Origin of the sequence: Amycolatopsis regifaucium (assembly GCF_001613935.1) — a bacterium.
Taxonomy (GTDB): domain Bacteria; phylum Actinomycetota; class Actinomycetes; order Mycobacteriales; family Pseudonocardiaceae; genus Amycolatopsis; species Amycolatopsis regifaucium.
The window spans coordinates 1-55,047 of record NZ_LQCI01000010.1 but is presented as its reverse complement, the minus strand read 5'-3'; the positions used below and the strand labels follow the sequence as shown (position 1 = coordinate 55,047).

Sequence of the window (55,047 nt, the reverse complement as noted above, 5' to 3'; positions counted from 1 at the left end):
ATTCCGCCGGCACCCTGCACGACCGGCTCGACGATGATCGCGGCCAGTTCGCCCGCGTGCCGCTCGACCTCGGCCGCGAGCAGGTCGAGGTACGCCTGATCCGGTTCGTCGTCGAACGCGCCCGGCGGCTTGGGCAGGAACAGCTGGTCCGGCAGGATCCCCCGCCACAGCGAATGCATCCCGCCTTCGGGGTCGCAGACGCTCATCGGCGTGAACGTGTCGCCGTGGTAGCCGCCGCGCCAGGTCATCAGGCGCCGCTTTCCCTTACGCCCCACCGACTGCCAGTACTGCAGGCACATCTTCACGGCGACCTCGACCGACACCGAACCGGAGTCGCACAGGAAGACGTGCCGCAGCCCGTCCGGGGCGAGGTCCACCAGGGTCTTGGCCAGGGTGATGGCCGGCTCGTGGGTGAGCCCGCCGAACATGACGTGACTCATCCGGCCGGCCTGTTCGGCCAGCGCCGCGTCCAGCACCGGGTTCCGGTAGCCGTGGATCGCCGCCCACCAGGACGACATGCCGTCGACCAGCTCACGGCCGTCGTCGAGGGTGAGCCGCACCCCGCTCGCCTCGCGGACCAGCAACGGGCCGACCGTGCCCGGCATCGGTGAGTACGGATGCCAGACGTGTTCCGCGTCGAGGGCGAGCAGTTCTGCGGCGTCCATCCCGCGACCCTACGACACGCCCTGTTCAGCGCAGCAGCACAGGGAGGGTCTCCAGCCCGTGCACCAGGGCGCTTTCCCGCCACCGCAAGGTTTCCGGCTCGGCGGCCAGGCTCAGCCGCGGGAACCTCTCCAGCAGAGCACGCAGAGCGATCTCGGCCTCCAGCCGGGCCAGCGGGGCACCGACGCAGTAGTGGATGCCGTGGCCGAACGCGAGATGCCCGGTCGCCGACCGCGTGACGTCCAGCCGGTCCGGATCCGGGAAGCGTCCGGCGTCGCGGTTGGCGCCGAGCAGGGAGACGAACACGAACTCGCCCGCGGGGATCTCGACGTCGCCCACCTGGACGGGTTCGGCGGTGTACCGGATGGTCGCCAGGTGGATCGCGCCGTCATAGCGCAGGAATTCCTCGACCGCTCCGGGCAGCAGGGCGGGATCGGCGCGGAGCGCCGCCAGCTGCGCCGGCTCCCGCAGCAGGGCGAACACGCTGTTCGCGATCAGGTTGACCGTCGTCTCGAAACCCGCCACCAGCAGCAGGAACGCCATGGCCAGCAATTCCTCCCCGGAGAGCGAATCGCCTTCGTCACTGACGTGGATCAGGCCCGAAAGCAGGTCTTCCGCGGGCTTCGCGCGCTTTTCCTCGATGAGGTCGACGAGATACGCGTGCATCTTCGCCGCGGCGGCTTGGAGTTCCTCCGGCGTCGACCAGGCGAGCATCGTGTTCGACCACGTCGCGAACGCCGGCTGGTCGTCCGCGTGCACGCCGAGCAGCTCGCAGATCACCCGGATCGGCAGCGGAACGGCGAAAGCGGGCAGGAGGTCGACGCGCTTCGCATCGCCGATCCCGTCCAGCAGTTCCGCGGTGATCTGCTCGATCCGCGGCCTCAGCCGGGAGACGGTGCGCGCGGTGAAGGCCTGGTTGACCAGTTTGCGCAGCCGCGTGTGATCCGGCGGGTCCGTGTTGAGCATATGCCCGCCGAGGGCGCGGACCGCGCTGTCACCGGCGGATTCGAAGCCGTCGCGTTCGAAGAGCCGCTGGATGGCCGCGGGATCCTTGCCGACACGGGAATCCGCGAGGATCGCGCGGGACTCGGCATAACCGGTGACGATCCAGGCTTCCAGGCCCCGTGGCATCCGGACCTTGCGGGCCGGGCCTTCTTCCCGCAGCAGCGCGGAGATCCGGTGTGGGTCCTGGAGAAGATCCTCGGTCAGGTGTTTCGGTTTTTCGGACGACCGCATCGGTACGCTCCCCCCCAGCGCGCCGGTCAGCGTTCGGCCAGCGCGGCCACCACTCGCTCGGTCACTTCAGTCCAGTATGCCCGCTGTTCTTCGCGCTCGTCGGCGCCCGTGAGCCACTCCTGGTGGAAGCGGAGCGTGGTCTTCTGCTCGGTGCCACTCACCGTGATCTGCAGGGTGGAGTCGTGATCCCAGTCCTTCGGGCGCCAGGTCAGCCGGAGCTTGTCACCCTCGGAACGGCCGCGGATCTCGCCGGTCGTCCCGTTGGCCGTCTCGTAGGGCGCGCCCAGTTCACGACCGAGGTCGGCGCCGGGGCCGAGCCAGATCTCCACGCCCTCGCGTCCGACCAGGAAGTCCCACACCTGTGCGCCGCTGTACGGCACGGTTTGGGAAACGCCTACCTGCCAACCACTTCCGGCTGTTTTGGCCACTGCTCTCGTCACCGGCCCATCCTCGCACCGGGTGTACCGTGCGAGGTTCACCGGTCCGGGTGGAGGATCTCTTCCTGTGCGCTACCGTCCGATTTCTCCCGCTCTGCTGGTCTCCGAACTGACCGAACGCATCACGGCGATCACGGGCCGCCGCCGGATCGCGGTCGCCGTCGACGGCGCGGCCGGTGCGACCAACACCACAGCACTCGCGGACGCCCTGGTCGGTCCCCTGCGCGTCGCCGGTCACGCGGCGTTGCGGGTCTCGGCGAACGACTTCCTCCGCCCCGCCTCCCTGCGCTTCGAACGGGGCAAGGAAGACCCCGACGCGCGCTACACCGACTGGCTTGACCTCGGCGCCCTGCGCCGCGAGGTGCTCGATCCGCTCGCCGAGGGCGGCAGCGGACGGGTACTCCCCTCGCTGTGGGATCCGGTCCGCGATCGCGCCACCCGCGCCGAGCGCGTCGACCTTCCCGAAGGTGGCGTCGTCCTGCTGGACGGTGAGTTCCTGTTCGGCGCGGGCCTCGCGTTCGATCTGAGCGTGCACCTGTGGCTTTCACCCGCCGCGCTCAAGCGGCGGGTGCCCGACGAATGGGCGCTGCCCGCCTACGAGCGCTATGAAGCCGAGGTGGACCCGGTGGCGTCGGCCGACATGGTGATCCGCGTCGACGACCCGAACCACCCGGCGCGCTACGAACCCTGACGGCGCGCGCCGTCAGCGCACGGCCGCGACCGGGTCGCCGTCGAGCAGGCCGGAAAGCCTGCTCGCCATGGTGTCCCACCGCCAGTGCTCGGCCACCCATTCGCGGCCGGCGGCCCCCATCCGCCGCGCCCGCACCGGGTCGGCCAGCAACGCGGCCAGCGTCTCCCGCAACTGCTGTTCGTCACGGCCGTCGACGACGTGCCCGGTGACCTCGTCCAGCACTGTTTCCGGTGCCCCGCCGGAATTGCCGGCGACGACCGGCAGCCCGGTCGCCGAAGCCTCCAGGTAGACGATGCCGAGTCCTTCGACGTCGAGGCCCTTTCCGCGCGTCCGGGCAGGCATGGCGAAGACGTCACCGGCGTTGTAGTGCGCCGGCAACTCCTTCCACGGCACCGATCCGGTGATGACCACGTTGTCTTCGACCCCCAGCGCGCCGACCAGCCCGGTGAGCGTCTTGCGGTACGGGCCGCCGCCGACGAGCAGCAGCGCCACGTCCGGGATCCGCCTGCGGAGTTCGGGCAGGATCCTGATCAGCATGTCCTGTCCCTTGCGCGGCACCAGCCGCGAAACACACACGATCGTCGGCCGGTCGCCGAGACCGTGCCGGTCGCGGATCTCCTTGCCCGCGGCGGGATCCGGGCGGTACAGCGCGGTGTCGACGCCGCACGGCAGCATCTCCAGCCCCGCCATCGGACCGAAAGCGGCCGAAAACCGGGACCGCGTGTACTTGCTGACATAGGTGATCACGTCGACGGTGTCGCCGATCCGCCGCAACGCCTGCCGTGACCCCGGCAGCATCGACCAGCCGACCTCGTGGCCGTGCGTCGAGGCCAGCACGCGGCGGGCACCGGCCGATCGCAGCGGTTGTCCCAGCAACGCCAGCGGCGCGGCCGCGCCGAACCAGACGGCTTCGCAGTCACGGGCCCGCATGATCTCCTTGGCCCGCTTGAGCACGTCCGGTGTCGGCAGCATCAACGACGTCGGATGGCGTACCACCTCGAAGGGGGCGGCGGCGTCGAACTCGGTGTGCGAGCCGGTGCTCGACTCCCAGGACGGCGCGTACACGACGAGATCGTCCGCGGGCAGGCGGGCGGCCAGCGAGTTCAGGTAGTTCTGGATACCGCCCGGCCGGGGCGGGAAGTCGTTGGTCACCAGCAGCGTCCTCAGCACCCCTGCAGGCTACTTGGCCCCCGGCACGCGAAAGGGGCGGCACCGCCTGCGCGGTACCGCCCCTTCACCGTCCCTGTGACGGGCCGGGAATTTCTTCGTCAGGCCGTCGGGCGACGGGCTCCGACGTAGTTGTTCTGCAGCGGCGACACCTTGACGACGTCACCGGAGGTCGGCGCGTGCACCATCATGCCGTTGCCGACGTACATGCCCACGTGCGAGACGGGCGAGTAGTAGAACACCAGGTCGCCCGGCTGAAGCTGCGACTTCTCGACCGGAGCGCCGAAGGTGGACTGCTGACGGCTCGACCGCGGCAGGGAAAGACCGGCCTGCTTGTAGGCCCACTGCATCAGACCTGAGCAGTCGAACTGCGACGGACCTGTCGCACCCCACACGTACGGGCTGCCGAGCTTGCTCTTCGCGGCGGAGAGTGCCGCCGCGGCGGCGGGGCCAGGAGCGGGCAGGTTGGGGAACGCGCCGCCCTTGTCCTTCTGGGCGGCCTTGTCCGCGGCGCTCAGGTTGCCGCCGGCCCGCTCGATCTCCTTGAGCTGGTCGTTGAGCGTCTTCTGCCGCGCCTCGATGTCCGTCGTCAGCTTGGCGGCGGCGTCACGGGCGGCGGTGGCCGTCGCCTGCGCGTCCGCGGCCTTCTGCGCGGAGGCCGCGGCCTGGGCCACGGCGCCGCTCAGGTTGTTCAGAGCCGTGTTCTTGTTCGCGGCGAGGACCTCGAGCGCCGAGGAGCGGTCCAGGAAGTCCTGGGTCGACGCGCCCGACAGCAGCGACGACAGCTTGTTCAGCTGCACGCCGCTGGTGAACGACGCACCGGCGAACTTGTTGACCTCGGCCTGGAACGTCTTTTCGTCACCGGCGGCCTTGAGACCGGCTTCCTTGGCCGCCGCGGCGTCCGCGGTGGCCTTGTCGAGCTCGCCTTGCTTCGCGGCGAGATCGTCCTTCGCCTTGAGGAGGTCCTCGTTCGCCTTCTCCGCCTGCGCCGCGAGGTCGCGGTACTTGGCGAGCGCGTCCGAACCGGACGGGGGCTGTTGTTGGGCGGGGACTGGGGCAGCGGTGGCTGAAGGCTGAGCGACCGTTACCGCGGTGATCACCGCGGCCGCGGCCAAAGCTCCTGACACCACGCGCTTGACTGGATGCGACTGCACGGTCGCGCGTGTCTCCTTTGCTGTCGGCCACTGACTCAAAACCGGGGACGAAGAGGTCGGGGGCCCTCTTCCGCGAAGCCGCGTCGCCGGCCGTGAAGCCCGCGCGGTTCTCCGCGTTCCCGCCCGGCACCTGGCCGACTGCTATCGCAACAGGTTTGGTGCCCGGCTGATTCTGGTGCAACTCCCCGACAAAGCTGCTTCAGTGGCGATCCCGTGTCGCCGTCTGGCGACGACTTCCGGCCACGAGATCTCGGACAGGTTACGAAACCACAGGCACCACGTCCACCACGCCAATGACAAAAACTCTCCGTGATGCGCCGAAACACCTTCGGACCAGCATGAGCGGAAAATTGTGACGGGCGTTACATCCAGGAGGGCCATACGGCTACCTACCGTTCACCCGATCGGATCGACCACTCGTCGAATGTCCCGGTCGTGGCGTGTCTCAGGCGGTCATCCGGCGCTCCCGCTCGACCCTCCGGACCATCCGGAGACGCGGGATCATCCCCGCTTCCGCGAGCGCGTCGACCGCTTTTCGCTCGTCGGCGTCCCATTCGAGCGACGGCGGCGCGCCGAGAAGGACACTGACGACACAGTCATGACATGCGTCACCCCGGACCGCGCAGCGATCGCAATCGATGACGAGCGTCTCTCTATCCGCTATATCGGTCATGACGCACACGATAAGAGCGACCACTGACAGTTTCGGGCGTCGCGAGTGGTAATGAGGGTTGTGGCCAAGGCGCCTGAGGCAAACGTGGCGTGCTGGGTATCGCGCTCACCGGGTCCGTGAAGGCCTCCATGCCTACCCTGAAGGTAGGGAAGGGGCCCTTCGCTACGGCCGTCTACGGCGCGTACTTCTAAACTCGGCTGAGTCTCGACACCAGCACCGCCGACGGCACCGGGTGCGCGCCCTTGCGCCGCACCGAGTCCGCCACCGCCCGGTCCGTGCTCGCGACCACCATCGGCCGCCCCGGCGGCTCGGCCGCGACCAGCGACCGGATGACGTCGTCCGCGAGCACGCCGCGTTCGGAGAACAGCACCCGTACCCCGCGCGGCACCGCCGCGGGCACGGAAAGCACACCGGCGCCGTCGAACACCACGGTCACCTCGGCGCTGGTCCGCGCGGCCAGCGCGGAAAGCTGGTGGATCAGCCGGTCGCGCTGGTCGGAAAGCGCCAATTCCGGATAGCCGGTCTTCGTGACGTTGTAGCCGTCGACGATCAGGTGCACATTGGGCAGCGCGAGATGCCGGTCGAGCGCGGTGACGTCCTGGATCTTGCCGCCCGCGCCCAGCCCCGACGTGGCGCCGCGGACCATGTCCGCCGGACGCTGCCCCCTCGCGCTCACCGAAAGCTCCCGGCGCAGTCCGCCGACGGCGCCTTCGATCGTGTCCAGCAGCAGCCCGAGCCTGACCTCGTCGGCCTGACGCGCTTCGCGGGCGGACTGGCGGGCGATCTCGGCGTCCGTGACGGCCTTCTCCGCCCGCGCCTTCTCCGCCGCGACTCGCTGCCGCTCACGGTCCAGCTGGGCTTTCAGCGCCTTGATCTCCTCGGCGCGCTCGGCACCGCCGCTTTCCAGCTCGGCGCGGGCCTCGGCGACCGCGTCCTTGGCCTGGCGCAGCTGGACACCCTGCTCTCGCAAGCGCTTCAGCAGTTTCTCGACCTCGGCTTCGCGTTCACCCCGCGCGCTGGCCGCCATCTCCTTGGCCTCGCGCAACTCTTCGCGCAGCTGGGCCAGTTCGGTCTCGAGCCGCTGATTGCGGGCCAGTGCGGCATCACGTTCGGCGCGCAACGCCGTCTCGTCGGCGTTCTTCGCCACCAGCCGGACACGCCCGGCCGCGCCCGCCTCGCCGAGGAGCACGGCGGCGGCCGCGGCGGCGACGGAATCGGGTGCGTTCGGGTCGAGGGCGTCCTTGCGGTGGTCACGCAGCCATTCGGTGACCGCGACCCGGAACTGCGACGACTCCCCCAGCGCGGCGAGCAGCGCCGTCCCGCCGAGTTTCGCGCGTTTCGCGGGGGCGAACTTCGCGACCGGGCGCAGTTGCCTCGGCACGTCGGCGACCGGCAGTTTGCCGACGGCGGCCGCGGCGAGCTCGGCGATCCGCTCACGCACCGCCTCCGGCAAGGCCGTCCAGCCGTCGGCCGGGACCTCTTCGGACTCCTCGTGCCCGCCCGCCGACGCCACGACACCCGAGGGTCCGCCGATGGCGTCCTCGGGCAGTTCCGGCACTGCGGGCTGCGGCTGCATCGCTCCAGCGTAGGCCCCATGGGCTCGGGGCGCGCTGGATGGGACGGCGTGCGCGGATCCCGGGATTGTCGGTGCCCGCCCCTACTGTGCCCGATCATGGACACCGGACGGCGGCCCGGCGCGGCGCAACTCGCCTTCGACGAGCTGGGAACCCCTTTGCGGGACACCACTTTCGTCGTATTCGACCTCGAGACCACGGGCACGAAACCCGGTCCGGACGGGATCACCGAGATCGGCGCGGTCAAGGTCCGCGCGGGTGAGATCCTCGGCGAGTTCGCCACCTTCGTCAATCCGGGGATGCCGATCCCGCCGCAGATCGTGGAGCTCACCGGCATCACCGGCGCGATGGTCTACGACGCCCCCCGGATCGATCGGGTGCTGCCTGCCTTCCTTGAGTTCATCTCAGGGGCCGTGCTCGTGGCGCACAACGCCCCCTTCGACACCGGTTTCATGCGCGCGGCCTGCGAAGGCCACGGGTACCACTGGCCGAAGACGGCCGTCGTCTGCACGGTCCGGCTCGCCCGCCGGGTCATTTCCCGCGACGAGACGCCCAGCTACCGGCTTTCCGCGCTGGCCACGCTGTTCGGCGCGCGGACGACGCCCAACCACCGTGCCCTCGCGGACGCGCGGGCGACCGTGGACGTCCTGCACGCCCTGCTCGAACGCGTCGGCAACCTCGGCGTCCACACGCTGGAAGAACTGCTGGACTACCTGCCCGAGGTGACTCCGGCCCAGCGGCGCAAACGTTCGCTGGCCGAACACCTGCCTTCGCGGCCGGGCGTCTACCTGTTCCGCGGCCCCAGCGACGAGGTGCTTTACGTGGGAACGTCGTCGGACCTGCGCCGCCGGGTCCGGCAGTACTTCACCGGATCGGAGAGCCGGGGCCGGATCCGGGAGATGGTCGCGCTGGCCGAACGGGTCGACGCGGTCGAATGCGCCCACGCGCTGGAGGCCGCGGTCCGGGAGCTCCGGCTGATCGCCGCCCACCGCCCGATGTACAACCGCCGTTCCAAGAACCCACGCAACGCCTGGTGGGTCGCGCTGACCGAGGAAGCGTTCCCCCGCCTGTCGGTGGTTCGCATGCCACGAGACGGGATGCTGGGGCCCTTCCGCAGCCAGACGGACGCCCGATCGGCCGCGGACACCCTCGCCGGCGCCTCCGGACTGCGGACGTGCACCCAGCGCATCTCCGCGACCGCGCCGAACGGCAAACCGTGTGTTCTCGCCGAACTCGGGCGCTGCGGGGCGCCCTGCGCCGGGCTCCAGACGGTCGAGGAGTACCGGCCCGGGGTGCTGGCGGTGTCCGGGCTCATCGCCGGGACGGACGGGCGGCCGCTGCGCGCCGCCGCCGATCAGCTGGCCAGGCTCGCCGCGGCCGAGCACTACGAACAGGCCGCCCGGCACCGTGATCAGCTGGCCGGGCTGATCCGCGCGGTCGGCCGGGCGCATCGGCAGTCGGCGCTGGCCGGTATCCCGGAGCTGATCGCCGCGGGGCCGGACGGCAACGGCGGCTGGGAACTCGCGGTGATCCGGTACGGCAGGCTCGCGTCGGCGGGGGTCGCGCGGCGCGGGGTGCCGCCGATGCCGGTGGTCGAGATGCTGGTGGCCTCGGCGGAAACGGTGCTCCCCGGCCCCGGCCCGCTTTTCGGCGCGTTCCCGGAAGAGGTCCGCATCCTGTTGCGCTGGCTGGCCCGCCCGGGCGTCCGGCTCGTGCGCACCACACACCCCTGGGCGGAGCCGGCCGCCGTCGCGGGCGGCTGGGGAGAATGGCTCGACCTGGCGGCGAGCGCGACGGCGCTGGAGCAGGTGGCGGGCTAGGATCGCGGCACCGGAATCGTCAACGTAGGAGGACCTCCAGTGATCACCGCGATCGTGTTGATCCAAGTCGAAGCGGACGCCATCCCCGAGGCGGCCCAGGCGATCGCGGACATCGACGGGGTCCGTGAGGTCTACTCCTGCGCGGGCGACGTCGACCTGATCGCCTCGGTCCGGGTCTCGGCCCATGAGGACCTCGCGGACCTGATCCCGGCGAAGATCGGCAAGGTCCCCGGTGTGCTGAGCACGGTCACGCATATCGCATTCCGCTCGTACTCGAAGGCCGACAGCGAGTCCGCTTTCGACATCGGCGTCGAAGGCGCCTGACGACAAACGAGAACCCCGCCCCGCCGGTGACTTTTTGGAGCTGCAGGTCGTCGGCTGACGGTTCACCACGAGTGGCAGGTCCGTGAAGGCCTCCTTCCCTACCTTGAGCGTAGGGAAGGAGGCCTTCACGGCCTTTCCTGGCTGTGGGATCACGGGGTCGCGAGTGGCCGCCCCAGTGACCGACAGCCGAAACGCCATTAGAGGACTAAATGCGTACCCCTGACACGCGTGAAGGCCTCCTTCTCTCGGCTGAGCCAAGGGAAGGAGGCCTTTACACGCGCGTTCCTACCGGAGCTAGTGCCCGGAGGTGATCTCCTTGCGCTCCGCGGACGGCTCGCCGCCGATGTCGTCGACCTTGCCGTTGCCGTTGCCGTGCCCGTTGGCCCGGGCACGCTCCAGCGCGATCGTCTCCTCGACCGGGTCCGGCGACCAGACCGAACCCGCGACGGCGTGCCCGGCCGAACCGAGCTTGTTCATCTTCTTCGGCACCGACGCGCCCTGGTATTCGAGCGGCAGCGGGTGGCCGTGGTCGTCCACCGGGCCGAGCGGCTGGTGGATCTCGATGAACTCACCGTGCGGCAGGCGCTTGATGATGCCGGTTTCGACACCGTGCTCCAGCACCTCGCGGTCGGCCCGCTGGAGGCCGAGGCAGATCCGGTAGGTGATGTAGTACGCGATCGGCGGGGCCAGCAGCACACCGATCCGGCCGGCCCACGTCGTCGCGTTCAGCGAGATGTCGAAGGCGAACGCGATGATGTCGTTGAAGCCCGAAAGCATGATGACCGCGAAGAACGTCAGGGCCATCATGCCCAGCGAGGTCCGGACCGGGACGTCGCGCGGACGCTGCAGCAGGTTGTGGTGCGCGGTGTCCTTGGACAACTTTCGCTCGATCCAGGGATACGTCAGCAGCAACCCGATCAGGATCGGCATCCCGAGCCCACCGGCGAAGAAGACCGCCGGGACCGTGTAGTTCCCGAGGTAGAGCTCCCACGCGGGCCAGATCCGGAGCAAGCCGTCGGCCCAGGCCATGTACCAGTCCGGCTGCGAACCCGCCGAGACCTGCGCCGCGTTGTACGGGCCGATGTTCCAGATCGGGTTGATCTGGAAGAGCCCCGACATCAGCGCGATGACACCGGTGACCAGCGCGAAGAACGCACCGCCCTTGAGCGCGAAGACCGGCATGATGCGGACGCCGACGACGTTGGTCTCCTTGCGGCGCACCCCCGGGAACTGCGTGTGCTTCTGGTACCAGACCAGCGCGAGGTGCGCGGCCACCAGGCCGAGCATGATGCCCGGCAGCAGCAGGATGTGGATCGTGTACAGGCGCGGGATGATCTCGTTGCCGGGGAACTCGCCGCCGAACAGCGCCCAGTGGATCCAGGTGCCCATGACCGGCACCGAGAGCACGATGCCCGACAGGGTCGCGCGGATACCGGTACCGGAGAGCAGGTCGTCCGGGAGCGAGTAGCCGAAGAAGCCTTCGAACATGCCCAGGACCAGCAGCAGCGCGCCGATGACCCAGTTCGCCTCACGCGGGCGCCGGAACGCGCCGGTGAAGAAGATCCGGAACATGTGGACCATCATCGAGGCCACGAAGATCAGCGCGGCCCAGTGGTGCAGCTGGCGGACGAACAGACCGCCGCGGACGTCGAACGAGATGTCCAGCGTGGTCGCGAAGGCCCGCGACATCTCGACGCCCTGCAGACCGGTGTAGCTGCCGTTGTAGACGACCTCCTCCATGGAGGGGTCGAAGAACAGCGTGAGATAGACACCCGACAGCAACAGGATGATGAAGCTGTAGAGCGCGATCTCGCCGAGCAGGAACGACCAGTGCGTCGGGAACACCTTGTTGAGCTGGTGCCGCATGCCCTTGGCCAGGTGATACCGGTCGTCGGCCCACTTCGCACCAGCGCCCGCGGCCTTCTCGACCGGGTTCGTCCCCTTCGTCGGGGTGGTGAGTGAACTCATGACTTACGCTCCCAAAAGGCCGGTCCGACGGCCTCGTTGAAGTCTCCGCGCGCGATCAGGTAGCCCTCTTCGTCCACTGTAATCGGAAGCTGGGCCAACGGCCGCGTCGCCGGCCCGAAAATCGGCTTGGCGTAGTGGAGCGCGTCGAACTGCGACTGGTGACAGGGGCAGAGGATGCGGTTGGTCCGCTGCTCGTACAGGGAGGTCGGGCAGCCGACGTGGCTGCAGATCTTCGTGTACGCGTAGTAGTCCCCGAAGTTGTAATCCTCCTGGCCCTGACGCTTGACGACCTTGGCGGCGTCGGTCGGGCGGAGGCGGATCAGCATGACCGGGTTGTCGACCCGCTTGAAGGCGGCCGACAGCGCGTGCTCGTCCTCACGCTCGGACTCGCGGAACGGGAAGACCGTCTCCATGGCGCCCGCGTCGAGGTCCTCGACCTTGACCAGGGAGACCTCGTGCGGACGGCCGGTGTTGCGGCGCAAGTAGACCTTCTCTTCCGGGAAGTTCTTCTTCCAGCCCGAGTGCCACAGGGAGTCGCGGTTCTCGGTGTCCTTCCACGGGTCCTTGATGAAGGACGCGATCGGCAGCGCCGCGACGGCGAGACCGAGCACACCAGCACCGGCACCCGCGGACCGCTTGATCATCGAGCGGCGCGCGATGGTCATGCGGTTACCCGAGTCGGCCAGCTGGGCGAGGATGGTGGCCTTGTCGACCTCTTTCGACCCGCCGTCGCCGCGCTCCTGCACCGCGACCTCGGCCGGGACGAACTTCTTGGTGTAGAGGATCACGCCGATACCGAGGCTGAGCACGGCGAGCCCGAGGGAGACCCCGAGCAGCGGCGTGTACAGCGTGTACTTGGTGTAGCCGGTCGTACCCGGCTCCTTGTACTCGAACCAGTGCGGCCACGCGATGAGGACCACGAACGCGAGGCCGGAGAGCGCGGCCAGCACGAACCAAAGGGCGACAGCGCGCTCGGCGCGCTTCTCCGCCTTGGTCCCCTCGACCGGCCACGGCGTCGGGTACTCGATGATCTCGACCCCGTCGAGTGCGGTACCCAGCTTGACGAGCTGGTCGCGATCCATGTCCGCCAACTCCGCCTCTGTCGGCGGCTTCGGCCCTTCGGCGCTCATGCCTTCGATCCAATCCACAACGTCACGCCGATCAGCGCGGCGATCCCGACGATCCACGCGATCGCGCCCTCCGAGGCCGGGCCAAGTCCGCCGAGCGAGCTACCGCCGGGTGAGTTGTTCCCGTGACTCACGGACTTCACGAACGCGATGATGTCCTTCTTCTCCTCCGGCGACAGCTGCCGGTCGGAGAACTTGGGCATGTTCTGCGGCCCGGTGAGCATCGCGGTGTAGATCTGCTCTTCCGTGGCCGGGTCCAGGTTCGGGGCGAACTTGCCCGACGAGAGCGCGCCGCCGCGGCCGGTGAAGCTGTGGCAGGAGGCGCAGTTGAGGCGGAAGAGCTCGCTGCCGCGCGCGACGTCGTCGCCACGCAGCGCGTCACCCTTCTCGGCGGGACGCTGCACGCCGCCGCCGTTGGCCTGGATGTAGGCGCCCAGCGCGTTGATCTCGGCCTCGGACAGCTTCGGCGGCTTCCGCTGCGCCTGTGCTTCCTGGCGCACCGCGGGCATGCGGCCGCTCGAAGTCTGGAAGTACACGGCCGCGTCGCCGATGCCGATGAGGCTCGGACCGCGGTCGGGGACGCCCTCGAGCTTCGGCCCGTGACATTCGATACACGTGTTGTTGTAGAGCTTCTCGCCCTCGCGCAGGAGGGCGGATTCGCCCTGCGCCTGCGCGGTCTGCGGCTCCGGGGCGAAGACGGCGTACAGCCCGCCCACGCTCAGCAGCGCGATCCCGAGCGCCAGCGCACCGGCGAACCGCCGGTGCAGCTTGGACCGCGCGCGGAAGCGGCGGCGATCCGTCTTGTCCTTGCTGGAGGTCATCTTGCGGCAACCCTTGCTGTCAGTTCAGGCCGATAGGTCGTGGTGGCGGCTTCGTTCACGGAAGGATGTAGATCACCGCGAACAGGCCCACCCACACGATGTCGACGAAGTGCCAGTAGTAGGACACGACGATCGCCGAGGTGGCTTGAGCCGGGGTGAACTTGCTCAGCTTGGTGCGGATGAGCAGGTACACGAACGCGATGAGCCCGCCGATGACGTGCAGGCCGTGGAACCCGGTCGCGAGGAAGAACACCGTGCCGAACGGGCCGGACGGGATGGTCATCCCCTCGTCGATCAGGTGCAGGTACTCGTAACCCTGGCCGCCGACGAAGATCGCGCCCATGATCAACGTGATGATGTACCAGCGGCGCAGACCGAAGACGTCACCCTTTTCGGCGGCGAACACACCGAACTGGCAGGTGAACGACGAAGCCACGAGGATCACCGTGAACGGGATCGCCAGCGCGACGTTCAGATGGAAGGGCTCACCGTGCAGCGGCGGCGGCCACTGACCGGAGGCGTTCTGCGCCTTCACGGTGAAGAACATGGCGAACAGTCCGGCGAAGAACATCAGTTCGCTGGACAGCCACACGATGGTGCCGACACTGACCATGTTCGGCCGGTTCAGCGAGTGGACCCGCTGGCTGATGGTGGGAGCTGCCGTTGTCACGCGTCGCATTATGTCCTCTCACGCACGGGGCCCGCCGGGTGGGTCCACGGCAAGTCGCGTGCGTGTCGGGTCACATCTGAACGAAAGCGGGAACAGAGCTACTCATGGGTTTACTAGATCGACTGCGTGACCTGGTCAAGAAGCCGAAGCTCCCAGGTCTGACCGTCGACACGCCCGGCGTCGAGATCGTCGTGACGGCTTTCGATCCCGCCGAGGCGGATTCTTCGGTGCTGGCGAGATCACCCGCTTGGGTCGCCGAAGCACCGGCGATCCTGCGTCACCACTTGAAACTGCCGCCCGAAAAGGTGGCGGAGGCGAAGTCGATCCTCGCCCAGGACGGCTGGGAACTGCGGGAACAGGGACCGGACGGTGACTTCACGCTGGCGTACGCGTCGCGCGTCCAGACCCTCGACGCGCTGCACTGCGCGCAGGAACGGTCACGGATGGCGGGGCTCGCGCAGCGGCTCGGCGGCGATTCGCTGGGCTGGGACGCGCTCCAGCCGTCGGGTGCGTCCACGTGATGTCGGTCATGGCGGATAACATCGCCGGTGTCGAGATGACTAGACGAGGTGGAGGCGCGCTCATGGGCGAGCAGGCGATGCGGATCCTGGTGTTCAGCCACAAGGCGGAGGTGCGCGAGGCGATCATCAACGCCGTCGGCCGCAGGCCCGCCGCCGACCTCGGCCGGGTGGACTACACCGAGGCTTCCGGCATTTCCGAGGTGCTCGTCGAGATGGACGCGGGCAACGTGGACCTGGCCATCCTCGACGGCGAGGCGCAGCCGACCGGCGGCATCGGACTGACCCGCCAGCTCAAGAACGAGATCGAGGACTGCCCGCCCATCGTGGTGGCGGTGCGGCGCAAGGACGACCGGTGGCTCGCGACCTGGTCGCAGGCCGACGCGGTGCTGGTCCACCCGCTCGACCCGCTGACGGCCGCGGAGACGGTCGCCGACGTACTGCGCGCCCGGCGGGTGCCGGTCGTGCACAGCTGACCCGATGAGCGCGGCAGCCAAGACCTGGCCGTCCCTGCTCAACCAGCTCATCGCGCGGACGGACCTGTCCGAAGAGGACACCGCGTGGGCGATGGACCAGATCATGCGCGGGGCGGCGACGCCCTCCCAGATCGCCGGGTTCGCCGTCGCGCTGCGGGCGAAGGGTGAGACACCGGCGGAGATCTCCGGCATGGCCGACGCCATGCTGGCGCACGCCAAACGGGTGACGATCGACCGGCCTTCGGTGGACATCGTCGGCACCGGCGGGGACCGGTCCAACTCGGTCAACATCTCCACCATGGCCACGGTGGTGACGGCCGCGGCCGGCGCGCCGGTGGCGAAACACGGCAACCGGAGCGCGTCGTCGAAGTCCGGCGCCGCCGACGTGCTGGAAGAGCTGGGCGTCACCATCGACCTGCCGCCCGAGACCGTCCAGCGCAGCGTGAACGAACTGGGCATCGGCTTCTGTTTCGCGCCGAAGTTCCACCCCGCCCTGCGCCACGCCGGCCCGACCCGCGGCGAACTCGGCGTGCCGACGACGTTCAACCTGCTCGGCCCGCTGACCAATCCGGCGCAACCGCGCAGTTCGCTGATCGGCTGCGCGTACGAGGACAAGACCCGCGTGCTCGCCGAGGTGTTCGCGCGCCGCGGCATGACCGTGCTGCTCGTCCGCGGCGACGACGGGCTCGACGAGATCACCACCACGACCACCAGTTCGGTATGGGTGGTCTCCGGCGGCGAGATCACCGAACGCAGCTTCGACCCTTCGGCGCTGGGCATCGCGCGGGCGACCGCGGACGACCTCCGCGGCGGTGACGCGGCGCACAACGCCGAAGTCTTCCGTCAGGTGATGGCCGGGAAAACCGGGCCGGTGCGGGACGCGGTGCTGCTCAACTCGGCGGCCGCGCTGGCGGCTTTCACCGGCTTCTCGGGATCGCTGGAAGACGACCTGACGACCGGCCTCGCGCGGGCGGCCTCGGCCATCGATTCGGGCGCGGCGGCCGATCTGCTGAACCGGTGGATCGCTTTCGCCTGACGCTCTGCTCACACGCGCTCAGTGGAAGCCTCAAGTCACGAAAGTCCGTGAAGGCCTCCTTCCCTACCTTGAGAGTAGGGAAGGAGGCCTTCACGGACACGACACGCGCGCCGACCGGCTGCGCGGTGCTGCACCGGTGGATCCCTCCTGGCGTGCCATGAAAGGTCCTTTCCTTGCAAAATTTGCAAGGAAAGGACCTTTCATGGCACACGCGCTCTCTCTTGCTCCAGGACAACGTGGTCGGGCGAAGAACCTCTCGCTGACCACTCACGACGTGCAATGAAAGGCCCCTTCATCGCAAATTTTGCGATGAAGGGGCCTTTCATTGCACGGGCGCGACCCCCTACGAAGCAGTACTGAACCGCGCCCGGTAAGCCGTAGGCGTCAGCCCCGTAGCCCGCCGAAGCCGGGTACGCAGGTTCGCCGCGGTACCGAAACCCGACGCCCGCGCGACCCGGTCCAGCCGCTGCTCCCCGCGTTCGATCAGCCGACACGCCAGCGCGATCCGTTCCGTCGTGAGCCACGCCAGCGGCGTCGTCCCCAGTTCGGCCCGGAACCGGCGGTGCAGCGTCGCCTGACTGGTCGCCGCCCGGGCGGCGAGGTCGGCCACGGTGAGCGGCCGGTCCAGCCGTTCGCGGGCCCATTCGAGCACCGGCGCCAGCGAGGTGTCCGGCACCGACGGCACCGGGCGTTCGACGAACTGCCGCTGTCCACCGTCCCGGTGCCCCGCGAACACCAGGCGACGGCTCACCGCGTTGGCGATCTCGGCACCGTGGTCGCGGCTGATCAGGTGCAGGCCCAGGTCCAGCGCGGCCGCGCTGCCCGCAGCCGTCAGGACGTCGCCGTCGTCGACGAACAGGACGTCCGGCTCCAGCCGCACCTCGGGGAACCGGGCGCGGAACAGGTCGGCCCACCGCCAGTGGGTCGTCGCGCGCCGCCCGTGCAGGACACCGGCCTGCGCGAGGGTGAAGGCTCCGGTGCAGAAGCTCACCAGCCGGGCACCCCGCGCGGCCGCGTCCCGGACGGCCGTCAGCACCGATTCCCGGGCCGGGCTCTCCGGATCCGGCCGGTTGGGCACGATCACCGTGTCGGCGGACGTCACGGCTTCGAGCCCGGAAATTCCGGTGAGGGTGAACATCCCCAAGTGCATGCGCACGGACGGCTCGGCGGCGCACAGCGTGAGGTCGTACCAAGGCCGCTCCAGTTCCGGCCGCCGCAGGCCGAAAAGCTCGGTCGCGACCCCCATTTCGAAGGGGTTCGACCCCTCGTCGACCAGGAGGGCGACCTTGTGCGAGAAATCATGCGACATATGCGATTCCTAGCACTCACTCCCCTGCCGGTCCAGCGACCAGGATCGAAGGCATGAGCAAGCAGCCGATCGACCTGGCGACCGCACTGGCCGGCTTCGACGAGATCTGGAGCCCGCGGATCGTCGCCCACGTCAACGACTACGACGTCCGCCTCGCCAAGGTCGCGGGCGTGCACGTCTGGCACGTCCACGAGAACACCGACGAGTTCTTTCTCGTCCTCGACGGCACCTTGGACATCGCGTTGCGGGAAGAGGCGGGCGAACGCGTCGTCACGTTGCCGCGCGGCTCGGTGTTCGTCGTCCCGCGCGGTACCTATCACAGACCGTCCTCAGTGGACGGTGCGTCGCTGTTGCTGTTCGAGCCGACCGGAACGCTCACGGTCGGCGACGCGCACGAAGAGGTCCCCGAGTACGTCGACGTCACCGTCGGACACGACATTTCCGCTCAGCCAACGGAAAACGTCTTGCGATAAGCGCTGGGGCTGGTGCCGCGGAGCTTGCCGAACTGGTGCCGCAGCGCCGCGGCGGAGGCGTACCCGCAGGCGACCGCGATGTCCTCAATGGACAGACGGCCCTCTTCGAGCAACGCCTGCGCGCGATCGAGACGGCGTTCGGTGAGCCACCGGTGCGGAGTCGTGCCGGTGGCCGCCGAGAACCGGCGCAGGAACGTGCGCTCGCCCAAACCGCTGCGGCGGGCGAGTTCCGCGACGGTGAACGGCTGATCCAGTCGTCGCTCGATCCATTCGAGTGCTTCGGCGAGCACCGTGTCGCCGGGCGCGGCCGTCTCGGGCACCGGCGCCTGCACGAACTGCGCCTGCCCGCCGACGCGGTGCGGAGCCGCGACCATCCGCCTGGCCAGCGTGGTGGCCGCGGCGACACCTCGCAGTTCGCGCACCAGATGCAGGCAGAGGTCGACGGCGGCGACGGTCCCCGCGCTGGTGAGAATGCCTCCGTCGTCGACGTACAACGCCTTCGGGTCGACCTTCGCCGTCGGGAAACGCGACCGGAACTCCTGTTCGTAGACCCAGTGCACGGTGCAGTTGCGCCCGTCGAGAAGCCCCGCGTACCCGAGCGAGAAGACGCCCGCGCAGAAGCCCGCGACCCAAGCGCCCCGGCTCGCCGCGTCGCGCAGTACTTCCAGCACCGGCTCCGGCGGGCTCGCGCTGCGCGGCGCGCAGGTCGGGACGATCAGCAGATCGGCGGACGCCGCGAAGTCCAAGGTCTTCAGGCTGTTCAGCCCGAAGCCGGACCAGCTCAGGACGTTCTCGCCGCCGGGCGAGCAGACGGCGAAGTCCCAGCCTTGGATGCCGTCGGCGCTGCGATCGGTGCCGAAGACCTCGCACGCGACGCCGAGTTCGAACGGCGAGACGTGGTCGGCGAGCACCACCGCGACCTTTTTCACCTCCACCCCGGCAGTGTGTCATAAGTTTTGCGGTCGATGTCATCTCTGACACTGTTCGTGCGGGCGCCGGAGGCCGAAAGTGGTCGCCATGAACAAGAACAACCCCCTGCTGCAGTGGACGGCCGCGATGGCGCTGTCGGGCACGATCGGCGCCGTCGTCCTCGAAAGCGGCGCCGACGCGCCCGCGGTGGCCTTCGCCAGGAGTCTCGTCGGCGGCCTGCTCCTCCTGGTCTGGAGCGCCGCGCGCGGCTGGCTCCGGCCATGGACGCTGACCCGCCGCGACCTGCTGCTCGCCATCCTCGGCGGGCTGTTCCTGGTCGGGAACTGGGTACTGCTTTTCGCTTCCTACGCGCTTTCGTCGATCTCGGTGAGCACCGTCGTCTACCACACGCAGCCGCTGATGCTGGTCGGTCTCGCCGCCGCGTTCCTCGGCGAGAAGATGGCGAAGAGCCAGCTCGTCCGGGCGCTGATCGCGTTCGGCGGGGTGGCGCTCATCTCCCTGTCCGCGCACGGTGTCGACGGCAAGCCCGTGAAGCCGGCAGGAATCGCCCTCGCCCTGGGGGCGGCCGCGCTCTACGCCGGCGCCTCGTTCGTCGCGAAGCAGCTCAAGCACCTCCGCCCGCACGTCCTGGCGGCCGTCCAGCTGGTGACCGGGACGATCGTGCTCGCCCCCGCCCTGCTCGTCACGCCGCTGCCCACGGACACGACGGGGCTGCTGTGGCTGGTGCTGCTGGGCACCGTGCACACGGCGCTGATGTACGTCCTGATGTACGCGAGCATCGGCAAGCTGCCGACCACGACGGTGGCGCTGCTGTCGTACGTCTATCCCGTGGTCGCGGTGGTGGTGGACGTCCTCGCCTACGGCCACCGGCCTACATGGCCGGAGATCGTGGGGATGCTGGCGGTACTGGCGGCGGCGCTGGCCCCGAAGCGGGCGGCCAAGCGACCACCGAAGCCGGAGGTGAAAACGGCGCTGTCCGCCCGCGTTTAGTCCTCTGAATGCGAAAACGGCGCCCCGGTCCAGAAGACCGAGGCGCCGTTTCGACGGCAGAACGTCACTCGTGGTTCGGGCCCGTGTGGTACTCGAACACCAGCCCGCCGATGGCGACGATCACCAGGCCGAGCGCGATGATCAGCAGCCAGACGTGGAAGAACGCGAGCGCGACACCGGTCAGCGCGGCGGCCGCCGCGAGACCGATCGGCCAGTAGCTGCCGGGGCTGAAGAAGCCCAGCTCACCGGCACCGTCACTGATCTCGGCGTCTTCCCGGTCCTCCGGCCGCGGCTCGATGCGCCGCGCCACGAACTGCAGGTAGCTCCCGGCCAGGAAGGCCAGGCCACCGGTGAGGATCAGGGCCACCACACCGACCGGCTCGACGCCGTCCCGGGTCATCGTTCCGGTCATGTACGCGTAGATACCCGCCACGACGACGGAGAAGACCGCGACGAGGAAGAAAATCCGTCCTTCGACCTTCATGGACGTTGCCTCACTCCTGTTTCGGGCTCGAACAGCCGGGTCAGTTGGACGCGACCCGCGCGGTGCGGTCGGTGTTGAACGGGGTGGTGGTGACGGCGTAGGGCGCGCACAGCTCGCCGCAGTTCATCGCCGCCAGCGCCTCGGAAGCGGTGTTCGGCCTGCCGCTCTTCGGGTTCACCGTGCCGCGGAGCTGGATGTACTGCGCGTACTTGTCCGGCGACAGGGCCCTGACCTCGAAGTTCATTCCCGAGTGGTAGGTACCGCACAGCTCGGCGCAGCGGCCGACGAACGAACCTTCCCGGTCGATCGAGTTCTGGAAGGTGAAGTCCTGGTTGTTCTTCTCCGGGTCCGGCATGACGTCCCGCTTGAAGTGGAACTCCGGCACCCAGAACGAGTGAATGACGTCGGCCGACCGCAAGTTGTACTGGATCGTCTTGTTCGTCGGGAGGACGAGCAGCGGGATCTCGGTCGAGCTGCCGACCGTGGTGATCTCCGGGTCGTCGTGGTTCTTGGAGTCGCTCTTGTACTTGAACTCCCAGTTCCACTGGAACGCGACGATGTCGACCGTGACGTCCGGGTTCTCGGTCTCGGCGAGCACGCGGTTCTCGGTGGTCGCGGTGAAGAAGAACAGCACGCAGACCATGATCGTCGGGACGACGACGGTGAAGATCTCCAGCGGGATGTTGTACTGGAACTGGCGGGGCAGTTCCTCCTCCGCGCCGTCGGCGGTCTTCTTCTTGCGGTGGAAGATCGCGGTCCAGAAGATCAGCGCCCAGACGATGACACCGACGACCAGCGCGGCGACGACCGTCCACGTCCACAGGGTGCGCATGTCGTGCGCCTGCGGGGTCACCCCGACAGGCCAGCCGAAGCGAAGGATCTCGTCCCCGGAACAGCCTGTCGCGGTCAGCATCACCAGCGCGGCGAGCGCTGCGACGCGACCAGCCCGCTTAACCGGGATGCGCTCTGGATTTCCCACTGCGCCTTGCCCTTTCACCCAGAGCCTCCTCGACCGATCTTCGTGACATGGCGGAGCCTAGCCGAGTTGCGGCGCCGCGCTGACTAAGGGGTGACCCCAACACGCGTATCCCCCACCACATCCGGGTGTACACGTCCACCGGCATACTGGGCCCTTCTCCCCGCTCGGCCAACAAGAGGTGTGTGAACTAGACGTGTGCGGCCTGCTTGGACTGATCTGTTCGACCGAAGCCGACGCCGCGGGCGCCCGTGAAGCGGTCGACGCCGCCATGCGCTGCCAGCGCCACCGCGGTCCCGACGAGCACGACACCTGGGCCGACGCCGAGGTGGTCTACGGCTTCAACCGGCTGGCCTTCATCGACGTCGACCACGCCCACCAGCCGCTGATCTGGGGCCCGCCGGAGGCCCCCGAGCGTTACACGCTGAACTTCAACGGCGAGATCTACAACTACACAGAGCTGCGCGACGAACTGGCCGCCGAGCACGGTGCGAAGTTCGCCACAGAGGGCGACGGCGAGGCGATCGTCGCGGCGTACCACTACCTCGGCGACGACGCGGTGAAGAAGCTGCGCGGCATGTTCGCCTTCATGATCTGGGATTCCCAGGAGAAGGTGGTCTTCGGCGCGCGCGACCCGTTCGGCATCAAACCGCTGTTCTACTCCGCCGGTCCCGGCAAGATCGCCTTCTCGAGTGAGAAGAAGAGCCTGCTGGAGCTTTCGAGCGTCCTCGGCGTCGAGGAGAAGCTGGACCGCACGGCCCTGCAGCACTACCTGGTGCTGCAGTACGTGCCGGAGCCCGAGTCGCTGCACACCGGGATCCGCCGCGTCGAGTCCGGCACGTCGTTCCGGGTCGTCCCGGGCGGCGACGTCGAGTTCACCCGCTACTTCCACCCGCAGTTCGCCGCGAAGCCGGTCAACAGCGAGGCCGAGGCGGAGGCGCTGTACGAGCGCATCGCCGATGTGATGCGCGACTCGGTCGGCAAGCACATGATCTCCGACCCGGACGTCACGGTCGGCGCGTTCCTGTCCGGCGGCATCGACTCGACGGCTACCGCGACGCTGGCCAAGGAGCACAACCCGAACCTGATCGCGTTCACCACCGGGTTCGAGCGCGAGGGCTACTCCGAGGTCGACGTCGCCGCCGAAACGGCCGCGGCGATCGGCGTGCGGCACGTGGTCCGCACGGTGTCGGCGGACGAGATGATGGAGGCGCTGCCGCTCATCGTCTGGTACCTCGACGACCCGGTGGCCGACCCGGCGCTCGTGCCGCTGTGGTTCATCGCCCGCGAGGCGCGTAAACACGTCAAGGCCGTCCTGTCCGGCGAAGGCGCCGACGAGCTCTTCTGCGGCTACACGATCTACAACGAGCCGATCTCGCTGGCGCCGTTCGAGAAGATCCCCGGCGGGATGCGGAAGATCATCGGCAAGGTCTCCACGAAGATCCCCGAGGGCACGCGAGGCAAGGACCTGCTGCGGCGCGGGGCGCTGCCGCTGGAGGACCGCTACTACGGCAACGCCCGTAACTTCCGCGACGACCAGCTCCGCAACGTGCTGCGCACCTACGAGGAAGGCGTCGGCTTCAAGGACGTCACCGCTCCTTGGTACAAGATCTCCGAGGGCTGGGACCCGGTCGCGCGGATGCAGCACGTCGACCTCTACACCTGGCTGCGCGGCGACATCCTGGTCAAGGCCGACAAGGTGACCATGGCGAACTCGCTGGAACTGCGGGTGCCGTTCCTCGACGCCGAGGTGTTCAAGGTCGCCGCGAGCATCCCGCTCGACCAGAAGCTCGCGCACGGCACCACGAAGTACGCGCTGCGCCAGGCGCTGGCGAAGATCATCCCGGCGCATGTGCTGAACCGGCGCAAGCTCGGCTTCCCCGTGCCGATCCGGCTGTGGCTGCGCAACGAGATGTACGACTGGGCCAAGGGCATCATCTCGGACTCCCGGACCGACGAACTGCTCGACAAGAAGGCCGTGCTGGCCCTGCTCGACGAGCACAAGGCCGGGCAGCTCGACCGCAGCCGCCAGCTGTGGGCGCTGCTGGTGTTCATGCTGTGGCACGGCATCTTCGTCGAGAACCGCATCAAGCCCGAGGTGCCGGAGCCGGTCTACCCGGTGAAGCTCTAGTCACGACTCTTCTTGCCGGCCTTCACCGTTCACCCGGTGGAGGCCAGCATGGAGTCATGGACTTCGTCCTCGTGCACGGCACGACGCAGAGCCCCGCGAGCTGGGCTCGGGTGGCCACGTTGCTCACCGCGGCCGGGCACCGGGCGATCGCGGTCGACCTGCTGACCCCGGAAGATCTGCCCGTCGAGGGGTACGCGCAGCACGTGCGTGAGCAGTATGGCGGCGAGCGGCCGGTCGTGGTGGCCCATTCGGGTTCCGGGGTCCTGCTTCCCGCGATCGCCGAAGCGCTCGGCGCGCGGGCGCTGGTGTGGCTCGCCGCCTACATCCCCGATTTCCCGGGCGGGAAGTGCCTGCGCGACGAGGCCAGGACCATGCTCGAACCGGACTGGATCGGGGTGGATCCGACGGCCGATCCCGCGAAGGCGTCCGAGTTCCTCTTCCACGACTGCGATTCGGAGACCGAACACCTGGCGCTGGACAGTCTGCGGCTGTTCGATCCCGCTGTCCTCGCGGCCCATCCCGCCGGGCCCGCGCCGGAGATCCCGTCGACGGTGATCGTCCCCACACGGGATCGCACGCTGAAGCCGGTGTGGCAGCGGCGGGCCGCCAGGGAACGGCTCGGGGTCACCGCGATCGAGATCGACGCCGGGCACTGCCCCCACGTGTCCCGTCCCGCGGAGATCGCCGGGATCCTGACCGGACGCGCGTGAAGCCTACTCGTCACCTGCGGTCTTGCTCGCGTGTAAGTACATGATGGCCCCCTTCCTTGCGCCTAGCGCAAGGAAGGGGGCCATCATGTACTGGGAAAGGTGGGAAGGACTCCTGTAGGGCCTTTGAGTTCCGCCGCCCCTCATACCTTGATCAAGCTTGTTCCGACCGGCAGCCCACACCAGCGGGTCACCAAATACCAGTCCCCAAGAGTCCTTCACGGCCAGGCGGCTAAGGGAAGGGGGCCTTCACGCGCTTTGGCTTCAGGTCAAGCGGGCAGGACCGCGGCGATCTCCTCGGCGGATTCCGGGCCGAAGGCCTCCTTGAGGCGGCCCAGCGCGTCGTCGCGCTGGAAGGTCCACTCCTGGGTGCCGACGGTCTCGAGCACCAGAACGGCGATCAGTGAGCCCAGCTGCGCCGCACGCTCCAGGCTGAGGCCGCCCTCGATACCGGCGATGAACCCGGCGCGGAAGCCGTCGCCGACGCCGGTCGGGTCCACCTTGCCGCGCTCCGGGACGGCGCCGATCTGCAGCGCGAGGCCGTCCTTGCCGATGATCTCGACGCCCTTTTCCCCGAGCGTCGTGATCCGCATGCCGACGCGGTCGAGGACGTCCGCCTCGGTCCAACCGGTCTTCTGGAGCAGGAGCTCCCATTCGTAGTCGTTGCTGAACAGGTACTTCGCGCCCTCGACGAAGGCGCGCACCTGCTCGCCGTCCATCCTGGCCAGCTGCTGCGACGGGTCGACGGCGAAGGTGTAGCCGCGCTGGCGGCACTCTTCGGCGTGCCGGACCATGCCTTCGGGGTCGTCCGGGCTGATCAGCACGAGCGACAGCTCGCCGGCGTGCGCGGCGACCGGCGCGAGTTCGATGTTGCGGGACTCGGCCATCGCACCGGCGTAGAAGGTGGCGATCTGGCAGAGGTCCTCGTCGGTGGTGCAGACGAAGCGGGCGGTGTGCGCGACCTCGGACACCAGCACACCGGCGGTGTCGACGCCATGCCGCTCGAGCCACGAGCGATAGTCGGCGAAGTCGGCGCCCACGGCGCCGACCAGGATCGGACGCTGCCCCAGCACGCCGAGGCCGAACGCGATGTTCGCGCCGATGCCGCCCCGCCGGACGACGAGGTCGTCGGCCAGGAAGCTCAGGGAGACACGGTGCAACTGCTCGGCGATGAGCTGCTCGGCGAACCTGCCGGGGAAGTGCATGAGATGGTCGGTTGCGATACTGCCGGATACTGCGATCCTGGCGCTGTCTGCCACCGGTTCTCCTTGTTCTGTCGGCCTCGGGAGACGAGGACGGCTAAGTTACCCGCAGGTCATGCCCCATACGGGTTGCTTCAGGCACGGCCTTGAACACTACCGGTTGGTAGTGGTGTCCTACTCGCACGCGAGTCATTAACTTGTCGTTCGTGACCACTTCCACGTATCACCTCGAGCCGGAATCGATCGGCGAACTCATCGCCGACTGTGCCGGTATCCCCTCGTCCCTCCAGGCCGAGAACCTGCCACTGCCCCGGCAGAGCGCTCCGCCCTGGACCGTCGACGAGCGGTGTCTCGCCCAGGTCGCCGATCTGGACGCCTACGTCTGATCCGCCGCGGCCGTGAAGAGCCGCAGGTATGAAGAAGGGCCGCGACCTGGGTGAGGTTCGCGGCCCTTCTTCATGCTCGACGCGTCAGTGGAAGCTGTCGCCGCAGGCGCAGCTACCCGTCGCGTTCGGGTTGTCGATGGTGAAGCCCTGCTTTTCGATCGAGTCGACGAAGTCGATCACGGCGCTCGACACGTACGGCGCGCTCATCCGGTCGACGGCGACGCGGAGCCCGTCGAAGTCACGGAACAGGTCGCCGTCGAGCGTGCGCTCGTCGAAGAACAGCTGGTAGCGCAAGCCCGCGCACCCACCGGGCTGGACGGCGATGCGCAGGTGCATGTCGTCACGGCCCTCCTGCTCGAGCAGGGCCTTCGCCTTGGCGGCGGCGGCATCGGTCAACGTGACGCCGTGGGTCTCCTCGGCGGTTTCGGCCTGAGCTGCTGCTGCCTGCTCAGCGGTCGTCATGGTTCTCCCTCTGGTCGAACTCGCTGCGGGTACTCGTCTTGCATGTGGTTCAACACGTCGGAGTCCCGATCTGTTCCCCTCCATGGTGACATATCGCTCGGCCTGGTGCGTGGCACCGTGACGCCCGCGACTACCCTGGTGAGGTGAGGTTCCTGCGCCGTAGCACCACAGACTCCGCCACGACCGACGCCGAGACGCCCGACACCCAGGTCGTCGAGGTCCAGGCGAAGGCCTACACGCCCGGAAAGGGCAAGGCCACTCCCAAACGACGCGAGGCCGAGGCCAAGCGCCGCGGCCCGGTGGCGCCCCCGCCCACCAGCATGCGTGAGGCGATGAAGCGCAACAAGGAACTCCGCAAGGCGGCGAAGGCCGACCCGCAGTACAAGGCCAAGCAGCGCAACGCCGCGAAGGAACGCCGCGAGCGGATGATGGCGGGCGACGACAAGTACCTGCTCCCGCGCGACCGCGGCCCGGTCAAGGCCTACATCCGTGACCTCGTCGACTCCCGGCGCAACCTGCTCGGCCTCTTCATGCCGCTCGCGATCCTGGTGTTCGTCGCCCTGATCCTCCCGTACCCGGATGTGCAGCGCTACGCGACGCTGCTGTGCACCGTGATGCTGCTCGGCATGATCGTCGAGGGCGTGCTCAGCGGACGCCGGATCGCGAAGATGGTCCGGCTGAAGTTCCCCGACGAGACGGTCAAGGGTGCTTCGGTCGGCTGGTACGCCTTCATCCGCGCGAGCCAGATCCGCAAGCTGCGCGTCCCGAAGCCGCGGGTCAAGCCCGGCGACAAGGTCTGAGCAGGCGATTCCCAGGTCGTTAGCGTGACTAACGGCTTGGGGTAGAGTCGCGCCCATGGAGTTCCGACGCCTCGGCCGCAGCGGCCTCAATGTCAGCGAGATCTCGTACGGCAACTGGCTCACCCACGGGTCCCAGGTCGAAGAGGACCAGGCCCAGGCCTGTATCAAGGCGGCGCTCGACGCCGGCATCACCACCTTCGACACCGCCGATGTTTACGCCAACACGGCCGCCGAATCGGTGCTCGGCCGCGGCCTGAAGGGCCTGCGCCGGGAAAGCCTGGAGATCTTCACCAAGGTCTACTGGCCGACCGGCCCCAAGGGCCCCAACGACCAGGGGCTGGGCCGCAAGCACATCATGGAGTCGGCGAACGCTTCGCTGAAGCGGCTCGGCACCGACTACGTCGACCTCTACCAGGCGCACCGGTTCGACCGGACCGTTCCGCTCGAAGAGACCTTCCTCGCCTTCGCCGACCTCGTCCGCCAGGGCAAGGTGCTCTACGTCGGTGTCTCGGAGTGGACCGCCGAGCAGATCACGCAGGGGGCCGCGATCGCGCGTGAGCTGAAGGTGCCGTTCGTCTCGAACCAGCCGCAGTACAACGCGCTGTGGCGGGTCATCGAGGCGCAGGTCGTCCCGGCGTCCGAGCGCGAAGGCCTCAGCCAGATCGTCTGGTCGCCGATCGCGCAGGGCGTGCTCACCGGCAAGTACAAGCCCGGCCAGCCGCTGCCGGAGGGCTCCCGCGCGACGGACGAGAAGGGCGGCGCCAACATGGTCGCCCGCTTCCTCAACGACGACGTCCTCGAGCGGGTGCAGCGGCTGCGGCCGATCGCGGACAAGGCGGGGCTCACGCTGGCCCAGCTGTCCGTGGCGTGGGTACTGCAGAACCCGAACGTCGCTTCGGCGATCATCGGCGCTTCGCGGCCGGAGCAGGTGCACGAGAACGTGAAGGCGGCCGGCGTGAAGCTGGACGCGGATCTGCTCGCCGCCATCGACGAGGCCCTCGACGGAGTCGTCGAGACCGACCCGACGCTGACCCGTAGCCCCTGATCCCCCGGCGTTCGGTCGGCTAAGTGCGGATACTTTTCCGCACTTAGCCGACCGAACGCGTCGTCAGTCGCCGTGGACGCGCGCCTGATACGCCCTTTGACCGTCGAGGTCGAGAGCGTCACCGGGGGCCCGGAGCGGCTCGATTCCCAAGCCCCGCAACAACCTGCTCGCCCCGGCGACGCGGTCGCCCGCCCGGCCCTCGACCCGCTCCGGCCGGTGACCCCGCTGGATCAGCAGTCCCTCGACGTCGTCGATCAGCCGGTACGGGTCGTAGACCTGCGGGTCAGGCATGGCCACCGCCGGGAACCCAGGTCTTCCCGGTGATCCTCTCGTAGACCTCGGTGTAGCGCTTGCGGGTCGCCTCGACGATCTCGTCCGGGATGGCGGGACCCGGTGGCGTCTTGTCCCAGCCGGTGCTCGCGGACCAGTCGCGGACGAACTGCTTGTCGAACGCGTGCTGCGTCCGGCCCGGCTCGTATTCGTCGGCGGGCCAGAAACGCGACGAGTCCGAGGTGAGGACCTCGTCCCCGAGCGTCAGCACACCGTCGGCGTCGAACCCGAACTCGATCTTGGTGTCGGCGATGATGATGCCGTTCTTCGCCGCGTGCTCCGCGCCCTTGGTGTAGACCTCGAGCGTCAGATCGCGAAGGCGGTCCGCGGTCTCCTTGCCGATGTCGTTCACGACCTCGGCGAAGGTCATGAACTCGTCGTGACCGGTGTCGGAGATCTTCGTGGTCGGCGTGAAGATCGGCTCGGGCAGCTTGTCCGCCTCGACGAGCCCGGCGGGCAGTTCGACGCCGGAAACCTTGCCGTCGCGTTGGTATTCGCGCATGCCGAGCCCGGTGAGGTAGCCACGCGCGATGCATTCGACCTGGATCATCTTCAGCGGCTTGCACCGCATGGCGCGGCCGGCGAATTCGGCGGGGACGTCGGTCGTGGAGAGGACGTGGTTCGGCACCAAGTCGGCCAGCTTTTCGAACCACCAGGCGGAAAGCTGGTTCAGCAGCGCGCCCTTGTCCGGGATCGGGGTCGGCAGCGAGACGTCGTAGACCGAAACGCGATCCGACGCGACAAGCAGAATGTCGCCGTCGATTTCGTAAAGGTCCCGGACCTTACCCGCGTGAATGTGCTTCATGCCCCGTCCTCGATGTCGTATTCGTAGAAAACCCAATGGTTCGGCAAGGCCGCCGATTCGCCGTACTCGAGTACGTCGCCTTCCGCGGAGAGAAACCTGTTGCGGCTCAACAAGATCGCCGAACCTTCGGCCACGCCGAGCTCCGCCGCTTCCTCGGCACCCGCCAGCCCCGCGGCGTGCTGGGAATGAGTCGACGTCAGTACCCGGCCGGTCCGGTCGGCCACATATTTGACCGTGCCTTCGACGATCCGCACCGGCTCGAACAACAAAGGCGCTTTCGCCGCTACAGCGCCGTCGAACCACGAAACCGACGTCGACACCGGACGACCTTCGCTCGCGTACGTCGTCCTCCGCCGCCGGATCGCGGGTGCGCCCGCTTCGATGCCGAGCGCGTCCGCCACCCTCTCCGGCGACGGAAGCAGCCCGGCTTCACGGATTTTCGCGTAGTGGCCTGGTGGATAGACCTTGCCGGTTCTCGCGATCGAGATCGTCCTGTCTTGCGCGGAACGGTGCAACGCTCTGGTCTGCACCACTGTCCCGACGCCGCGGACCGCGCGGACCAGACCTTCGGCGCGCAGCGTCGAGAGGACCTTCATCGCCGTCGCCATGGCGACGTTCCAGTTTCGGGCGATCTCACGCGCGGACGGGACCGCGTCGCCTTCCTTGAGCCTGCCCGAAACGATGTCGTCGCGAATGCTTCCCGCGATTTGGAGGTACGGCGGTTCAGGTCGGTCGACGGCGGGCAAGGTGACTCCTCACAAGGTCGCGCGGTGCGCACAAGCGTTCTAGCACACCAATGGGCGAGCACCAAGGATCCTGCTCACACCCCATTATTACGTACTAGTACACAATCTGGACGGTGCTCTAGTACACCTGTTACGCTCCGCAGAGTTCCCGAAACCCGTTAGGGGGCTCGATGAACCACCTGAGCATCGACGAACTGCTCGAAGAGCTTCGAAGACGCCGGTGGGTCGTCTACATCTTCGGCCCCCGGGAGGAACCGGAGGTCTGTGCCGCGGTCTTCCAGTGGGACACCTGTGCCGACGTCCTCATCCTGCGCGGTGAGGAACGGGCGAGCGCCTTCCGCGTCACCACCTTCCCGGACACGGACGTCTTCCAGCCCGCGCTCGTTTCGTGGCAATACCACTCGACCGCCGATTGGACGCTGCGCGCGGTGCTCACCATCCCGCCACCCGGTGATCCCGGCGCGCCGATCCAGTTGCTGCAACCACATCCGGACTGCGTGATCCCGAAGGACGCGCGCCAGCCGGTCACCATCCTGCCGGCGAACGGAGCCACCGCCGATCAGGGTGATCCCTGACCTCGGCCGATCACCTGCTCGGCGACAACGAGGTCGTGCGGGTAGGTGATCTTGAGGTTCTCCGCGCTGCCGGGAACCCACCGCACCGGTAGCGCGGAGAACCTTTCCATGCACGAAGACGTGTCCGTGCCGACGAAACCCTCACGCTCGGCCGTTTCGTAGGCGTCAAGCAACGGCGCGGCACGGAAACCCTGCGGCGTCTGCACCCGGATCGCGCCGGGCAGCGCACCGGAAACGCTGTCGCCGTCGACGCGCACGATGTCGTCGGCCGCGACCCCCGGCACCGCTCCCCCGTACCGCCGGGTGTCGGCGAGGACGTCCGCGATCAGCTCCGAGGTGACGAGCGGACGGGCCGCGTCGTGCAGCAGTACCGCGTCGATCTCGCCGCTCTCGATCCGGGAAGCCAAGTGGCGCAAGGCATTCAGCTCCGAACCCTGGCGCGTGGCGCCGCCGTGGACGAGTTCGACCTCGCCCGGATGCGCGGCCAGCACCTCCCGCGCGAATTCCGTGTCCTGCGGCCGGATGACCAGCACGAGCACGTCGATCCCGGGCACGCGGGCGAAGGCGTCGAGAGACCACGCGACGACCCGCCTGCCCGCCACGGGCAGGTAAACCTTGTTGAGCTTGGCGCCGACCCGGGTGCCCGCTCCGCTCGCGAGCACCACTCCGGCGGCCTTCGTTTGAGCCACAGGCAACTCTGGCACAGGCGGGTCGGTAGGTTGGGCGGGGCCACCGAAGCGATCCGAAGGGGCAGGGCGTTGGACGACGATATCCTCGAATTCGCCGAAGTCGAGCAGCCTGATGAACACGCGCGCTCGGCGGCGATCGCCCTGCACTCGAAACTGATCAAGCCGGCGGGGTCGCTGGGCAGGCTGGAAGAGCTGGGCGTGTGGGTCGCGGCCTGCCAGGGCCAGTCGCCGCCGCGCCCCTTCACCCGGCCCCGGGTCGTGGTGTTCGCCGGGGACCACGGCATCGCCGCGAAGGGTGTCTCGGCCTATCCGAGCGAAGTCACCGCGCAACTCGTCGGCAGCATGCTGACCGGCGGCGCGGCCATCAACGTGCTGGCCGCCTCGGCGGGAGCGAGCGTCCGCGTCATCGACATGGCCGTCGACAGCGACGCCCCCGCCACGCGGTCGATCGGTGAGTTCAAGGTGCGGCGCGGATCCGGTTCGATCGACGTCGAGGACGCGCTGACCGACGCCGAGGCGCGCGCCGCCGTCCGCGCGGGCCGGGCGATCGCCGACGCCGAGGTCGACGGCGGGGCCGACCTGCTCATCGCGGGCGACCTCGGGATCGGGAACAGCACCCCGGCCTCGGTTCTGGTCGCGGCGCTGACCGGCAGCGAACCGGTGGCCGTCGTGGGCCGCGGTTCGGGGATCGACGACAACGCCTGGATGCGCAAGGCCGCCGCGGTCCGTGACGCGCTGCGACGGGCCAGGACGGTGCTGGCCGACCCGGTCGCGCTGCTGCGCACCACCGCCGGCGCCGATATCGCCGCCATGGCGGGATTCCTCGCGCAGGCCTCGCTCCGGAAGACGCCGGTGATCCTCGACGGCCTGGTCGCCGCCGCGGCCGCGCTGGTCGCGGAGGAGCTCGTTCCCGGCGCGCGGCAATGGTGGACCGCCGGCCAGCGCGGCGGCGAACCCGCGCACGCGCTCGCGCTGGAGCACCTCGACCTGGACCCGATCCTGGATCTGGACGTCCGCCTCGGCGAGGGAACGGGCGCGGTCGCGGCGCTGCCGCTGGTGTTCATGGCGACACGGGTGCTCGCGGAGATGGCCACGCACGAGCAGGCGGGGGTGAGCGGGCCGCTGATCGAGGCACCGGCTACCTGACGCTCCGCCGCCACCTTCCGCGTTTAGTCCTCTGAATGCGGGGTCGCCTCATCCCTCAAGTGAGATGAAGGGGCCTTTCATCGCAAATTTTGCGATGAAAGGCCCCTTCATCTCACGGCCGTGGACGCGAACTCAGCCCAACGGGTACATCCAGCCTTCCGGAGCGGGCCGGGTGCCCTCCTGAATCCCGGTGAGCGCGCCGCGCAGCTTCATCGTCAGCTCACCGGGCTGCCCGCCCGCCACGGAGAACTCGCCGCCCGCGTGCTTCACATGCCCGACCGGCGTGATGACCGCCGCGGTCCCGCAGGCGAACACCTCGGTCAGCTCGCCCGAAGCGGCGGCCTTCTCCCACTCGTCGGTGGAGATCCGGCGCTCCTCGACCTGGTGACCGAACGACTTCGCCAGCTCCAACAGCGACTTGCGGGTCACCCCCGGCAGCAGCGACCCGGTCAGTTCGGGGGTCACGACACGGGCCTCGTCGCCGGAGCCGAAGACGAAGAACAGGTTCATCCCGCCCATCTCCTCGACCCAGCGCCGCTCGACCGCGTCGAGCCAGACGACCTGGTCGCAGCCCTTTTCCACGGCCTGCGCCTGCGCTACGAAGGACGCCGCGTAGTTGCCGGCGCATTTGGCCTCGCCGGTGCCGCCGGGGACCGCGCGCACGTACTCGGTCGAGAGCCACACGCTCACCGGCTTCACGCCGCCGGAGAAGTACGAGCCCGCGGGCGAGCCGATCAGCGCGTAGAGGTACTCGTTCGCGGGCCGGTTGACGCCGAGCCCGGCTTCGGTGGAGATCATGAACGGCCGCAGGTACAGCGACTCGCCCGGCTTCGTCGGGACCCAGCGGGAGTCGACCGCGATGAGCTCGCGGATCGAGTCGAGGAAGACCTCCACCGGCAGCTGCGGCATGGCGAGGCGCTCGGCCGAGTTACGGAAGCGGATCGCGTTCGCGTCGGGCCGGAACGCGGCGATCGTCCCGTCCGGCTGGCGGTACGCTTTGAGGCCTTCGAAGATCGCCTGGCCGTAATGCAGCACGGAGGTCGCCGGGTCCAGCGTCAAGGGCGCGTACGGACCGACGGTCGCGTCGTGCCAGCCCTGCTCGGCGCTCCACTTCACGGTCACCATGTGGTCGGTGAAGTGCAGGCCGAAGCCGGGGGCGGCCAATACGTCCGCGACGCGTTCCGGGCTCGCGGGGCTCGGGTGCGGGAGGTGGGTGAACTGCGTCGAGGTCGTCATGCCTATGACGATAACGCTTGGTCGGACCCTCGTTAGTCGGACGTCCGCATATCTTTACCTCCCGCGATCTGTCCGTCGCGACGAACACGCGGGCTCCCTCGCCCCTAGGATGGCGGCGTGACGTTAAACCCCATGCAGCCCGCTCACCCGGCCAAGCCTGCCGCCTCCGGCAAGGGGGCCGACATCAAGACGTTCGCGACGGCGGTCTTGCTGACCTTCGGCACCGGCGTCCTCATGATGGACGGCTGGGCCCTGCTGGACAGCGGCTTCGGCGCGTTCCTCGGCCTGGTCTGCGCCGGTTTCGGCATCTTCTGGTGGCGCAGCATCCACGGCAAGGTGTTCCCGCGCGAGTTGTCCACCAAGTCGGTGGTCATCCTCACGGTGCTCAACGTCGTGCTGATGCTGCTGCTCCTGCTGCAGGTGAGCTAGAGCAACCCGTCCGGAAGGCCGGGCGCCGGCCAGTCCGGCTCCGGCCGGAAGTCGGTCCACGTGCCGTCGAAGGGGAACCGGCCGGCGTCCGCGAGCGCCCCGATCCGTTCGCCCTCGGCCCGCAGCCGCTCGAGCTGCCCGGCGGTGATCCGGCCGGCGAGGACGGCCTCCTCGGCCTCGTCCTCGTCCTTCCACTTCCAGCGTCCGCCGGGTTCGACGGCGACGTCGAGGATGCCGTCGATCCGGTCCGGTCCGGACGGCGTGCGCCCCAGCGGGACTTCGAGGTTGACGTACCAGTTCAGGAAGTGCCCGTCCGCGTCGAAGAACCACCAGACCGACGACCATTCGTCGTCGGCGATCCGGCGCAGCGTCGAGGTGTCGCGCCAGAAGTCGGCGACGCGCACCCTCGGCACCCGGAACCGCTCCTCGAGCGGCGCGTCCCGGAAGAGCCGCCCGTCGGCGAGCCTGCTGCCGATGATCGGGGTGTCCGCGGGCAGCCAGCCGAGCAGCACGGTGCCGTCGTCGGCGACGACGCGCAGCGGATGATGCTGGCCGATCGAACCGTCCGGTCGCAGGAACCGTTCGACGACCGTGTCACCCGGGGTCCAGTGGGGATCACGCACGCTTTGCACGGTACCCACGGGCGCGGACCCGCAGAACCAGTTCGGCGAGCGTTCCCACTCCCGCGAGCCCGAGGGCCACGACCGGCCCAGCGAAGGCCGAGACGGCGGCCACGATCAGTCCACAAGCGAGTGTCGCCTTAGGACGTTCCGGGGAAAGCCGTTCCCGGCCGTCGGTGAAGGCGTCCACCGCCACGGGCACGGTCGCCACGGCGGCCACCACGGTCAGCACCGGCAGCAGCGAGACTCCGTCGGCCGCGGCGAGGAGTTCGCGGAACGACGTCGCCGAGAGCCCCAGCCGGACCGGTCCCAGCTGGTAGAGCGCGACGACGACGATCGCCACGGCCACGGCGCCCACCGCGGCCGCCCGGCCCGCGCCGGGACGGCGGGGCAGCAGGAACGGCAACAGCACCAGCACGGCGAGGCCGAGTCCGGGCACCGACGGCGGGTGCGGCGCGATGAACCGGGCCAAGGGCGGGATCCCGACGCAGATCGCGATCAGGGCGGCGGCCGCGGCCAGCAGCAGGCCGGTGACCCACCGCGCGGCGTGGTCACCGAGGCGGACCCCGGCGAGATCGGCCACGGCGACCACGACGGCGAACACCGCCGCGGCGGCTCCCGGCGCCGTCGGAAAGAGGTAGTGCCCGAACGTCGTGGCGAAGACCAGCACCAGGCCCAGCCGCGAAACAGCGCCCGCGACCCGCTCCGGCCGGGTGTCCCCCAGCGGCGGCAGCAGCGCCTCCGCCGCGACGGCGAGCAGGGCCGCGACGACGGCGGCGACAAGTACCCAGTAGCCCGCTCCGGACGTGCCCACCGCGAGCGCGATGAGCAGACCGCCGGCCAGTCGCACCCCGTCTCCCTTCCTCCCGCACCGAGTGACCCCGTCGGCCCCGCTGTTACCCCAGGTCCGACTGTCATTAGCATGGCTCACGATCCGACCGGGCGGCCGCCCGGTACCCACCGCGAACGCGCGAGGAGCCAGAAGTGACCGTGCCGAAGCTTGCCCTGACCGAGAACGCCGAAGCGGCGCTTGCCAAGACGCGAGCCGACGTCGTCGTCATCGGCACCCTCCAGGGCGAGGACGGCCTGGCGCTCGCCGCCGGCTCCTCCGTCGCCGATGCCGCGTTCGACGGCAAGCTCGCCGAGGTCCTCGGCTCACTGGGCGCGTCGGGCAAGGCCGACGAGGTCGTCAAGGTTCCGACGCTGGGCAAGCTGTCCGCCGGTGTCGTGCTGGCCGTCGGTCTCGGCAAGGCGGGCGCGGACGGCGTCACCGCCGAGCAGGTCCGCCGGGGCGCCGGTGCCGCGGCACGGGCGCTGAGCGGCACCGACCGCGCGTTCGTCACGCTGTCGGCGATCGACCTGCAGGCCGCGGTCGAGGGCACCGCGCTCGGCGCGTACTCCTTCACCGAGTACCGCTCCGAGAAGGGCGACGGCCCGGTCGCGAAGGTCGACTTCGTGAGCCCCGAAGAGGGCACCGCCAGGGACCACAAGGCGACGCTGAAGGCCGCCACCTTCATCGCGGAGTCGGTGATCATCGCTCGCGACCTGATCAACACCCCGCCCAACGACCTGTTCCCGGCCTCCTTCGCCGACCGCGCGAAGACGCTGGCCGAGGCGAACAACCTCGAATTCGAGGTGCTCGACGAGAAGGCGCTCAAGCGCAAGGGCTTCGGTGGCATCCTCGGCGTCGGCGGCGGTTCCTCGCGCCAGCCGCGCCTGCTGCGTCTCGCCTACAAGCCCGCGAAGGCGGCGAAGAAGGTCGCGCTCGTCGGCAAGGGCATCACCTTCGACTCGGGCGGCATCTCGATCAAGCCCGCCGCGAACATGGACCACATGACCTCGGACATGTCGGGCGCGGCCGCCGTGCTCGCCTCCGTGGTGCTGGCCGCGAAGCTGAAGTACCCGCTCGAGGTCGTCGCGCACATCCCGCTGGCGGAGAACCTGCCCTCGGCCACCTCGTACCGGCCGGGCGACGTGCTCAGCATGTACGGCGGCAAGACCGTCGAGGTGCTCAACACCGACGCCGAAGGCCGTCTCGTGCTGGCCGACGCGATCGTGCGCGCGGGCGAGGAGAACCCCGACTACCTGATCGAGACCTCGACGCTGACCGGCGCGCAGGTCGTGGCGCTCGGCAACCGCACCGCGGGCGTCATGGGCTCGGACGAGTTCCGCGACCGGGTCGCGTCGATCGCGCAGGCGACCGGTGAGGGCGGCTGGGCCATGCCGCTGCCGGAGGAGCTGCGCGCCGACCTCGACTCGCGCCTCGCGGACCTGGCCAACGTCACCGGGCACCGCTGGGGCGGCATGCTCGCCGCGGGCATCTTCCTGCGCGAGTTCGTCGCCGACGGCCTGCCCTGGGCGCACATCGACATCGCCGGCCCGTCGTTCAACACCGCCGGGCCGTGGGGCTACACCGGCAAGGGCGGCACCGGCGTCCCGGTCCGCACCATCGCCGCGGTCCTCGCGGACATCGCCGCCCACGGCTGATCTCCACCCCGAACGCGCGTGAAGGCCCCCTTCCCTCGGCTGAACCGAGGGAAGGGGGCCTTCACGCGCATGGCAAGGTCGGCTCCGTGGACAGGAACGCGTATCTCGAAAGCGCGATCAGGGACGTGCTCAGCGGTGACGAAGCGACGCTCGACGACCGGATCGGGCACGCGGCGTTGCTGTTCGCCACGTCCGGGGCGATGGCGGAGGCCGACCGGCTGCTCACGCATTGGCACGCGCTCACCGAACGGCCCGTCACCGCGCTCGTTCCCGGCGCCGTGCGGGCACGCGCGTGGGCGATGCTCTTCGAAGCGCGAGGGTCGCGACCGGAGTGGGCAGCCGCACTGACGCCGCTCGACGTCGACGCGGAAGAACGCGCCCACGACACGTACCTGGCACGCCGGGTGTCCGATTTGGACGGTCTCTTCAGCGGCTCCCCGATCGGCGAGGCGGTGTCGCACCTCGGGCCGTCCCGGCCGGACCGCTTGCGCGAGGCCGTCGCACGAGGTGACCTCGACGCCTGGGCGGAGATCGCCTCACGTCAGGCGCGCCCGGACGTCGCCATGCTCGCCGCGTCACGACGGCTCGCACCGCGTCTCGTCGCGGGCGCCGATCCGCTCGGGCTCGGCGACTGGGCCGGGTTGTGCGCCGGGTCCCTGGTCGCGGCGCTGTATCAGCGCTACCCACCGGAGACCGGCGGCTGGCGCGAGCTGATCGCGGGGATCCTCCGGCTGCGTGGCGGCGGCACCGCACCCCCGGCGGCGTCGGCCCGGAATGTCGACGCGGCCGAAGCGCGCCTCGGGCTCAGGCTGCCCGCCGACTACCGGGAGTTCCTGCTGACCTGCGACGGCCTGCCCGCCGACGTCGTCTTCCCGCGGTTGCTCGGGACGCCGGAACTGCGCGCCGAAGGCAAGGTCGTCGTGATCGCCGACCCGGCCGTCGTGCTGCTCACCGCCGCCGGTGAGCGATGGCGCACGGTCGAGATCGACCCGGCGCTGGGCACGACGACGCATCCGACGTTCCGGGCGCTGATGGAGCGGCACCTGCTTTTGCTGGCCCAGTCGGCTTGAGACAGGTGTCGGTACCGCTGGTCGTGAGTGGCGATTCGGGTTCTAACCCGAATTGCCACTCACGACCACGGTGACCAGGCACGACACCGGAATCCGTCAGACCTCGCCGCGTTTCTTCCGCTCGGTGTACTCGCGCATCCGCTTCGGGTAGCCGACCCGCGCCACCTCGTACACGGGGATCGACCGTTTGCGGCCGAACTGCTGCGCCGCGTCGAGGCTGTCGATCCGGCGCCGCGTCCACTCGCCGTCGTGCGCGATGAGGACGACCGTGGTCTGGGTGACGTTGGTCTTGGGCTCCACATACGCCTCGACACCGGTCCGGGAAGCGGACCACTCTTCGAGGTGCTTGAAGTCGTTCGAAGAGGCTTTCCGCAGCGTACCGGGCTTTTGCCCACCTTTGGAGCGCCGGCGCAGCGAGTCGAACAGACCCACTCCGACCACCTCACTTCCCACTCGCGTCCAGCGTCCATTATCCCGACTCGGACGTGTGGTCACCGTGGTGACCCCGGCCGGCCGTGTCCCGTGGGTCACAGGACGCGGCCTAGGTCGCAGGGCCGCCGCGCGTAGTGACAAGATGGCAAGTGTCCGCGCGCGCGTATACCGCGTGAAGCGGCGCCAGAGCACCACCCCTACCGCTTGCCGAGGAGTTATTGAAGTGACCGACACCTCCGCCGACCTTGTGATCCTGGGTGGCGGATCGGGCGGCTACGCCGCCGCGTTCCGCGCGGCCGAGCTGGGCCTTTCCGTCACCCTGATCGAAAAGGACAAGCTTGGCGGGACGTGCCTCCACCGAGGCTGCATCCCGACCAAGGCCCTCCTGCACGCGGCGGAGGTCGCCGACGAGACCCGCGACGCCGAGACCTTCGGTGTCAAGGCCGTGCTGGAAGGCATCGACATCGCCGGGGTCAACAAGTACAAGGACGGCATCGTCGCCCGCCTGTACAAGGGCCTGCAGGGCCTGGCCAAAGCGCACAAGGTGAACCTCGTCGAGGGCACCGGAACGTTCGTCGGCGGCACGACCGTCGAGGTCGACGGCACCCGCTACACCGGCAAGAACGTCATCCTCGCCACCGGTTCGTACTCGAAGACGCTGCCGGGCCTGGAGCTGGGCGGCCGCATCATCGCGAGCGAGCAGGCGCTTTCGCTGGACTACATCCCGAAGAAGGTCATCGTCCTCGGCGGTGGTGTCATCGGTGTCGAATTCGCGTCCGTGTGGGCGTCCTTCGGCGTCGACGTCACCATCGTGGAGGCGCTGCCCCGCCTGGTCCCGAACGAGGACGAGTTCGCGTCCAAGCAGCTCGAGCGCGCTTTCCGCCGCCGCAAGATCGCCTTCAAGACCGGCGTGCGGTTCACCGGCGCCAAGCAGGACGACAACGGCGTCAGTGTGTCGCTGGAGTCCGGCGAGACGCTCGAAGGCGACCTGCTGCTGGTCGCCGTCGGCCGCGGCCCGAACTCGGCCGGGCACGGGTACGAGGAGGCCGGGGTCAAGATGGACCGCGGTTTCGTCCTCACCGACGACCGCCTGCGCACCAACCTGCCGAACGTCTACGCCGTCGGCGACATCGTCCCGGGCCTGCAGCTCGCGCACCGCGGGTTCCAGCAGGGCATCTTCGTCGCCGAGGAGATCGCGGGCCAGGAGCCGCGCGTGATCGACGAGAGCGGGATCCCGCGCGTCACCTACTCGCACCCCGAGGTCGCTTCGGTCGGTCTCACCGAGTCGCAGGCGAAGGAGAAGTACGGCTCGGACGTCACCACCTTCACCTACGACCTCGGTGGCAACGGCAAGAGCCAGATCCTCAAGACCTCCGGCGGGGTCAAGCTGATCAAGGCTCCGGAGGGGCCGGTCGTCGGCGTGCACATGGTGGGCGACCGCGTCGGCGAGCTGATCGGCGAAGCGCAGCTGATCTACAGCTGGGAGGCGTTCCCCGAGGACGTGGCCCCGCTGATCCACGCGCACCCCACCCAGACCGAGGCCCTCGGTGAAGCGTTCCTCGCCCTGGCGGGCAAGCCGCTGCACGTACACAGCTGACGTCTCACCGTCGAAGAACCAGACCAAGCAAGACATATCAAGGGAGTCAGCGAACGATGGCCTACTCCGTCACGTTGCCGGAGCTCGGTGAGAGCGTCACCGAGGGCACCGTCACCCGGTGGTTGAAGCAGGAGGGCGACACCGTCGAGGTCGACGAGCCGTTGCTCGAGATCTCCACGGACAAGGTCGACACCGAGGTCCCGTCCCCGGTCGCCGGCAAGGTCGTGAAGATCAGCGCTCAGGAGGACGAGACCGTCGAGGTCGGCGGCGAGCTCGCCGTCATCGACGACGGGACCGGCGGGGTGCCGGAGTCGTCCGGTTCCTCGGAGGACACCTCCGAAGCGAAGCCGGAACCCGAGCCCGAGCCGGAGCCGGAGCCCGCGCAGGAGCAGGCCTCCGCGCCGTCCCGGCCGGACACCGCGCCGGCTTCCGGCGGCGAAGGCACCGAGGTGAAGCTGCCCGAACTGGGCGAGAGCGTCACCGAGGGCACCGTCACCCGGTGGCTCAAGCAGGTCGGCGAGAGCGTCGAGGTCGACGAGCCGCTGCTCGAGATCTCCACGGACAAGGTCGACACCGAGGTCCCGTCCCCGGTCGCCGGCACCGTGCTGGAGATCCGCGCCGGTGAGGACGAGACCGTCGAGGTCGGCGGCGTGCTCGCGGTGATCGGCGCGGCCGGTTCCGCCCCGGCGCCGAAGGCCGAGGAGCCCAAGCCGGAACCGAAGCCGGAGCCCAAGCCCGAGCCGAAGCCGGAACCCAAACCGGAACCGAAGCCAGAGCCCAAGGCCGAAGCCGCTCCCGCGCCGAAGCCCGCCCCGGCTCCGCAGGCCGCCCCGGCCCCCAAGGCCGAGGCGCCGAAGCCCGCCGCGGCGAGCAACGGCTCGGATGGCGGACCGTACGTGACGCCGCTGGTCCGCAAGCTCGCTTCGGAGCACGGCATCGACCTGTCGTCGCTGAGCGGCAGCGGAGTCGGTGGCCGGATCCGCAAGCAGGACGTGCTCGCGGCCGCGGAGGCCAAGCAGAAGGAAGCCCCGGCTCCCGCCGCTCAGCCCGCAACCTCCCCGGCGGCCGCGGCACCGTCGGCTCCGCGCAAGGCCGCGGTTTCACCGGAACTCGCGGCGCTGCGCGGCACCGTGCAGAAGGCCAGCCGGATCCGGCAGATCACCGCCACGAAGACCCGCGAGTCGCTGCAGGTTTCCGCGCAGCTCACGCAGGTCCACGAGGTGGACGTCACGAAGATCGCCAAGCTCCGTCAGCGGGCGAAGGCGGCCTTCAAGGAGCGTGAGGGCGTCAACCTGACGTTCCTGCCGTTCTTCGCGAAGGCCACCGTCGAGGCGCTCAAGCAGCACCCGAACGTCAACGCGTCCTACAACGAGGACACGAAGGAGATCACCTACCACGGTGCGGTGCACCTGGGAATCGCGGTGGACACCGAAAAGGGTCTGCTGTCGGTGGTCATCCACGACGCGGGTGAGCTCAGCCTCGCCGGTCTCGCGCACCGCATCGCCGACCTGGCGGGCCGCGCGCGTTCGGGCCAGATCAAGCCGGACGAGCTTTCGGGCGGCACCTTCACGATCACGAACATCGGCTCCAACGGCGCCCTGTTCGACACGCCGATCATCGTGCAGCCGCAGTCCGGCATGCTCGGCACCGGCGCGGTCGTGAAGCGTCCGGTCGTGATCGCGGACGCCGACGGCAACGACACGATCGCCGTCCGGTCGATGGCGTTCCTGCCGCTGACCTACGACCACCGCCTGGTGGACGGGGCCGACGCGGGCCGCTTCGTCACGACGATCAAGCAGCGTCTGGAAGAGGGCAACTTCGAGGACGAGCTCGGTCTCTGATCCTCCGGTGGTCCCTGAAGGCCCTCGTCCCGCTTCGGCGGGGCGGGGGCCTTCTCCTTTCCAGCGTTTAGTCCTCTGAATGCGGTCCTTGCGCGCGCAAAGACCGCATTCAGAGGACTAAACGCGGGGGTTTGACAGCCGTCTCGTACTCTAGTATTCCGGAATTACGGAAAACAAGAGGAGGGGTCGCTCATGCTGACCAGACGCCATCTGCTGGCCGGAGCCGCGGCGGGATCGGCGGCGTTGCTGCTGCCGGGAACCGCGAGCGCCGCCGGGCCGGACACGACGACGGACCAAGGCTGGCTCGACTGGATCGCCACCCACCGAGACGCGGTCTCGGTCCTGATCGACGACGGCGCGGGCCGCCGGGCCACCCGCAACGCCGACGTCCGGCGGGTGCTGGCTTCGTCGATCAAGGTCGTGCACCTCAGCGCCTACGCGATCGCGGTCGCCGAGGGCAGGCTCGATCCGCGAGAACGGATCAGGGTCGGCGACTGGGACGCCCACCACCCGTTCGTCGCCGACGGCCGCGCGCATTTCCAGGCGCTCAACTGGCTGGGCGTCCCCTGCGACGAGTACGGGATCGCGAAGAATCCCGAACAGCGTGTCCCGCTGGCAAGGCTCCCCGAAGCGATGATCTTCTTCAGCGACAACGCCGCCACGGATTACCTCCGCACCCGGCTCGGCGACCCCGCGCTCCAGTCCGCGGCGGCGCGCGGCGGCTGGACGCGGCCGGACACCCGGTCGCTCGGCGGCGAGGTCCTGATGCTGATGATGCCCGAATACGCGCCCCCGCCCGGCAGCCCGGTCGTGGTCCGGCGGGCGATGGGCGACGCGGTCGCGCGCCGGTTCGTCCGCGATCCCGCCTTCCGCGCCGAGGCGTTCAAGCGCTGGCCGAGCATGCCTCCGACCACCGACGAGCAGTGGCCGTGGGTCAAGGGACACGGCCGGGGTTCGGCATCGGAGCTGTTCTCGCTCCACCGGAGTCTCGCGACGGGCAAGTATCGGCCGGGCGGAGCGCTGGCCCGCGAGATCCTCGCGCAGCCGCTCTCCGACCGAGTGCCGCCCGGAGCGAGCGAAGTGCTCTTCAAAGCCGGAAGCCTGCCGCGGACCCTCACCGTCGGACTGTCCGTGCGCTGGCCGGGCGGCCGTGCCGGCACCGCGGCCGTACTCCTCACCGACGTCGGCGATCAGGACCAGGCGAACGCCTTGCCACTCATCGACTTCCTGATCTCGGCGCTGTCCGTCCCGGAGCGGTTCGCCGCCCTGCGGCGAGCACTTGGCTGACCGACAGTGTAGATAAACCGGTATGGACGTTGAGCTCGCCGACCGGATAGCCGCACTCGAGGAACGGGTCGCCGCGCTCGAAGGACAGCAGGAGGCCACGCCTTCGGCCTTGCCCGGCGGTGTGGTGGCCTACCACGGCGAACTGACCGAACCCCTCGAGATGACCTGGACCATCCAGGTGCCGCCGGGCGTGGTGCTGGCGAAAGAGGACGGGCCGCGGGTGGAAGTGCTCGCGGCCCTGTCCAGCACCGCGCGGGTGGCGATCGTGCGGACCCTGGCCGAGCAGGGCGCGCAGACCGCGCCCGCCCTGCAGGAGGCCGCCGAACTCGGCTCGCCCGGCCAGCTCTACCACCACCTCAAGGCGTTGACCGGAGCCGGGATCGTCGAGCAGGACAAACGCGGCAGCTACCGCCTTCGCCCGGTCGCGACGATCCCCGTGCTGGTGCTGCTCACCGCCGCGTCCGACGTCGCCGGTCAACTGAAGACCTGACCGTGCGCACCGGACGGGGATACGCCACGATCGACCCATGCGAGTTCTGATCGCGGGCGCGAGCGGACTGATCGGCACCTCCCTGACGACGCGGCTGCGTGGTTCCGGGCACGAAGTCGTCCGCCTCGTACGCCGGGAAGAGCGGGCCGAGGACGAACGCCGCTGGGATCCCCCGGCGGGGGAAATCGCCGACGGCGCCCTCGACGGAATCGACGCCGTGGTGAACCTCGCGGGCGCGCCGCTGCTGCCGGGACGCTGGAGCGCGGCCCGCAAACAGGTACTGCTCGACAGCCGGGTCGAATCGACCGAGGTGCTCGCGGAAGCGGTCGCCGAACACGGGATCCCCGTGCTGGTCAACGCCTCCGCCGTCGGCTACTACGGCGACCCCGGACCGTCCATTGTGGACGAATCGAGTCCCGCGGGGCGCGGTTTCCTCGCCGGGCTCTGCACCGCGTGGGAAGGCGCGACCGAGACCGCGGCCACCGCGGGCGCCCGCGTCGTGCGCATCCGCACCGGCCTGGTGCTCGCCCGCAAGGGTGGACTCCTCGACGTCCTGCGGCCGCTGTTCCGCCTGGGACTCGGCGGGAAACTCGGCGACGGCAAGCAGTACATGCCGTGGATCTCGCTCGACGACGAGGTCGGGGCGATCGTTTTCGCGCTGGAGCACGAAGCGCTCTCCGGTCCGGTGAATCTCAGCGGACCGCAGCCCGCCACGAACGCGGCGTTCACGAAGGCGCTGGGCCGCGCCGTGCACCGCCCGGCGTTCTGGCAGGTTCCCGGGTTCGCGATGAAGATCGCGCTCGGGCAGGCGGCCGAGGAGATGGCACTGTTCGGACAGCGCGCCATGCCCCGGGCGCTGGAGGAGGCGGGCTACCAGTTCCGTCACCCGACCCTCGAGGACGCGCTGGCCGCCGCGACATGACCTTGCAGCGCGGCCTGTACACCCTTGCCGGCGCCCTTCTGCTGATCGGCTTCATCGTGCTCGGGCTGGTCGTCGACGACCGCCCGCCGCCAGTGGACGTCGCACTCGCCGACGCGTTCCACGGGCAGTACGCGCGGCCGGCGGGGCAGGTGGCTGGCCTGGTGACGAACGTCCTCGGCCCGGTCCTGCCCTTCGCGCTGGGCGCGGTGCTGGCGGTACTCGCCTGGCAGCGGCGGGAGCTGACGGGGTTGTGCGTCAAACTCGCCGTCGTCCTGGTGCTGTGCCGGATGACCAGCCTGATCGCCAAACCGGTGTTCTACCGGGAGCGGCCCCGGGAATTCCCCGATCTGAGTTACCCGAGCGGGCATGTCGTCGCCGTCGCCTGCACCGGCTTCGTCGCGGTCCTGCTGTGCGCGTGGACCCGCCCGCGGCTGGCGCGCACGGCGATCGTGATCGCCGTCGCGGCGACGGTCTTGGGCGCGCTCTGCCGGGTCGTGCTGGGGGTGCACTGGCTGACCGACACCGCCGGATCGGTGCTCGCCGTCGGCGGCGTCGGCCTGATCGCGGCGGCCGGGCTGGGCCTGCTGCCGCGGCCCCGGGACCCGGCGTAGTGTCGCTGACGTGAGCTCTTCGACCACGTCATGCCGTGCCGCCACCGAGCCCGTCGACGTCCGTGAGATCGGGACGATCGAGTACACCGAAGCCTGGGAACTCCAGCGCCGACACGTGACCGCCCGGGCCGACGGCGAAGGCCCCGACACCATGCTGCTGCTGGAGCACCCGTCGGTGTACACCGCGGGCAAGCGCACCGAAGCCGAGGACCGGCCGACCGACGGCACCCCGGTGATCGACGTCGACCGCGGCGGCAAGATCACCTGGCACGGTCCCGGCCAGCTGGTCGGCTACCCGATCGTCAAACTCGCCGACCCGATCGACGTCGTGCACTACGTGCGGCGGCTCGAAGAGGCCCTGATCACCGTCTGCGACCAGCTCGGCGTGCACACCGGCCGGGTCGAGGGCCGCAGCGGCGTCTGGATCCCGGCCGACGACCGCGGCGTCGAGCGGAAGATCGCCGCGATCGGGATCCGCGTGCAGCGCGGCGTGACCATGCACGGCTTCGAGCTGAACTGCAACCCCGACCTGGGCGCCTTCGACAAGATCGTCCCCTGCGGCATCCGGGACGCCGGCGTGACCTCGCTCTCCTACGAACTCGACCGTGAGGTCACCGTGGCATCTGTGCTGCCGATGGCGCGCGATGCCGTGCTGGCCGCGCTGGAAGGCGACCTGCCGGTCAGCGACGAGCGCTGGCTGCCGCGTCCCGAAGCGCCGGCCGCTCCAGGCGTCACTTTCGCGCTGCAGAACTGACATCTGCGAAGATCACCAGTACGACCGCCGGAAAGGCCGGCGGGCGTACTGGGAGGAAGTCATGCGCAAGTTTTCGCGCATTCTGGCGGCGGCCGGTATCGCGGTCGCCGCGTCGGTGAGTCTGCCCTCGGCGGCATCGGCCACGCCGCCACCCGGCTGTACCGGCGGGCACGACGGGGCGAAGTACGCCTGGGCGAGCTGCACCGCGTACGGCACCCGCATGTACCGGGTGACCGCGTACAACTGCAGCCCGGTCTGCGGCAATGCCCTCGGTGAATGGGCCGCCAACGGGGCGGAGTCCCACCTCACCATTTCCTGGCCGGCGAAGATCCTGGACATCGGCGTCGAGATCCAGTAATCCCCAAGTACAGGAAGGCCCCCTTGCTCGCGCCTGGCGCGAGCAAGGGGGCCTTCCTGTACTTCAGTCCAGCTGAGGAGCGACCTCGGAGGCGATCAACTCGATCTGGTCCACGTCCGACAGATCCAGCAGCTGCAGGTACAGCCGGGTGATCCCGGTCTTCTCCCGCCACTGCCCGATCTTCTCGGCGACCTCCGCCGGAGTGCCCGCGAGACCGTTCTCGCGCAGCTCCGCGACCTCGCGGCCGATCACACCGGCGCGCTTCGCGACCTCGGCGTCGTTCCGGCCCACGGCGACGACGAGCGCGGCCGAGCGGATGATCTCCTTGGGGTCGCGGCCGATCTCGCGGGCGGCGTCCTCGACGCGGCCGAACTGCTCGGCGGCGAAGTCCGGCCCCACGAACGGAAGGTTGAACTCGTCGGCGTACCGCGCGGCGAGCGCCGGGGTGCGCTTCTTGCCGCCACCGCCGATGATCACCGGCGGCCGTGGCCGCTGGGCAGGCTTCGGCAGGCCGGGCGAGTCGACCAGCTTGTAGTGCTCGCCGTCGAAGGAGAACGTCTCGCCTTCCGGCGTCTCCCACAGCCCGGTGACGATCGCGAGCTGCTCGGCGTAGCGGTCGAAGCGCTCCTTGATCGGCGGCAGATCGAGGCCGTAAGCGGTGTGCTCGTCGTCGTACCAGCCCGAACCGAGGCCGAGTTCGACGCGGCCGCCGGACATCTGGTCCACCTGCGCGACCGAGATCGCCAGCACCGAGGGGTGCCGGAAGGTCGCGGCGGTGACCAGGGTGCCCAGTCGCACGCGGCTGGTCTCCCTGGCGAGACCCGCGAGGGTGATCCACGCGTCGGTCGGCCCTGGCAGGCCCGACGCGGAACCCATCTTGAGGTAGTGGTCGCTGCGGAAGAAGGCGTCATAACCCGCGTCTTCGGTGGCCTTCGCCACTCGGAGCAGGTCGTCGTAACTGGCCCCCTGCTGGGGCTCGGTAAAGATCCTGAGGTCCACGACGTCACCCTAGCGACGGTGCCGTCAGCTCGCTTTCCCGTGCTCAGCGGGCGGGACGCGGCGGAACCCGACGAGCAGCCGCACCAGGACCTCCTCGACCTGGGCGCTGACCCTCTTCGGCTCCGGCGAACTCGCGATCTCGATGGCCGCGCTCGACAGCGCGCCGAACAGGAGCCGCGCCGTGACGTCCACCGGGACGTCATCGACCTCGCCGACCTCGATGAGCGACTGGATCCCGGTGCGGACCAGGCCGAAACTGCACCTCTCCTCGGCCTCACGCCAGCGTTCCCAGCCCATCACCACCGGCGCCTCGTGGATCGCGATGCGCTGATACGCCGGGTCGAGGCAGCTTTGCAGGAACCCACGCAGCCCGGCGAGCGCTCGTTCCCACGGCGATTCCGGACCGTGCATGATCTTCTCGAGCCGGTCGAAGACCTGGCTCTCGACCGTGTCGAATGCGGCCTCGAACAACGCCTGTTTCCCGCTGAAATGGTGGTAGAGCGCGCCCTTCGTCACCCGGGCCCGTTTGGCGATCTCGTCGAGAGACGTGCCCGCGTATCCGCGTTTGGTGAACAGCTCCACGGCACTCTCGACGAGTGCCGACCGGGTGGACTCGGAATAGTCCAGCCGCCTTGACCTCATTGTCGCCACCTTCACAACTTTACGCCGCCGGTACCGCTCCATACCCATGGTATGTTGGCTGCTGTCAGGTCCGTACCGGGAGTATGCCGCAAACCTGCGGTATGAACCGGGTCACGGAGGGGAGCCTTCATCATGAGCTGGAACGACTTCTACCAGCGGCGCGACATCCTCGAAGCCGCACTGCGCCAGGCGGGTCACCACCCGGCCGACCCGCTTTCGCTCGACGAAATCCCAGGGGCCGCCAAGTACTTCGCGACCGAAGCCGAACTTTTGGTCGCGCTTCAGTACAAGTGGAGTCTGGTGTTCAACGGACACCTTCGGGCCGAAATGGCCGACCCCGACTACGCCGATCACGACCTCGCGCTCGACCGGGTCGACGCCGTCACCCGTGCCTGGAACCGCGCCACGGCCGAGCACGAAACCCTCCGCGCGGTTTTGGACGCGGCGCTCGAGCGGTGCCCCGCGCTGCTTCCGTCGCACGAAGCCGAACTGCGCACCCTCGCGCTCACGGCGGGGCTGGCCGACGGGAACGAGCCGACCGCGGAGATCACCAAGGTCGGCAGCGCGTTCGCCACCCTGCTCCGGCACGGCCGTCAGGCCAAGCCCGCCCGCCGCCGCAGCCCGATGGGTCACCTGCTCCGGTTGCTCGCGCCCAGCGCGTGACCCCCGTGGCGGTGCTCCCGCCGATGTAGTTAGGTGACCGACATGGCTGCTCACACGCGCTGGACCGAGGCCGACATCCCGGATCAGACCGGCCGGATCGCGTTCGTCACGGGGGCGAACTCGGGGCTCGGCCTGCGAACGGCCGAGGTGCTCGCGGAGAAGGGGGCCCGCGTGCTGCTCGGCTGCCGGTCTCCGGAACGCGGTGCCAAGGCGTTGGAACAGGTCCGCACGGCCGCGACCGGAGCCGCGCCGGAGCTGGTCCGGCTGGACCTCGCCGACCTGGCGTCGGTGCGCGAAGCCGTCAAGAAGGTCGAAGAGCTGTCGGAGAACAAGCTCGACCTCCTGATCAACAACGCCGGCGTGATGGCGACCCCGCGCGGCCACACCAAGGACGGCTTCGAGACCCAGTTCGGCACGAATCATCTCGGGCACGCGGTGCTGACCTGGTCGCTGATGCCGTCGCTGCGCAACGGTTCCGGCGCCAGGGTGGTGACCGTGTCGAGCATCGCGGCCACCGGCGCGCGCCTCGACGTCGCGGACCCGAACTTCGAACGCCGCATGTACAACCCGGGTTCGGCCTACGGCCAGTCGAAACTGTCGAACCAGGTGTTCGCGCTCGAACTGGACCGCAGGCTGCGCGCCGCGGGCGAAGGCGTCATCAGCGTGGCGGCCCACCCCGGCTACACCTGGACGGGGCTCGGCTCGGGCATGGCCCGCTCCTACCGCAACCCGGTGGTGCGCGCGCTCGTCGGCGCGGGAAACCGGATCGGCGAGGTCCTCATCGCGCAGAACGCCCGGATGGGCACGCTGCCCCAGCTGTTCGCGGCGACCGCCCCCGAGGTGACCGGCGGCGACTACATCGGTCCGGGCGGTCTGGGTGGCTTGCGGGGCAACCCGGTCAAAGTGCGGCCTCTGCCCGCCGCGCGGAGCGAATCGCTCGGCGCCGCGTTGTGGGACGTGACCACCAAGTTGACGGGGGTCACCCCCGACCCCGCGTGAGCGGCGACCACCACCGCGGCGGGCGTAGGGTGGCGGAGTGAGTGCTGCCCCAGATGGCCGCAAGTTGTTGCGGCTCGAGGTCCGGAATTCCCAGACTCCGATCGAGAAGAAGCCGTCGTGGATCAAGACGCGGGCGCGGATGGGTCCGGAGTTCACTGAGCTGAAAGGTCTGGTGCGCCGCGAGGGCCTTCATACCGTGTGTGAGGAAGCGGGCTGTCCCAACATCTATGAGTGCTGGGAGGACCGTGAGGCGACGTTTTTGATCGGTGGGGATCAGTGCACGCGGCGGTGTGATTTCTGTCAGATCGATACGGGTAAGCCGGCGGCGCTGGACCGGACGGAGCCGCGCAAGGTGGCGGAGTCGGTGCAGGCGATGGGTTTGCGGTATTCGACGGTGACCGGTGTCGCGCGTGATGATCTGGATGACGGTGGTGCGTGGCTGTACGCGGAGACGGTGCGGCAGATCCACGCGTTGAACCCGGGTACTGGTGTGGAGTTGTTGATCCCGGACTTCAACGCCGACCCCGGCCAGTTGGCGGAGGTGTTCGGGTCCCGTCCCGAGGTGCTCGCGCACAATGTGGAGACGGTGCCGCGGATTTTCAAGCGGATCCGGCCTGGTTTCCGCTACGCCCGGTCGCTGGAGGTCATCACGAAGGCCCGTGCGGCTGGTTTGGTGACGAAGTCGAACCTGATCCTCGGTATGGGTGAGACGCCGGAGGAGGTCGCGCCCGCGATGCGGGATCTGGTCGACGCGGGGTGTGAGATTTTGACGATCACGCAGTATTTGCGGCCTTCTCCGCGGCATCATCCGGTGGACCGGTGGGTGAAGCCGGAGGAGTTCGTGGAGCATTCCAACGCCGCCGGGGCGATGGGGTTCGCGGGTGTGATGGCCGGGCCGTTGGTGCGGTCGTCGTATCGGGCGGGGCGGTTGTTCGCGCAGACCAAGGCACACCGTGGTGAGCCGTTGTCGGAGAACCTCGCCCACCTCGCCGCCGAAGGCCCCGCGGCACAGGAAGCCAGCTCACTGCTGGCTCGGTGACTCCGGTCACCCTCTTTCCGAGCTCGCCACCCACCAGGTCACGGGTCAGTAATGTGACCTGGTGGCGTTGGTGACGGATCTTCTGAATTGGCTGCAGGGACTCCCCGAACCCGGCCTGGTCGCGGCGACCGGCGGGCTGGTGTTCGCCGAATGCACCATCGGGCTCGGCTTCATCGCACCCGGCGAATCGGGGCTGCTGGTCGCGGCCACGACGGCGACGTCCGTCTCCCGGTTCCTGACCCTGTGGGCGGTCGTGACGGTCTGCGCCGCGCTCGGCGACTCGCTCGGTTACGCGATCGGCAAACGGTTCGGGCCGCGTCTGCGTGAGACGAAACTGATCCGCAAATACGGCCTCGACGCCTGGGACAAGGCGACCGGCGTCCTCGAGCGCCGAGGCGCGTGGGCGGTGTTCTTCGCGCGGTTCCTGCCGGTCATCCGCACGCTGACCCCGGCGGCGTCCGGGACCTCGGGCCTGCCGTTCCGCAAGTTCCTGCCGGCGGCCGCGGCAGGCGCGGCGTGCTGGTCGGCCATCCACATCGGCATCGGCGCCGCGCTCGGTGAGGCCGCGAAGAAGGTCGAGGGCGCGCTGAACACCGGCGGCCTGGTCATCGTCGCCGTCCTCGTCGGCGTCGCCGTGTTCTTCCTGTTGCGCTACAAGAAAAAGAAGGCGCTCGGCAGCACGGCCGAAGAAGCCACTCCGGCGAAGGTCGGCGCGGGCGACTAGATTCCGGGCATGGCCGCCCTGAACCTGCCCCAGCCCATCGGTTTCGTCCTCGGTGGCGGCGGCAGTCTGGGTGCCATGCAGGTCGGGATGCTCCAGGCCCTCTCGGAGGCCGGTGTCGCTCCCGACCTCGTCGTCGGCACGTCGGTGGGCTCGCTGAACGCCGCCGTCCTCGCGCTCGGGGACGAGTCGGGTGACCGGCTGCACCGGATCTGGTCGCGGATGACGCGGCACGAGGCGTTCCCCGGCGGTGTGCTCAGCCAGGTGCGGACCCTGCGGCACAGCAAGACCAACCTCTTCCCCAACACCGGGCTGGCCGCGATCGTCGACGAGCACGTCGGCGAGGGCATCCGGTTCGAGGATCTCGCGCTGCCGCTGGGCGTGGTCGCGACGGACGTCGACACCGCCGAGCCGCTGCTGATCCGTTCCGGCCCCGTCCTGGCGCCGCTGCTGGCCAGTTGCGCGATCCCGGGGATCTATCCGCCGGTGCCGTTCGAAGGCCGCATGCTCTACGACGGCGGCCTCGTCGCCAACGTGCCGATGCGCCAGGCGCTCGCGATGGGCGCGAAGTCGCTCGTCGTCCTCGACTGCGCCTTCCCCGGCAAGATGCCCGGCACCCCGCAGACCTTCGCCGAGGTGATGATGTTCACCGCGATGATCAGCATGCGGAACCAGGCCGTGCTGGAGGCGCCGATCGCCGCCGCGGAGGTGCCCGTGGTGTACGTGCCGGGGCCGAAGCCGGTGCGCGTCAGCCCGCTGGACTTCACCCACACCACCACATTGACCGTCGAAGCCTATGAAGCCGCGAAGACCTATTTGGGTGAATTAAGCGTCGATGGCCCTGGTCTTTATGGGGCACCCGGTCTCGTCGTGGCGTGACAAGCGCCACTCGGTAGAACCATCCCGCATCGATCACGTCTTCTTCGTCGCGTAGTTTTGAAAGAGAAATTTCCGCTGATCGAGCGAAGTAAAAAGAGACCTACATGTTTCCCAAGAAGACATTACTTTCGACGACCGGAATACTCGCCGCGGTGTTGTTGATCTCCGCGTGCTCGTCTTCGGACGAAAACGGCACTGACATTTCGACGGGCACCAGCGCCGAATCGGCCGAAAGCGCGGTTTCGGTGACCATCGAGCCGGCCGGTGGTACGGACGTCAATCCGGCGACGCCGGTGGTCGTCAAGGCCGAGCACGGCAAACTGATCGACGTCACCGTCACCAACGCCGACAAGGGCAAGCAGGTGAAAGGCGAGCTGGCAGGCGACGGGCTCACCTGGAAGACCATCGAGCCGCTCGGCTACGGCAGCACCTACAAGATCGTGGCGCACGCCCAGGGCAGCAACGGAAAGCCGGTCGAGCAGCAGACCAGGGTCTCCACGCTGAGCCCGAAGCAGCAGGCGAACCCGAACCTCATCCCGGCGCCCTCCGCGGTCACCTCGGGTGGCGTCGGCGTCGGGCAGCCGATCGTGTTCGCCTTCGGCCAGCCCGTGAAGAACAAGGCCAACGTGGAGAAGAAGCTGTCGGTGGAGTCCACGCCGAAACAGGAGGGCTCTTGGTACTGGATCGACGACAAGAACGTCCACTACCGGCCCAAGGTCTACTGGCAGCCGGGGACGACGCTGAAAGTGTCGGCGATGATCTACGGCGTCGATTTCGGCAATGGCGTCTACGGCGCGACCGACCGCACCGAGACCTACAAGGTGCACGATTCCTGGGTCGCGAAGGCCGACGGCAACACCGAGCAGATGCAGATCTTCCACAACGGCCAGCTGGCGAAATCGATGCCCATTTCCATGGGCAAGGACGCCACGCCGACGCATTTGGGCGCGCACGTCATTTCGGACAAACACGAGAATTATGTGATGGACTCGTGCACCTACGGCGTCTGCCAGGGCCAGCCGGGGTATTACAAGTCGAACGAGAAGTGGTCGCTGCGGATCTCCAATGACGGCGAGTTCGTCCACGAGAACCCGAACAGCGTCGGCGCGCAGGGCAGCTCGAACGTCTCGCACGGCTGCATCAACCTCAACGCCGCCAACGCCCAGTGGTTCTACCAGAACATGGGGCTCGGCGACGTCGTCGAGGTGACCAACTCCGGTGGTCCGCAACTGCCGGTCTGGGACCTCTACGGCGACTGGTCGAAGTCGTGGGCGGACTGGCAGGCGGGCAGCGCCGTCAAATAGGGGCATGATGGGCCGGTGACCGCCACCGACCCCCAGTCCGAACTGAGCAAGGCCCGCTCACTCGTGGCCGGCGCCGGCCGGGTCGTCGCACTCACCGGCGCCGGGATCTCCACGGATTCCGGAATCCCCGACTTCCGTGGCCCACAGGGCCTGTGGACGCGCGATCCGGCGTCGGAGAAGATGTCGAACCTCCAGGCGTATCAGGGCAGCAGGGAGGTCCGTGAGCGCACCTGGCAGGCGCGGCTTGTCCACCCGGGCTGGCATGCCGAGCCGAACGCCGCGCATCACGCTCTGGTGCGGCTGGAGAAGTCCGGAACACTGACGCATATCGTCACCCAGAACATCGATCGGCTGCACCAGAAGGCGGGCTCCTCACCGGAGCGGGTGCTGGAGCTGCACGGGACGATGTTCGAATCCGTCTGCCTGTCCTGTGACGACCACCAAGACATGCGCTCTACCCTCGACCGCGTCCGTGCGGGAGAGACCGATCCACTCTGTCTGGTGTGCGGCGGCATTCTGAAGTCCGCCACGATCTCGTTCGGCCAGCAACTGGACCGGAACCTGCTTCAGGCGGCTCGTCTCGCCGTCGAAGCATGCGATCTCTTGCTGGTGGCCGGATCGTCCCTGAGCGTGCAACCGGCGGCCGGACTGGTGAGTGTCGCTTCGCGGACCGGTGCCGCTGTGGTGATCTGCAATGGCTCCGAAACGCCTTACGACTCCATGGCGGCCGTCGTGCTCCGCGGCCCGCTCGGAACAACCCTCCCCGCCCTCACCCCCTGACCTCGTCCCGCCGCCTCGTGCGCGGGTTCGCTTGAGGGTGTGGGGTCGGGTTGTGAGCCGTCAGAGCCAACCTTCACACCTTCCCCAGTACATGATGGCCCCCTTCCTTGCGCCAGGCGCAAGGAAGGGGGCCATCATGTACTTCACGCACCCAAGACCGCAGGCACCGGGTAGGCACCTAAGAAATGGTCCGTTCTAACGACCCGGAACACTTACGACCCGCCGGGGTGTGAGTATTCGTTGGGGTTGGGTCTTTTGGTGTGTGGGGGTGGGTATGAGAAAAGGCCCAGGTCGGGAGAACCGGGGGTTCTCGACCGATCTGGGCCTTTTCCAATGTTAGTCCGGC

60 protein-coding genes (1 of these 60 only partly in view) are annotated in these 55,047 nt (G+C 69.0%); 33 read left to right on the top strand and 27 right to left on the bottom strand.

Features of this window, described 5'->3' with window-relative positions:
* The 3 genes in view from AVL48_RS12595 to AVL48_RS12585 are tightly spaced (at most 26 nt apart) and all read right to left on the bottom strand, a layout consistent with a single transcriptional unit that may run on beyond the window.
* Positions 1 to 665 carry the 5' portion of an adenosylmethionine--8-amino-7-oxononanoate transaminase gene (locus AVL48_RS12595; protein WP_061983155.1) on the bottom strand. The gene continues 616 nt to the left of window position 1, outside the view, so the window shows 665 of its 1,281 coding nt (coding positions 1-665); its start codon is at positions 663 to 665; its stop codon lies off the left edge, out of view.
* 25 nt (positions 666 to 690) lie between these two features.
* Positions 691 to 1,899 (bottom strand): cytochrome P450 family protein, encoded by a 1,209-nt coding sequence (locus AVL48_RS12590; protein WP_061983154.1) that lies wholly within the window; start codon positions 1,897 to 1,899, stop codon positions 691 to 693.
* Between the two features lie 26 nt (positions 1,900 to 1,925).
* Positions 1,926 to 2,279, bottom strand: a complete 354-nt coding sequence (locus AVL48_RS12585; protein WP_082857628.1) for an SRPBCC domain-containing protein — start codon at positions 2,277 to 2,279, stop codon at positions 1,926 to 1,928.
* Positions 2,280 to 2,403: 124 nt separating this feature from the next.
* On the opposite strand from AVL48_RS12585, the gene AVL48_RS12580 reads away from it, so the two are divergent.
* Complete coding sequence (locus AVL48_RS12580; protein WP_061983152.1) at positions 2,404 to 3,027, top strand: nucleoside/nucleotide kinase family protein; 624 nt, start codon at positions 2,404 to 2,406, stop codon at positions 3,025 to 3,027.
* A gap of 12 nt (positions 3,028 to 3,039) precedes the next feature.
* Here the strand turns inward: AVL48_RS12580 and AVL48_RS12575 are convergent, their stop codons facing one another.
* From AVL48_RS12575 to AVL48_RS12560, 4 genes are all read right to left on the bottom strand, one after another.
* Entirely contained in the window at positions 3,040 to 4,197 is a 1,158-nt protein-coding gene (locus tag AVL48_RS12575) for a glycosyltransferase family 4 protein (RefSeq protein WP_177242359.1), read from the bottom strand.
* Positions 4,198 to 4,295: 98 nt separating this feature from the next.
* Positions 4,296 to 5,348: a C40 family peptidase gene (locus tag AVL48_RS12570; protein ID WP_061983151.1), complete on the bottom strand. Its 1,053-nt coding sequence runs from the start codon at positions 5,346 to 5,348 to the stop codon at positions 4,296 to 4,298.
* 445 nt (positions 5,349 to 5,793) lie between these two features.
* Complete coding sequence (locus AVL48_RS12565) at positions 5,794 to 6,021, bottom strand: hypothetical protein (RefSeq protein ID WP_061983336.1); 228 nt, start codon at positions 6,019 to 6,021, stop codon at positions 5,794 to 5,796.
* Positions 6,022 to 6,208: 187 nt separating this feature from the next.
* Complete coding sequence (locus AVL48_RS12560; protein WP_061983150.1) at positions 6,209 to 7,597, bottom strand: NYN domain-containing protein; 1,389 nt, start codon at positions 7,595 to 7,597, stop codon at positions 6,209 to 6,211.
* A 96-nt stretch (positions 7,598 to 7,693) separates the two neighbouring features.
* On the opposite strand from AVL48_RS12560, the gene AVL48_RS12555 reads away from it, so the two are divergent.
* On the top strand, positions 7,694 to 9,415 hold the full coding sequence (locus AVL48_RS12555; protein ID WP_061983149.1) for a DEDD exonuclease domain-containing protein: 1,722 nt from the start codon (positions 7,694 to 7,696) through the stop codon (positions 9,413 to 9,415).
* A 39-nt stretch (positions 9,416 to 9,454) separates the two neighbouring features.
* Complete coding sequence (locus tag AVL48_RS12550) at positions 9,455 to 9,739, top strand: Lrp/AsnC family transcriptional regulator (RefSeq protein WP_061983148.1); 285 nt, start codon at positions 9,455 to 9,457, stop codon at positions 9,737 to 9,739.
* A gap of 294 nt (positions 9,740 to 10,033) precedes the next feature.
* On the opposite strand, the gene qcrB is transcribed toward AVL48_RS12550, so the two are convergent.
* Genes qcrB through ctaE form a run of 4 tightly spaced genes read right to left on the bottom strand, consistent with a single transcriptional unit; the run spans position 10,034 to position 14,334 of the window.
* Positions 10,034 to 11,707 (bottom strand): cytochrome bc1 complex cytochrome b subunit, encoded by a 1,674-nt coding sequence (gene qcrB, locus AVL48_RS12545; protein WP_061983147.1) that lies wholly within the window; start codon positions 11,705 to 11,707, stop codon positions 10,034 to 10,036.
* Positions 11,704 to 12,837, bottom strand: a complete 1,134-nt coding sequence (gene qcrA / locus AVL48_RS12540) for a cytochrome bc1 complex Rieske iron-sulfur subunit (RefSeq protein WP_061983146.1) — start codon at positions 12,835 to 12,837, stop codon at positions 11,704 to 11,706. The genes qcrB and qcrA overlap by 4 nt, the downstream gene beginning before the upstream one ends.
* Positions 12,834 to 13,655 carry a cytochrome bc1 complex diheme cytochrome c subunit gene (gene qcrC, locus AVL48_RS12535; RefSeq protein WP_061983145.1) on the bottom strand — a complete coding sequence of 274 codons (822 nt, stop codon included), beginning with the start codon at positions 13,653 to 13,655 and terminating at the stop codon, positions 12,834 to 12,836. Before qcrC ends, qcrA begins: the two co-directional genes overlap by 4 nt.
* Before the next feature lie 55 nt (positions 13,656 to 13,710).
* Complete coding sequence (ctaE, locus tag AVL48_RS12530) at positions 13,711 to 14,334, bottom strand: aa3-type cytochrome oxidase subunit III (protein WP_061983144.1); 624 nt, start codon at positions 14,332 to 14,334, stop codon at positions 13,711 to 13,713.
* Positions 14,335 to 14,429: 95 nt separating this feature from the next.
* On the opposite strand from ctaE, the gene AVL48_RS12525 reads away from it, so the two are divergent.
* The 3 genes from AVL48_RS12525 to trpD all read left to right on the top strand — a co-directional run bounded on the left by AVL48_RS12525 (position 14,430) and on the right by trpD (position 16,355).
* Positions 14,430 to 14,846 (top strand): hypothetical protein, encoded by a 417-nt coding sequence (locus tag AVL48_RS12525; protein ID WP_061983143.1) that lies wholly within the window; start codon positions 14,430 to 14,432, stop codon positions 14,844 to 14,846.
* Between the two features lie 62 nt (positions 14,847 to 14,908).
* Positions 14,909 to 15,319 carry a hypothetical protein gene (locus AVL48_RS12520; RefSeq protein WP_061983142.1) on the top strand — a complete coding sequence of 137 codons (411 nt, stop codon included), beginning with the start codon at positions 14,909 to 14,911 and terminating at the stop codon, positions 15,317 to 15,319.
* Positions 15,320 to 15,323: 4 nt separating this feature from the next.
* Complete coding sequence (gene trpD / locus AVL48_RS12515; RefSeq protein WP_061983141.1) at positions 15,324 to 16,355, top strand: anthranilate phosphoribosyltransferase; 1,032 nt, start codon at positions 15,324 to 15,326, stop codon at positions 16,353 to 16,355.
* 343 nt (positions 16,356 to 16,698) lie between these two features.
* On the opposite strand, the gene AVL48_RS12510 is transcribed toward trpD, so the two are convergent.
* Positions 16,699 to 17,664 (bottom strand): helix-turn-helix domain-containing protein, encoded by a 966-nt coding sequence (locus tag AVL48_RS12510; protein WP_061983140.1) that lies wholly within the window; start codon positions 17,662 to 17,664, stop codon positions 16,699 to 16,701.
* A 53-nt stretch (positions 17,665 to 17,717) separates the two neighbouring features.
* Between AVL48_RS12510 and AVL48_RS12505 the strand changes: the two genes are divergently transcribed.
* On the top strand, positions 17,718 to 18,137 hold the full coding sequence (locus tag AVL48_RS12505; protein WP_061983139.1) for a cupin domain-containing protein: 420 nt from the start codon (positions 17,718 to 17,720) through the stop codon (positions 18,135 to 18,137).
* Here the strand turns inward: AVL48_RS12505 and AVL48_RS12500 are convergent.
* A complete protein-coding gene (locus AVL48_RS12500; protein WP_061983138.1) occupies positions 18,110 to 19,072 on the bottom strand; it encodes a GlxA family transcriptional regulator in 963 nt (320 codons plus the stop codon). The two genes, AVL48_RS12505 and AVL48_RS12500, sit on opposite strands and share 28 nt — an antisense overlap.
* Positions 19,073 to 19,154: 82 nt before the next feature.
* On the opposite strand from AVL48_RS12500, the gene AVL48_RS12495 reads away from it, so the two are divergent.
* The gene (locus AVL48_RS12495) at positions 19,155 to 20,057 is read left to right on the top strand and encodes a DMT family transporter (RefSeq protein WP_061983335.1); all 903 of its coding nucleotides are present in this window, start codon (positions 19,155 to 19,157) and stop codon (positions 20,055 to 20,057) included.
* Between the two features lie 64 nt (positions 20,058 to 20,121).
* Here the strand turns inward: AVL48_RS12495 and AVL48_RS12490 are convergent, their stop codons facing one another.
* Together AVL48_RS12490 and ctaC are read right to left on the bottom strand one after the other, a co-directional pair.
* On the bottom strand, positions 20,122 to 20,541 hold the full coding sequence (locus AVL48_RS12490) for a cytochrome c oxidase subunit 4 (RefSeq protein WP_007029867.1): 420 nt from the start codon (positions 20,539 to 20,541) through the stop codon (positions 20,122 to 20,124).
* Positions 20,542 to 20,581: 40 nt separating this feature from the next.
* Positions 20,582 to 21,520: an aa3-type cytochrome oxidase subunit II gene (ctaC, locus tag AVL48_RS12485; protein WP_061983137.1), complete on the bottom strand. Its 939-nt coding sequence runs from the start codon at positions 21,518 to 21,520 to the stop codon at positions 20,582 to 20,584.
* A gap of 193 nt (positions 21,521 to 21,713) precedes the next feature.
* Between ctaC and asnB the strand changes: the two genes are divergently transcribed.
* Together asnB and AVL48_RS12475 are read left to right on the top strand one after the other, a co-directional pair.
* Positions 21,714 to 23,648 (top strand): asparagine synthase (glutamine-hydrolyzing), encoded by a 1,935-nt coding sequence (asnB, locus tag AVL48_RS12480; protein ID WP_061983136.1) that lies wholly within the window; start codon positions 21,714 to 21,716, stop codon positions 23,646 to 23,648.
* A gap of 56 nt (positions 23,649 to 23,704) precedes the next feature.
* The gene (locus AVL48_RS12475) at positions 23,705 to 24,358 is read left to right on the top strand and encodes an alpha/beta fold hydrolase (RefSeq protein WP_061983135.1); all 654 of its coding nucleotides are present in this window, start codon (positions 23,705 to 23,707) and stop codon (positions 24,356 to 24,358) included.
* A 266-nt stretch (positions 24,359 to 24,624) separates the two neighbouring features.
* Here the strand turns inward: AVL48_RS12475 and AVL48_RS12470 are convergent, their stop codons facing one another.
* A complete protein-coding gene (locus AVL48_RS12470; protein ID WP_143104945.1) occupies positions 24,625 to 25,614 on the bottom strand; it encodes a carbohydrate kinase family protein in 990 nt (329 codons plus the stop codon).
* 140 nt (positions 25,615 to 25,754) lie between these two features.
* Here AVL48_RS12470 and AVL48_RS12465 point away from each other — a divergent pair, with 140 nt between their 5' ends.
* Positions 25,755 to 25,943, top strand: a complete 189-nt coding sequence (locus tag AVL48_RS12465; RefSeq protein WP_034321406.1) for a hypothetical protein — start codon at positions 25,755 to 25,757, stop codon at positions 25,941 to 25,943.
* A gap of 84 nt (positions 25,944 to 26,027) precedes the next feature.
* Here the strand turns inward: AVL48_RS12465 and AVL48_RS12460 are convergent, their stop codons facing one another.
* Positions 26,028 to 26,405, bottom strand: a complete 378-nt coding sequence (locus AVL48_RS12460) for a HesB/IscA family protein (RefSeq protein WP_007029861.1) — start codon at positions 26,403 to 26,405, stop codon at positions 26,028 to 26,030.
* A 143-nt stretch (positions 26,406 to 26,548) separates the two neighbouring features.
* Here AVL48_RS12460 and AVL48_RS12455 point away from each other — a divergent pair, with 143 nt between their 5' ends.
* Positions 26,549 to 27,205 (top strand): DUF3043 domain-containing protein, encoded by a 657-nt coding sequence (locus AVL48_RS12455; protein ID WP_061983133.1) that lies wholly within the window; start codon positions 26,549 to 26,551, stop codon positions 27,203 to 27,205.
* A 55-nt stretch (positions 27,206 to 27,260) separates the two neighbouring features.
* Positions 27,261 to 28,250, top strand: a complete 990-nt coding sequence (locus AVL48_RS12450; RefSeq protein WP_061983132.1) for an aldo/keto reductase family protein — start codon at positions 27,261 to 27,263, stop codon at positions 28,248 to 28,250.
* Positions 28,251 to 28,313: 63 nt separating this feature from the next.
* Here AVL48_RS12450 and AVL48_RS12445 read toward each other — a convergent pair whose 3' ends face one another.
* Genes AVL48_RS12445 through AVL48_RS12435 form a run of 3 tightly spaced genes read right to left on the bottom strand, consistent with a single transcriptional unit; the run spans position 28,314 to position 30,131 of the window.
* Entirely contained in the window at positions 28,314 to 28,541 is a 228-nt protein-coding gene (locus AVL48_RS12445) for a hypothetical protein (protein ID WP_061983334.1), read from the bottom strand.
* Positions 28,534 to 29,385, bottom strand: a complete 852-nt coding sequence (locus AVL48_RS12440) for a phosphoribosylaminoimidazolesuccinocarboxamide synthase (protein ID WP_061983131.1) — start codon at positions 29,383 to 29,385, stop codon at positions 28,534 to 28,536. Before AVL48_RS12440 ends, AVL48_RS12445 begins: the two co-directional genes overlap by 8 nt.
* The gene (locus tag AVL48_RS12435; RefSeq protein WP_061983130.1) at positions 29,382 to 30,131 is read right to left on the bottom strand and encodes a GntR family transcriptional regulator; all 750 of its coding nucleotides are present in this window, start codon (positions 30,129 to 30,131) and stop codon (positions 29,382 to 29,384) included. Before AVL48_RS12435 ends, AVL48_RS12440 begins: the two co-directional genes overlap by 4 nt.
* A 170-nt stretch (positions 30,132 to 30,301) precedes the next feature.
* Here AVL48_RS12435 and AVL48_RS12430 point away from each other — a divergent pair, with 170 nt between their 5' ends.
* Positions 30,302 to 30,706, top strand: coding sequence for a hypothetical protein (locus AVL48_RS12430; protein ID WP_061983129.1), 405 nt, complete (start codon positions 30,302 to 30,304; stop codon positions 30,704 to 30,706).
* Here AVL48_RS12430 and AVL48_RS12425 read toward each other — a convergent pair.
* Positions 30,691 to 31,371 carry an IspD/TarI family cytidylyltransferase gene (locus AVL48_RS12425; protein ID WP_061983128.1) on the bottom strand — a complete coding sequence of 227 codons (681 nt, stop codon included), beginning with the start codon at positions 31,369 to 31,371 and terminating at the stop codon, positions 30,691 to 30,693. The two genes, AVL48_RS12430 and AVL48_RS12425, sit on opposite strands and share 16 nt — an antisense overlap.
* Before the next feature lie 93 nt (positions 31,372 to 31,464).
* Between AVL48_RS12425 and cobT the strand changes: the two genes are divergently transcribed.
* Complete coding sequence (gene cobT / locus AVL48_RS12420) at positions 31,465 to 32,541, top strand: nicotinate-nucleotide--dimethylbenzimidazole phosphoribosyltransferase (protein ID WP_061983127.1); 1,077 nt, start codon at positions 31,465 to 31,467, stop codon at positions 32,539 to 32,541.
* 132 nt (positions 32,542 to 32,673) lie between these two features.
* On the opposite strand, the gene AVL48_RS12415 is transcribed toward cobT, so the two are convergent.
* Positions 32,674 to 33,777 (bottom strand): branched-chain amino acid aminotransferase, encoded by a 1,104-nt coding sequence (locus tag AVL48_RS12415; RefSeq protein ID WP_061983126.1) that lies wholly within the window; start codon positions 33,775 to 33,777, stop codon positions 32,674 to 32,676.
* 117 nt (positions 33,778 to 33,894) lie between these two features.
* Between AVL48_RS12415 and AVL48_RS12410 the strand changes: the two genes are divergently transcribed.
* Positions 33,895 to 34,206, top strand: a complete 312-nt coding sequence (locus AVL48_RS12410) for a hypothetical protein (protein ID WP_143104946.1) — start codon at positions 33,895 to 33,897, stop codon at positions 34,204 to 34,206.
* On the opposite strand, the gene AVL48_RS12405 is transcribed toward AVL48_RS12410, so the two are convergent.
* Both AVL48_RS12405 and AVL48_RS12400 read right to left on the bottom strand, forming a co-directional pair.
* Positions 34,203 to 34,829 carry a ribonuclease FAU-1 family protein gene (locus AVL48_RS12405; RefSeq protein WP_061983124.1) on the bottom strand — a complete coding sequence of 209 codons (627 nt, stop codon included), beginning with the start codon at positions 34,827 to 34,829 and terminating at the stop codon, positions 34,203 to 34,205. The genes AVL48_RS12410 and AVL48_RS12405 overlap by 4 nt on opposite strands.
* Positions 34,822 to 35,676 (bottom strand): hypothetical protein, encoded by an 855-nt coding sequence (locus AVL48_RS12400; protein ID WP_061983123.1) that lies wholly within the window; start codon positions 35,674 to 35,676, stop codon positions 34,822 to 34,824. The genes AVL48_RS12405 and AVL48_RS12400 overlap by 8 nt, the downstream gene beginning before the upstream one ends.
* A gap of 134 nt (positions 35,677 to 35,810) precedes the next feature.
* Here AVL48_RS12400 and AVL48_RS12395 point away from each other — a divergent pair, with 134 nt between their 5' ends.
* Both AVL48_RS12395 and AVL48_RS12390 read left to right on the top strand, forming a co-directional pair.
* Positions 35,811 to 37,313: a leucyl aminopeptidase gene (locus AVL48_RS12395; protein ID WP_061983122.1), complete on the top strand. Its 1,503-nt coding sequence runs from the start codon at positions 35,811 to 35,813 to the stop codon at positions 37,311 to 37,313.
* Positions 37,314 to 37,399: 86 nt separating this feature from the next.
* Positions 37,400 to 38,383 (top strand): SMI1/KNR4 family protein, encoded by a 984-nt coding sequence (locus AVL48_RS12390; RefSeq protein WP_061983121.1) that lies wholly within the window; start codon positions 37,400 to 37,402, stop codon positions 38,381 to 38,383.
* 96 nt (positions 38,384 to 38,479) lie between these two features.
* Here AVL48_RS12390 and AVL48_RS12385 read toward each other — a convergent pair whose 3' ends face one another.
* Positions 38,480 to 38,824, bottom strand: a complete 345-nt coding sequence (locus AVL48_RS12385; RefSeq protein WP_061983333.1) for a hypothetical protein — start codon at positions 38,822 to 38,824, stop codon at positions 38,480 to 38,482.
* A gap of 214 nt (positions 38,825 to 39,038) precedes the next feature.
* Between AVL48_RS12385 and lpdA the strand changes: the two genes are divergently transcribed.
* From lpdA to AVL48_RS12345, 8 genes are all read left to right on the top strand, one after another.
* Complete coding sequence (gene lpdA, locus AVL48_RS12380; RefSeq protein WP_061983120.1) at positions 39,039 to 40,412, top strand: dihydrolipoyl dehydrogenase; 1,374 nt, start codon at positions 39,039 to 39,041, stop codon at positions 40,410 to 40,412.
* 56 nt (positions 40,413 to 40,468) lie between these two features.
* Positions 40,469 to 42,253 (top strand): 2-oxoglutarate dehydrogenase, E2 component, dihydrolipoamide succinyltransferase, encoded by a 1,785-nt coding sequence (sucB, locus tag AVL48_RS12375; RefSeq protein ID WP_061983119.1) that lies wholly within the window; start codon positions 40,469 to 40,471, stop codon positions 42,251 to 42,253.
* A 192-nt stretch (positions 42,254 to 42,445) separates the two neighbouring features.
* Entirely contained in the window at positions 42,446 to 43,540 is a 1,095-nt protein-coding gene (locus AVL48_RS12370; RefSeq protein WP_061983118.1) for a serine hydrolase, read from the top strand.
* Between the two features lie 22 nt (positions 43,541 to 43,562).
* Positions 43,563 to 44,030, top strand: coding sequence for an ArsR/SmtB family transcription factor (locus AVL48_RS12365; RefSeq protein WP_061983117.1), 468 nt, complete (start codon positions 43,563 to 43,565; stop codon positions 44,028 to 44,030).
* 37 nt (positions 44,031 to 44,067) lie between these two features.
* Positions 44,068 to 44,952, top strand: coding sequence for a TIGR01777 family oxidoreductase (locus AVL48_RS12360; protein WP_061983116.1), 885 nt, complete (start codon positions 44,068 to 44,070; stop codon positions 44,950 to 44,952).
* Positions 44,949 to 45,563: a phosphatase PAP2 family protein gene (locus AVL48_RS12355; RefSeq protein WP_061983115.1), complete on the top strand. Its 615-nt coding sequence runs from the start codon at positions 44,949 to 44,951 to the stop codon at positions 45,561 to 45,563. The genes AVL48_RS12360 and AVL48_RS12355 overlap by 4 nt, the downstream gene beginning before the upstream one ends.
* Positions 45,564 to 45,573: 10 nt before the next feature.
* On the top strand, positions 45,574 to 46,317 hold the full coding sequence (gene lipB, locus AVL48_RS12350; RefSeq protein ID WP_061983114.1) for a lipoyl(octanoyl) transferase LipB: 744 nt from the start codon (positions 45,574 to 45,576) through the stop codon (positions 46,315 to 46,317).
* 61 nt (positions 46,318 to 46,378) lie between these two features.
* Entirely contained in the window at positions 46,379 to 46,675 is a 297-nt protein-coding gene (locus tag AVL48_RS12345) for a hypothetical protein (RefSeq protein ID WP_061983113.1), read from the top strand.
* Between the two features lie 63 nt (positions 46,676 to 46,738).
* Here the strand turns inward: AVL48_RS12345 and AVL48_RS12340 are convergent, their stop codons facing one another.
* The gene (locus tag AVL48_RS12340; protein WP_061990379.1) at positions 46,739 to 47,674 is read right to left on the bottom strand and encodes an LLM class F420-dependent oxidoreductase; all 936 of its coding nucleotides are present in this window, start codon (positions 47,672 to 47,674) and stop codon (positions 46,739 to 46,741) included.
* 24 nt (positions 47,675 to 47,698) lie between these two features.
* On the bottom strand, positions 47,699 to 48,316 hold the full coding sequence (locus tag AVL48_RS12335; protein ID WP_061990381.1) for a TetR/AcrR family transcriptional regulator: 618 nt from the start codon (positions 48,314 to 48,316) through the stop codon (positions 47,699 to 47,701).
* A 132-nt stretch (positions 48,317 to 48,448) separates the two neighbouring features.
* On the opposite strand from AVL48_RS12335, the gene AVL48_RS12330 reads away from it, so the two are divergent.
* From AVL48_RS12330 to AVL48_RS12300, 7 genes are all read left to right on the top strand, one after another.
* Positions 48,449 to 48,979: a hypothetical protein gene (locus tag AVL48_RS12330; protein WP_061990383.1), complete on the top strand. Its 531-nt coding sequence runs from the start codon at positions 48,449 to 48,451 to the stop codon at positions 48,977 to 48,979.
* A gap of 42 nt (positions 48,980 to 49,021) precedes the next feature.
* Positions 49,022 to 49,978, top strand: coding sequence for an oxidoreductase (locus AVL48_RS12325; RefSeq protein ID WP_061990385.1), 957 nt, complete (start codon positions 49,022 to 49,024; stop codon positions 49,976 to 49,978).
* 37 nt (positions 49,979 to 50,015) lie between these two features.
* Positions 50,016 to 51,017, top strand: coding sequence for a lipoyl synthase (lipA, locus tag AVL48_RS12320; protein ID WP_061990387.1), 1,002 nt, complete (start codon positions 50,016 to 50,018; stop codon positions 51,015 to 51,017).
* A 61-nt stretch (positions 51,018 to 51,078) separates the two neighbouring features.
* Positions 51,079 to 51,741: a DedA family protein gene (locus AVL48_RS12315; protein WP_061990389.1), complete on the top strand. Its 663-nt coding sequence runs from the start codon at positions 51,079 to 51,081 to the stop codon at positions 51,739 to 51,741.
* Between the two features lie 9 nt (positions 51,742 to 51,750).
* Entirely contained in the window at positions 51,751 to 52,617 is an 867-nt protein-coding gene (locus AVL48_RS12310) for a patatin-like phospholipase family protein (RefSeq protein ID WP_061990391.1), read from the top strand.
* 104 nt (positions 52,618 to 52,721) lie between these two features.
* Positions 52,722 to 53,921, top strand: a complete 1,200-nt coding sequence (locus tag AVL48_RS12305) for a L,D-transpeptidase (protein WP_061990393.1) — start codon at positions 52,722 to 52,724, stop codon at positions 53,919 to 53,921.
* A 15-nt stretch (positions 53,922 to 53,936) separates the two neighbouring features.
* A complete protein-coding gene (locus AVL48_RS12300; RefSeq protein ID WP_061990395.1) occupies positions 53,937 to 54,701 on the top strand; it encodes an SIR2 family NAD-dependent protein deacylase in 765 nt (254 codons plus the stop codon).
* The last annotated feature ends 346 nt before the right edge of the window (positions 54,702 to 55,047 follow it).

Bases quoted from the DNA above. Each gene is read 5' to 3' on its own strand.
- AVL48_RS12560 (WP_061983150.1), bottom strand. From the start codon at position 7,597: ATGCAGCCGCAGCCCGCAGTGCCGGAACTGCCCGAGGACGCCATCGGC.
- AVL48_RS12520 (WP_061983142.1), top strand. From the start codon at position 14,909: ATGGGCGAGCAGGCGATGCGGATCCTGGTGTTCAGCCACAAGGCGGAG.
- AVL48_RS12510 (WP_061983140.1), bottom strand. From the start codon at position 17,664: ATGTCGCATGATTTCTCGCACAAGGTCGCCCTCCTGGTCGACGAGGGG.
- AVL48_RS12445 (WP_061983334.1), bottom strand. From the start codon at position 28,541: ATGCCTGACCCGCAGGTCTACGACCCGTACCGGCTGATCGACGACGTC.
- AVL48_RS12330 (WP_061990383.1), top strand. From the start codon at position 48,449: ATGAGCTGGAACGACTTCTACCAGCGGCGCGACATCCTCGAAGCCGCA.
- AVL48_RS12525 (WP_061983143.1), top strand. From the start codon at position 14,430: ATGGGTTTACTAGATCGACTGCGTGACCTGGTCAAGAAGCCGAAGCTC.
- AVL48_RS12415 (WP_061983126.1), bottom strand. From the start codon at position 33,777: ATGACGACCTCGACGCAGTTCACCCACCTCCCGCACCCGAGCCCCGCG.
- AVL48_RS12495 (WP_061983335.1), top strand. From the start codon at position 19,155: ATGAACAAGAACAACCCCCTGCTGCAGTGGACGGCCGCGATGGCGCTG.
- AVL48_RS12590 (WP_061983154.1), bottom strand. From the start codon at position 1,899: ATGCGGTCGTCCGAAAAACCGAAACACCTGACCGAGGATCTTCTCCAG.
- AVL48_RS12430 (WP_061983129.1), top strand. From the start codon at position 30,302: ATGAACCACCTGAGCATCGACGAACTGCTCGAAGAGCTTCGAAGACGC.
- AVL48_RS12355 (WP_061983115.1), top strand. From the start codon at position 44,949: ATGACCTTGCAGCGCGGCCTGTACACCCTTGCCGGCGCCCTTCTGCTG.
- sucB (WP_061983119.1), top strand. From the start codon at position 40,469: ATGGCCTACTCCGTCACGTTGCCGGAGCTCGGTGAGAGCGTCACCGAG.
- AVL48_RS12325 (WP_061990385.1), top strand. From the start codon at position 49,022: ATGGCTGCTCACACGCGCTGGACCGAGGCCGACATCCCGGATCAGACC.
- qcrB (WP_061983147.1), bottom strand. From the start codon at position 11,707: ATGAGTTCACTCACCACCCCGACGAAGGGGACGAACCCGGTCGAGAAG.
- AVL48_RS12490 (WP_007029867.1), bottom strand. From the start codon at position 20,541: ATGAAGGTCGAAGGACGGATTTTCTTCCTCGTCGCGGTCTTCTCCGTC.
- AVL48_RS12310 (WP_061990391.1), top strand. From the start codon at position 51,751: ATGGCCGCCCTGAACCTGCCCCAGCCCATCGGTTTCGTCCTCGGTGGC.
- qcrA (WP_061983146.1), bottom strand. From the start codon at position 12,837: ATGAGCGCCGAAGGGCCGAAGCCGCCGACAGAGGCGGAGTTGGCGGAC.
- AVL48_RS12440 (WP_061983131.1), bottom strand. From the start codon at position 29,385: ATGAAGCACATTCACGCGGGTAAGGTCCGGGACCTTTACGAAATCGAC.
- AVL48_RS12360 (WP_061983116.1), top strand. From the start codon at position 44,068: ATGCGAGTTCTGATCGCGGGCGCGAGCGGACTGATCGGCACCTCCCTG.
- AVL48_RS12335 (WP_061990381.1), bottom strand. From the start codon at position 48,316: ATGAGGTCAAGGCGGCTGGACTATTCCGAGTCCACCCGGTCGGCACTC.
- trpD (WP_061983141.1), top strand. From the start codon at position 15,324: ATGAGCGCGGCAGCCAAGACCTGGCCGTCCCTGCTCAACCAGCTCATC.
- AVL48_RS12450 (WP_061983132.1), top strand. From the start codon at position 27,261: ATGGAGTTCCGACGCCTCGGCCGCAGCGGCCTCAATGTCAGCGAGATC.
- AVL48_RS12365 (WP_061983117.1), top strand. From the start codon at position 43,563: ATGGACGTTGAGCTCGCCGACCGGATAGCCGCACTCGAGGAACGGGTC.
- AVL48_RS12370 (WP_061983118.1), top strand. From the start codon at position 42,446: ATGCTGACCAGACGCCATCTGCTGGCCGGAGCCGCGGCGGGATCGGCG.
- AVL48_RS12565 (WP_061983336.1), bottom strand. From the start codon at position 6,021: ATGACCGATATAGCGGATAGAGAGACGCTCGTCATCGATTGCGATCGC.
- AVL48_RS12505 (WP_061983139.1), top strand. From the start codon at position 17,718: ATGAGCAAGCAGCCGATCGACCTGGCGACCGCACTGGCCGGCTTCGAC.
- qcrC (WP_061983145.1), bottom strand. From the start codon at position 13,655: ATGACCTCCAGCAAGGACAAGACGGATCGCCGCCGCTTCCGCGCGCGG.
- AVL48_RS12460 (WP_007029861.1), bottom strand. From the start codon at position 26,405: ATGACGACCGCTGAGCAGGCAGCAGCAGCTCAGGCCGAAACCGCCGAG.
- ctaE (WP_061983144.1), bottom strand. From the start codon at position 14,334: ATGCGACGCGTGACAACGGCAGCTCCCACCATCAGCCAGCGGGTCCAC.
- AVL48_RS12475 (WP_061983135.1), top strand. From the start codon at position 23,705: ATGGACTTCGTCCTCGTGCACGGCACGACGCAGAGCCCCGCGAGCTGG.
- AVL48_RS12305 (WP_061990393.1), top strand. From the start codon at position 52,722: ATGTTTCCCAAGAAGACATTACTTTCGACGACCGGAATACTCGCCGCG.
- AVL48_RS12345 (WP_061983113.1), top strand. From the start codon at position 46,379: ATGCGCAAGTTTTCGCGCATTCTGGCGGCGGCCGGTATCGCGGTCGCC.
- AVL48_RS12555 (WP_061983149.1), top strand. From the start codon at position 7,694: ATGGACACCGGACGGCGGCCCGGCGCGGCGCAACTCGCCTTCGACGAG.